The organism is Methylobacterium sp. 17Sr1-1 (assembly GCF_003173775.1).
Taxonomy (GTDB): Bacteria; Pseudomonadota; Alphaproteobacteria; order Rhizobiales; family Beijerinckiaceae; genus Methylobacterium.
This window is the reverse complement of record NZ_CP029552.1, coordinates 3,947,791-4,002,057: the sequence shown is the minus strand read 5'-3', so window position 1 is coordinate 4,002,057 and position 54,267 is coordinate 3,947,791. Positions and strand designations below refer to the sequence as shown.

The following is a 54,267-nucleotide window of genomic DNA, read 5'->3' as shown; positions in this document are numbered from 1 at the left end:
TCGACGATCTCGACGGCGAGAGCCTCGACGACGCCCCGCCCCCGGTGCCGGGCGAGGGCCACCTGCTCCAGATGAGCTCCGGCACGACCGGGGAGCCGAAATGCATCGCCCGCCCCTGGAGCGCGGTCGAGCGCGAGATCGAGAGCTACGTCGCGGCCTTCGCCGAGCCGGAGGGGATGACGCCCGTCATCGCCTGCCCGATCACCCATTCCTACGGGCTGATCTGCGGCCTGCTCGTGGGCCTGCGCCGCGGCCGGGCGCCCCTGGTGCTCGATACCGGCAACCCGAAGTACCTGCTGCGCCGCCTGCGCGAGACCGAGCGACCGCTGCTCTACACCTCGCCCGCCATGCTGCACACGCTCGCGCGGCTGATGCCGGAGGGCGAGCGCCTCCATGCGGCGATGACGTCCGGCACGCTTTTGCCCGCGCCCTGGTTCGCCGCCATCCGGGCCCGGGTGGAGCACCTCTTCCAGCAATACGGCTGCTCGGAGGCCGGCTGCATCGCGGTGAACCCCGACCTGCGACGGGCGGACGCGATCGGCTATCCCCTGCCGCATCATCGCGTCCAGGCGGGCGTGAGCGCCGGCGCGCCCGAGGAGATCGTGGTCGGCAGCGGCGGCGCCACGGTCCGCACCGGCGACCTCGGCTACCGGCTGCCCGACGGCATGCTGATCTTCGTGTCCCGCCGGAGCGACACGATCAACGTCTCGGGCCTCAACGTCTATCCGGGCGAGGTCGAGGACGTGGTGATGGCGATGCCGGGCATCACCGATGCGGTGGCCTTCGCCCGGGCCGATCCCTTCGCGGGCGAACGGGTGACGCTCCTGTTCAGCGCCGAGGCGCCGGTGCCGCCGCGCGCGCTCCAGGACTGGTGCCGCCGCTTCCTCGCCGGCCATCAGGTCCCGGTCGAGGCCTTGCAGGTCGCCGCCATCCCGCGCCAGGCCAACGGCAAGATCTCCCGCCGCGAAGCCGCCGAGCGCTACCGCAGCGGCGCCCTGGAGGCGGTGTCGTGATCTCCACCCTGACCCGCGACGACGCGGTCGCGGCCATCGGCACGGTCCTGCGCGACGAGATGCACCACCCGCATCTCGACCGTTTCGGGCCGCGGGCGCGGCTCAACGAGGATCTCTATCTCGATTCGGTCCAGGTGCTGCAGCTCGTCCTCTCGCTGGAGATGAGCCTCGGCCTCGCGATCCCCGAGGAGGCGATCGCGCGGAGCGACCTCGCGACGGTCTCCGACCTTGCCGGGCTGCTCGTGCGCGAACCCGCGGCGGAGGCCCCGGTCGTAGCGGCGGCACCGTCCGAGGGCGTCCACGGCGCGCTGGCCTACGACCTGAAGATCCACTGCTTCGTCAGCTGCGTCTGCGACGGGCTGAAGGCGCGCGGGATCGACCACCGTCCGTTCTACGCCCTGATCTGGGACGCCGACTTCGCCATCACCGACGAATTCCGCCTCGCCTATCACTCGGATGCCCAGGACCACGAGGTGTTTCGCTACTGGTTCGAGCGGCTCTACGGCGTGCCGCTCCATGCCTGGTACGACCCTTCCCGGTCGAAGGACGAGAACGTCGCGACCCTCATCGACCTGCTGGCGCGGCGGCGCCCGGAGGAATGCGTGATGGTGATGCTGGACATGTTCCACCTGCCGGAGCGGGAGAACAAGTTCAACCAGAACCCTTTCCCGCACTACCTGCTGGTGAGCCTTACCGACGATCCCGAGACCTGGCAGGTGCGCGATCCCGACTTCCGCTGGGAGGGCGGAATCGCGCGGGACCGGATGCTGAACGCCATCCGCCAGCCCAGCGTCGCCGGCGGATACCGGTTCGATCCCTCGCTCGCGCACCCGCCGGCGGACGCCGATCTCGACGCCTTCTTCGAGGCCTGCTTCGTCCTCGACGCCAACCCGCTGATCGACGCGGTTCGGGCAATCGTGGCGGCCCATGCCGAGGGACGCGGCGGGCTGACGCTCGCCGCCATCGGCGAGGCGTTGCGCGAACTGCCGGTCATCACCATCCGCAAATGGGCCTACGAGCACGGCTTCGCCTTTTTCTGGCGCGCCCTCGCCTGGCCCGACGCAGAATTCCAGCGGATCTGCGACGACATCGAGGCGCTGGTGAACGGTCTCACCGCCCTGCACTACGCGGTGCTCAAGCTCGCCCGGTCGGCCGACCCGGCGCAGGTCGCCGGGGTGATGGCCCGCCTCGACGCGCTCGACGCGGCCGAGTTCGCGCTCAAGCACCGGCTGTCCGAGGCCTACCGGGCCTGGCGGACGGCCCGCCTCCCCGACCATCGCAGCCTCGCCGAGGAAGGATGCCTCCCATGATCCAGTCCCGCGCCGTCGTCGGCACCGCGCATGCGAGCCGCTACCTGCAGCAGCTCGCCAAGCACTGGTCGCACCGGTTCGAGACCGAGTTCGACCCAACGACCGCCCGGATCGCCCTGCCCCTGGGCGAAGCCCGGCTCGCCGCCGATGCCGAGGCGCTGACGATCGACCTCACCGTCGCCGATCCGGCGACGTTGCCCGACTTCCACGCCGTGATCGTGCGCCACCTCGAACGCTTCGCCTTCCGCGAGACGCTGCGGATCGACTGGGCGTGACCGGCATGACGGCGACCCTGGACGTGACCGTGCGGGCGATGCGCGAGGCCGACATGCCGGACCTCTTCGAGCTGTACAACCAGCCCGCCTTCCGCTCCGGCACGCTGGCCCTTCCTTACGAATCGTTCGAGGCGGTCAAGGCCTGGGCGACGCCGCGCTCTCCGCGGGACCTGCACCTGGTGGCGGAGGCGGACGGCCGCGCGGTCGGCGCGGCGGCCCTGCGGCCGTTCTACGGCCGGCGCGCCCACGCGGCGGAGTTCTGGCTCGGCGTGAACGAGGGCTATGCCGGGCGCGGCATCGGCTCGCGGCTGCTGGCGGCGATCATCGACACCGCCGAGAACTGGCTCAACGTCACCCGGATCGAGATGACGGTCTTCGTCGACAATTTCCGGGCGATCGCGCTCTACGAGCGGTTCGGGTTCGAGATCGAGGGTACGCACCGGGCCGCCAGTTTTCGGGACGGGGCGTTCGTGGACGTGCACTGCATGGCGCGGCTGCGGCCGGGGGGTGTGCGGTGAGGGGTGCGCGTCCTGATCCGACCGGGCTGTCAGTGACTTGCAAGCCTGAACCCTTTCCCGGACGACTGCAGCGTCAGCGGACGGAGATCCGGGATCCAGCAGAAGGACTCGCCGCGAAGCAGCTCTCTATGCTGAACCGTTGCAGACAAGCGGGCGCTTCGCGGCTTCTTGCGCTGGATCCCGGATCTCCTTCCACTTCGTTGCAGTCGTCCGGGAAAGGGTAGCGGGTCATGATCGTCGTCCGATCGCCGGTCTCGCGATCAGATTTCGATGGTAAACAACAATCAAGCCCCTCAGAGGACACCCACCTTGCCGTCTCTCAAGACGACCCGGCGCCACCTCATGGCTCTCCTGCTCGCCATGTTGTGCGCCGCCCCCGCGACCGCCGAGATCGTGGTGCAGCACACCCGCGGCCAGACCACCCTGCCGGCCACGCCCAAAAAAATCGTCGTGTTCGACCTCGCCGCCCTCGATACCCTCGACGCCCTCGGCGTCCCGGTCTTCGGCGTCGCGGCCGGGGCGAAGCCGCCCTCCCTCGCGCAGTACAACGCGCCGCGCTACCGCCCGATGGGCACGCTGTGGGAGCCCGATTACGAGGCGATCAACGCGGCCGAGCCCGACCTTGTCGTCGTCGGCGGCCGCTCGGGGCCGCGCTACGAGGCGCTGGCGAAGATGGCGCCGACCATCGATCTCTCGAGCGACCCCGCCGATCCCCTCGGCAGCGAGTTGCGCAACATCCGCTCGCTCGCCCGCCTGTTCGGCAAGGAGGCGGAGGCCGAGGCGCGAATCGGCCGGATCCAGGTCGGCATCGCGTCGATCCACGCCAGGGCCCCGCAGGCCGGCACGGCCCTGTTCGTGCTCTCGACCGGCGGGCGCCTGAGCGCCTTCGGGCCGGGCTCGCGCTTCGGCCTGATCCACGGCGCCCTCGGCTTCCGGCCGGCCGCGACCGAGCTCGGGGCCGGCATCCACGGCCAGCCGATCGCGTTCGAGTTCATCGCCAGGACCGACCCGGACTGGCTGTTCGTGCTCGACCGGGACGCGGCGATCGGGGTGCGCGGCCAGCCGGCGCGCCAGCTCCTCGACAACGAGCTGGTGCGACAGACGAGCGCCTGGCGCAAAGGGCAGGTCGTGTCCGTTGACGCCGCCAGCTGGTACCTCGCCGCCGGGGGCCTGCGGGCGCTCCAGACCACGGTCGACCAGATCGCCGCCGCCCTCGACGGCCGGCGCTGAGCATGGCCCCGCCCTCCCTCCGCGGCGTCCTCCCAGTCGGCCTCGTCTTGGGCCTCGCGCTCCTGGTGCTGGCCGCCGCCAGCCTCCTCGTCGGCGTCGGCGACGTGGGCGCGCCGGACATCCTGCTGGCGAGCCGGGTGCCGCGCACCCTCGCGCTGGTCCTCGCCGGGGCCGGCATGGCGGTGGCGGGGGTCATCATGCAGCTCGTGGCGCAGAACCGCTTCGTCGAGCCCTCCACCGCGGGCACCGCCGAGTCGGCGACGCTCGGCATGCTGCTCGTCACGCTCCTCGCCCCCGATGCACCGGTGATGGTGAAGATGCTGGCGGCGACCGCGAGCGCACTTGCCGGCACCATCCTGTTCCTGCGGGTGCTGCGCGCCATGCCCCTGCGCGACCGGCTGACGGTGCCGCTCGTCGGGATCATGCTGGGGGGCGTGGTCGGATCGGCCTCGACCTTCATCGCCTACCGTACCGACATGCTGCAATTCCTCGGCACCTGGCAGGCCGGCGACTTCTCGACGGTCCTGCGCGGGCGCTACGAGTTGCTCTGGCTCGCGGCCATCCTCACCCTCGTCGCCTACGGGCTCGCCGACCGCATCACCATCGCGGGCCTCGGCCGCGACGCCGCGATCAATCTGGGGCTCGACCACCGCCGCACCGTCGCGGGCGCCGTCGCCATCGTGGCGACCATCACCGCCGTGACGATCGCCACGGTGGGGGCGATCCCGTTCCTCGGCCTCGTGGTGCCGAACCTCGTCGCCATGGCGGCGGGCGACAACCTGCGCCGCTCCCTGCCGCTCGTCGCGGCCTCGGGCGCCGGGCTGCTCCTCCTCTGCGACGTGCTCGGGCGGGTGGTCCGCTACCCCTACGAGATCCCGGTCGGCACGGTGATGGGTGTCGTCGGCAGCGCCCTCTTCCTCGTCCTGCTGCTGCGCCGGGATTCCCGCCATGCGTAGTCCCCTGACGCAGGGGCGCGTGAGCCCGGCATCCGTGCTCGCACTCCTCGCCCTCGCGACCCTGGGGCTGGCGATCGCCTTCATGACGGTCGGAGCCAACGGCCGCTGGGGCTTCGTGCTGCCGTTCCGCGGCACCAAGCTCGCCTCGCTGCTGCTCGTCGCCGGCGCCGTCGCCACCGCGACCGTGCTGTTCCAGACGGTATCGGGCAACCGCATCCTGACGCCGGCGATCATGGGCTTCGACGAGCTCTACCGCCTGATCCAGACCGGGATCGTCGTCGCGGCCGGGACGGGAGGCCTCGGTGATCCGCGGCTGCGCTTCCTCGCCGAGACCGGCGCGATGGTGCTGTTCGCGCTCCTGCTCTACCGCTGGCTCCTGAACCGGAACGGGGGCAACCTGCATCGGCTGCTGCTCGTCGGCGTCGTCTGCGGCGTGCTCTTCCGCAGCCTGTCGCAGTTCCTGCAACGCCTGCTCGACCCGAACCAGTTCGTCGTGCTGCAATCGAGCTACTTCGCCAACTTCAACGCCGTCCGCCCGGACCTGCTCATGCTCGCCGCCCTCGGCCTCGTCGCGGCCGGGGTCGCGGCGTGGCGGCTGTCGGGCCGGCTCGACGTGCTGCTGCTCGGCCGGGACGAGGCCGTCGCGCTCGGAATCGACTATCGGAAAACCCTCACCCTCGTGCTGGTCCTCGTCGCGATCCTGGTGTCGGTCTCGACGGCGCTCGTCGGGCCGGTGACCTTCCTCGGCCTCCTCGTCGCCAACCTCGCCTACCGGATGATGCCGAGCTACCGCCACGCCGTCGTGCTGCCGGCCGCCGCGCTGGTCGCCGCGATCACGCTCGTCGGCGGCCAGCTCGTGCTGGAGCGGGTCTTCTCGCTCAACGCCGCCCTGTCGATCGTGATCGAGTTCCTGGGCGGCCTCACCCTCCTGGTCCTCCTCGCGAGACGCGCCCAATGATCGAGACGAGAGACCTCACGCGCCGCTACGGCGACACCGTGGTGGTGGACGGCGTCTCGCTGCGCTTAGCCGAGCGCGCCTTCGTCTCGGTGATCGGGGCGAACGGCGCCGGCAAGTCGACCTTTCTCTCGATGGTCAGCCGGCTCCTGCCGCCGAGCGCCGGCCGCGCCTTCGTCGACGGGCTCGACGTCGGCACAACCCCCGGCGACGTCCTGGCGCGCCGCCTCGGCATCCTGCGCCAGGAGCACGGCGTCGCCGCGCGCGTGACGATCCGCGACCTCGTCGCCTTCGGACGTTACCCGCATTCGAAGGGCCGGCTGACCACGGCCGACCGTGCCCACATCGCCGACGCGCTCGCCTTCCTCGACCTCGAGCCCCTCGCCGACCGCTTCCTCGACGAGGTCTCGGGCGGGCAGCGCCAGCGCGCCTACATCGCCATGGTGCTGGCCCAGGACACCGACTGCATCCTCCTCGACGAGCCCCTGAACAACCTCGACATGCGCCACGCCGCGTCGATGATGGGCCTGCTGCGCCGGGCGGTCGACGAGCGCGGCCGCACCATCGTGGCGGTGCTGCACGACATCAACTTCGCCTCCTGCTACTCGGACATCATCGTGGCGATGCGCGACGGCCGGGTGGTGGCGATGGGGCCGCCGGAGGAGATCGTGACGCCAGGGGTCCTGCGCGCGGTCTACGGGATCGACGTCGAGGTGGTGACGGTGAAGGGCTACCGGACGGTGTTCTTCTACCGCTGAGCCCCGGACGACCGGCCGCCGCCACGGGCCGTCCCCGACATGACCCAATTCGGCGCTTCCGACATGACGCGCTCCCTGACGCGCTCCGCCATGCCCGTCGAAGGCGGGGCCTTCGTCGGCCCGCAGGTGACGAAGGCCCGCCAGCGGATCAGGCCGTCACCCTGCCGCCCGCGCGCGCACGCTCGACGGAGTCGCCCGAGGATGCCGCCGCCAGGGCGACCCGGTCGGGGACATCCTCCTCGGAGCCCCACCAGATCGTCTCGCCGCTCGCCATCCGGGCATAGCGGGCCTGCCCGCGAATCCCGACCTCGACCACCCGTCCGAGGCGACTCGACTTCCGCCCGACATCCATGCGCCCGACATCCATGGCTGCTGCTCCCGCACTGCATCCGTCTGCGAACGCCGTTCCGGGCCTCGGGTTCGAGCGGAGCCGTACGGGACGGTGGCGCGGGGTCCGCCGACGGGCGCGCCCGCTCACCGTCCCGATACTGCGTTTCTGTATATGTCGGCTCCGCGTGACCGTCCGATATCCGTGGTTCGCAAGCTTAATCCCCATGAGATCGGCCTGATGGGTGAATTTGGTCGCCGATTGTTCGGTCTTGCCGATTGACCCTGGACCGGCGGACGCCCATCACGGGAGCGGTTGGATATTTGGAAGAAAAAATGGACGACGCGACCTCCCTCACCCCTCCGATGATCGAGCTGACGAGCGACATCGTCGGCGCCTACGTCTCGAACAACAACGTTCGTGCGGCAGATCTGCCCGGCCTGATTGCATCGATACACGCAACGCTGGTCGGCCTCGGCCAGCCGGCCGCGGAACCCGAGGAGGATCATAAGGTCACCGCCGCCCAGATCCGGAAATCCGTGACGCCGGACCACATCACGAGCTTCCTCGACGGCAAGCCGTACAAGAGCCTGAAGCGGCACCTCACGACCCGCGGCTACACGCCGGACGAGTACCGCCAGAAGTTCGGCCTGCCCTTCGACTACCCGATGGTCGCCGCCACCTATGCGGCCCAGCGCTCCGAACTCGCCAAGAGCCTCGGCCTCGGCCAGATCCGGCGCGAGCGCGCCGCGGCGCGCAAGGCGCAGGCCGAGCCCGCCGCCCCGGCGCGCCGCGGCCGCCCGCGGAAGTCCGAGGCCGCTGCCGAGGAATGAGGAGCGCGGCGACGCCGCGAGGGCCGTCGGGCCCGGCCGGCGGCGGCGCTCCGGAGCCGGCGGGACGTGATCCCGGTGTCGTATCGCCGCTTTCCGCCTCGCTTCCGCCGGTCACCCCGGATCGCGCTCGAACATCAGCCCGGCCTCGCGAAAGCCGCCGTCGACGTTGAGGGTGTGGCCGTGGATGTATCGGGCCTCGTCCGAGCACAGGAACACTGCGGCATCGGCGATCTCCTCCGGCGTGCCGTAGCGGGTCATCGGGATGCGGGCGGCGTAGGCGGCGCGCGTCGCCCGGTCGTGCATGGCCTTGGCGATCTCGGTCTCGATCGCGCCCGGCGCGATGTTGTTGACGTTGATGTTGGCCTTTGCGAGCTCCACCGCCATCACCTTGGTCAGCAATTCGAGCCCCGCCTTGGCCGAGCCGTAGGCCGCCCGTCCGTTGCCGCCGCGCTGGCCCGACAGCGAGGCGATGTTGACGATCTTGCCGCCGCCGACCCGCACCATCTCGCGGGCGCAGGCCTGCGCCACCATGAAGGCCCCCGTCAGGTTGACGCCGATGATGCGGTTCCACTCGGCGAGGCTGGTCTCCAGGAACGGCGTGTTGGCGCCGATCCCCGCATTGTTGACCAGGATGTCGACGCGGCCGTGGGCGGAGAGGATCGCCGCCATCATCGCGGCGACGGAATCCGGGTCGGCGACGTCGACGGCGACGGGCATCGCCGCCTTCCCTAAGCGAGTGGCGGCCTCCGCCGCGCCCTCCCCGTTCAGGTCCGCGACGACGACCCTCGCGCCCTCGCGCACGAAGGCGGTCGCGACGGCGAAGCCGATGCCCCGCGCAGCCCCGGTCACGAGGGCGACCTTGCCGGCCAGCCGCTGGGTCATGTCCATCTCCTCACGCGGGATCGCGGCCGCCCTGCCTGACGGCGGAAAAGAAGTCGGGCCGGCCGACCTGGCCGCCCTTGAGCGCCAGTTCGAGCCCGTCGAGGGGCGTGTCGGCGCCGTGGGCGCGGCAGAGCGGCGAGCCGGGATCGAGGGGGGCGAGCGCGGTCAGCGCGTCGATCCCGAGTTGGAGAGCGGCGTGGCCGGAGGTGTCGCCGCCGGCGATCACCGCCCGGGTCAGGCCGGCGCCGAGCACGATCTCGCGCAAGGCCCGCCCGAGCCCGGCCCCGAGCCGCTCGTTCGCCAGGACCGGATCGAGGCCCGCCACCGCCACCGCCTCGCGCAAGGCTGCCACGGCCGGATCGTCCGGGCCGGTGGCGCTGTAGACCAGGGGAGCGCGGCCCTCGTCGAGCGCGCATCGCGCCGCCTCGACCGCCCGGCCGATCTCCTGCACGAAGGCGCCTTCGTCGACGACGGATCGCGCGTCGAGCCGGATGCCGGAGAAGCCGTGGTCGAGGGCGTGGGCGATCTGGCCGGCCGTCGCCGGCGAGACCGAACCGGACACCACCGCGATCCGCTCGACGGGGGCGCATCGCGGGGCCGGCGGCTCCGGCGGCAGCAGGCCGGCGGCGCGCCAATGCGCGACGAGGGCGGCCTCGACCCCCTGCGAGCCGATGGCGAAGACGGGATGGCCGCCGCGCTCCCAGATCAGCCGGCCCGCCTCGGCCAGGGTCTCGGCATCGAGCACGTCGAGTGAGACGATTTTTGCGCCTTCGGCCAGGGCCCGGTCGAGGGCGGCGTCGCCCTCGCCGCGCTTCATCGCCACGAAGTCGACGAGGCCGACCGGGAGCGCCGTCTGGTGCGCGAGGTGACGGCCGAGATCGGCCTCGTCCATCGGCGTGACCGGGTGGCGGGCCATGGTCGGGTGGCGGTCGAGGCGGTAGCCCTGACCATGGGCCATCGCGAACAGATGGCCGAAGCTCTGGAAGCGTCCCATCCCCGGATCGGCCACGACCAACGGGGTCCAGCCGCCGGACAACATCTCGCGGCCGATCTCGGCGGCCCGGCCGATCGAGCCGACATGCGGCGCCGAATCGAAGGTCGAGCAGACCTTGTAATGCGCGATCGGAGCCTTGAGCGAGGCGAGGAGCCGGAAGGCGGGGGGCAGCTCCCGGTCCATCCAGGCCGGCGGCTGCGAGCGCGCCACCCCGGCGATGCCGATGGCGCGGGCGCCCGAGAAGGTTTCGAGGCGGGCCTCACTGGGGATCGAGAGGAACAGCACGGTCTCGAGCCCGGCGAAGGCCAGCACCTCCATCGCTGCCGAGGAGCCGGTGAAGTCGTCGCCGTAGAAGGCGACGAGGGGACCGTCGGGGAGCGGGCGCGCGCTCACGCGGCGCCCTCCAGCGCCTGGGCGAGGGCCGGATGGGTGCGGGCGTGGTCGGCCAGCGGAATGCCCGCCACCGCCGCCTCCCAGGCTTGCCGCAGCGCCGCCACCCCCTCGCTTGGGCCCCCCGGATGGGCGACGATGCCGCCGCCCGCCGTGACGATGAGGTCGGTCGAGCCGAGGGCCGCGAAGGTGCCGGGCGCCTGCCGCACCGTCTGGCCCGAGGAGAAGACCGGCATGGCGAGGCAGGGCTTGTCGGGAAACAGCGGGGTGAGGCAGGTGCGGGCCGAGGCGACGACGCTGTCGTCGTCCTCGAAAAACTTGTTGTCGAGGCCGTTGACGTGCATGTGGTCGGCGCCGGCGAGCCGCCAGATCTTCTGCCAGGCGACGTAGGACCAGCCGAGCAGCGGGTGGCGCGTGAGAGCGCCCCAGCCGTTGCGGTGGGCGTGGATTGGCAATTCGCTCATCCGCGCCAGCTCGATCATCCCGACGAGGCCGACCGAGTTGAGGCTCGCCATCACGCAGGTGCCGCCGAGATCGCGCACGAGGTCGTGGCGCCGGCGCATCTGGTCGATCTCGCCGGTGAGGTTGAAGGCGACCATCACCTTCTTGCCGGTGCGCTCGGCATGGTCGTTGACGACGCGCATCACGGCGCGCGCACGGACGTCGAACGGGCAATGCGGCCCGTCGGCCTGCAGCTCGTCGTCCTTGATGAAGTCGATTCCGCCCTCGCACAGGGTGCGCACCAGGGCGGCGGTCTCCTCCGGGCCGAAGCCGACGCTCGGCTTGATGATGGTGCCGATGATCGGCCGCCCCTCGACGCCCGCGAGGCGGCGGGTGCCGTCGATCCCGAAGCGCGGGCCCGGATAGGCGTCGGCGAAGGCCTGCGGCAACCGGATGTCGAGGAGGCGCAGGCCGGTGATCGGGCGCAGCTCGAACAGGTTGCCGGCGACGGTGGCCAGCAGGTTGGGCAGCGAGGGGCCGAGATTCTCGATCGGCCAGGACAGGGTGACGTGCGCACGCCGCAAGCGTGCCGGATCGACCGCGGCGGTGGTCGGCAGCGACGGGGCCGCGACGACCTCGTCCAGGATCTCCAGGCGCTCGACCCGGGCGGCCGAGCGGGCCTTCAGCTCCGGCGTCTCGCCCGGCACCGGCACGAAGGTGCCGCTCGATTGCTCGCCGGCCATCGTCTCCGCCACCCGGCTCGGATCGCTCGCGGTCTCGAGCAGGTAGTCGGCCTCGATCCGGATCGGGGGCGCGGCGCGGCGCTGGTTCATTCACTCGGCTCCGGAGGATCGCGGCGCTGCCGCGGGACGCGGAACCTAGCGAAGCCCCGGATGCAGGAGAACTTGAGTTCGGCGCAGCGACCTGTGAGAAAAACTCCCAGGCCACTGCGGAGCCCGGATGCCGGAGGACAGCCCTGCCCAAGTCGCGCCTGCCCCTCAACGCGCTGCGCGCCTTCGAGGCCGCTTCCCGCCTCGGCAGCATGAGCGCCGCGGCTCTGGAGCTCGGCGTCACCCACGGAGCGGTGAGCCGGCAGGTGCGGGCGCTCGAGGCGCAGCTCGGCCTGCCGCTCCTCGATCGCGGTGCGCGCGCCGTCGCGCCGACGCCGGAGGGGGCGCGGCTCGCCGCCGAGCTGGCCCAGAGCTTCGAACGGATGCAGGCCGCGGTGGCGCGGGTGCGGCCGGGTCCCTTGACCCTCTCCTCCTCGGCGACCGTGATGATGCGCTGGCTGCTGCCGCGGCTCGATCGCTTCAAGCGGGCCCATCCGTCGATCGAGCTGCGGCTGACCGTCAGCTACGGCGAGGTCGACTTCATCCGCGACGAGATCGGCCTCGCGATCCGCAACAGCATGGTCCGTGCCCCGCCGACCGCGCTGGCCGAGACCCTGATCCGCGAGGAGATCGGGCCGGTCTGCCACCCCGACTACGCCTCGCGGGTGATTGCCGACGGGCCGGACGCGCTCGCAGCGCGGGCCCGCATCCTCGGCACCGCGACGCGACCGGAGGCCTGGGCCGAGTGGGCCCGGACGATCGGACGGCCGGATCTCGGCATCGCGCCCGACGAGGTGTTCGGGCATTTCTACCTGGTGATCCAGGCGGCGGCCTGCGGCCTCGGCTTCGCGCTGGCCCCGCGCCTCCTGGTCGAGGACGAGATCGCCGCCGGCCACCTCGTCGCGCCCCTGGGCTTCGTGCCCGGCCCGCACGACATGCAGCTCTGGACCGCCGCGCACCTGCGCCATCGGCCCGACCTGCGCCTCGTGGCGGAGTGGCTGCGGCGCGAGATGGCCGGGACGCGTTGATGCCTGAGCGGGACGGGAGCAAGACGATGGATTCAGCCGCCGACCTGGACGAGCCCATCCCGTATAGGGCGCGCACGCGGGCCTATTACGGCGCCCTCGGCTACCCGCCCTATCGCTGGGCGCATTTCGGCGACGTGCCCTTCGCCCCGCTGCGAAAGCCCCTGGCGGAGGCCTGCCTCGCCCTCGTCACCACGGCCGCGCCCTACCAGCCGGACAGGGGCGACCAGGGGCCCGGCGCGCCCTATAACGGCGCGGCCAAGTTTTTCTCCGTCTATTCCGCCCCGACGGACGCCGACCCGGACCTGCGCATCGCCCATATTGCCTACGACCGCGACCACACGCGGGCGGAGGATCCCGGCACCTGGCTGCCACTCGCGCCCTTGCGCGCGGCGGCGGAGGCCGGGCGGATCGGGCGCCTCGCGTCCCGCCTCCATGGATTGCCGACGAACCGCAGCCAGCGCGTCACGATCGAGACCGACGCGCCGGAGATCGTGCGGCGCGTGCGCGCCGACGGGGCGGATGCGGTGATCCTGGTGGCGAACTGCCCGGTCTGCCACCAATCGCTGGCGCTCGCCGCCCGGGCGCTGGAGGAAGCCGGCATCGCGACCGTGCTGATGGGCTGCGCCAAGGACGTGGTCGAGCATTGCGGGGTGCCGCGCTTCCTGTTCAGCGATTTTCCCCTCGGCAACGCCGCCGGCCGGCCGCACGACCGGGGCTCGCAATCGGCGACGCTCGAACTCGCGCTCGCCCTCCTCGAATCGGCCGTGGCGCCGCGCACGACGGTGCAATCGCCTCAACGCTGGAGCGCCGATCCGACCTGGAAGGCGGATTACGCGAGCCTGCACCGTCTCTCGGGCGAGGAGATCGCGCGCCGCCGGGCGGACTTCGAGGCCGAGAAGCGCAAGGCCCGATCCTGACGGTGTCGACCGGCGACGAGCCCGGGGCCGCGGTCATGCTCCCGCCAGGAACGCGTGGTAGAGGATCCGCCTCCCCTCCACAGCCAGCCGATCGTCGATGCTCGCCCGTACAGCCGCGCTCCTCCTCCTCGCCGGTTCCGCCCTCGCGCAGGACTACAACCGCGCCGACCTGGTGCGCGGCCTCTGCCACAAGGACGGCTGCGACGAGTTCCAGGTCCTGCGTGTCGAGCCGATGATGACCGGCACCACCGGCAGCCTCAAGCGCACGCAGGTGAAGACGTTTCACGCCAGCCATGCCGGCCGCAGCGAGCGCGAGGCGGAGGGCGGCTACGTCTACTGCTCGCCGACCAAGCCCGCCGTGATGGCGCAGGGCAAGACCCGCACGGCCGCCTTCATGCTGGCGCCCTTCGCCACCGAGGACAGCAGCGAGACGATCCGCAAGAACGCCAATTTCGTCGCCATGTACTTCGCGATCTGCCACGGCCCGGACGTCGCCCGGCAGGCGGTGCGCGACCTGCGCGGCACCGCCACCTCGCTCGGCTACCGCGTGCCCGCGACGGCTTCGCGGATGGTCGAGCTGGCGGCGCCGGAGGACATCGTCGACCGGGCGCCGGCGCTGCCGGTGGCCCGGGCCCCGCGTCCAGCGCCAGTGGCGCCGTCGCCTGCGCCGCGGCGGGAGGCGGCGCCGGGACCGGCCCTGCTGCCGCCGGGGGAGATCCCTGAGGATTGAGGTGAGCCGCATTCCCTGACGTGGGGTTGTCCAGCGGAATTGCGGGCGCGGATTCCCTCCTCTCCCCGCGGGCGGGGAGAAGACTTCACCCCCCCTTGTCGGGGGTGGAGTGAGCGCAGGCGCCGCCGGAGCGAGGGTGAGGGGGAAGTGCCGGAGGAGATGGGCGAGCGCGACCGGGCCGAGACCGCGCGCTACGCCTGCCTGCGCACGACCCGCCACGCCGGGTGGGAGGCCGAGGGGCTGCCCTCCGTGGAAATCGACGAGCTCGACACGGTGGTGGCGGGGTTTCGCACCGAGCGCCTGCCGCTCGACGGCGAGGGCGAGTCGCACATCCTCGACACCAAGGCCGCCTGCACGAAGCTCCTCGGCGCCTTCACCAAGCCTCAGCCCGGCGGGCTGTCGGTCTGGACGCAGCCGAATTCCTGGCACCACTTTCTCGGCGACCACATCGTCACCTTCTCGGTACTGTCGCTCGAGGCCGGGCGCTCGCACCTGCGCACCAAGTGGCTGGTGCACAAGGACGCGGTCGAGGGGGAGGCACCCCCGCCCCTCGCCTACGCCTTCGGGCAGGCCCGGCGCGGTCGACCGGGTCGAGGCTGAGCCGGCCCCGATACCGACCCAAGTCGAGGAGCGGCCCTCTCGCCGCCGTCCCAAGCTCGCGAACGGCGCGCCCGCCGGCGGCTCGGCGGCGGAGCGCCCGAAGGCCGCGACGGGCGAATCCGGCGCGGCCGCGGGCGGGCGCCTCCTGGTGCATCCGGACCCCGAGGAGACGGCGCGGGAGAGGCTGGCCTATCTGCGCCGGATCGGCGTCGTCGCGCCGCCCGTCCGCACCCGCGAGTCGTCCCTTCTCCCCGAGGAACCCATGCCCCTGAGCTCCGACGACCTCCTGGCCCGCTTGCGCGAGCGCGGCATTGCTTACGCGCTGCACGAGCATCCGCCGGTCCTGACGGTCGAGGCGATGATGGCCGCGTGCGGCGGCATCGCCGGCGCCCACACCAAGAACCTGTTCCTGCGCGACGGCAAGAAGTCCTACTTCCTCGTCACGCTGCGGCACGATGCCGGCGTCGACCTCAAGGCGTTCCGATCGGTGCTCGGTGCGCGGGGCGGGCTGTCCTTCGCCAGCGCCGAGGCGTTGCGCGAGCAGCTCGGGGTCGAGAGCGGCGCCGTCTCGGCCCTGGCCGCCCTCAACGCCGCGCCCGGGAGCGTGAAGGTCTTTCTCCAGGACAGCCTGCTCGACGCGGTCCGGATCAACGTCCACCCCATGGTGAATACCCGGACCCTCACCCTGGCCCCGGGCGACCTCGTCGCGGCCCTGCGGGACGCCGGCCACGAGGTGACGCCGTTCGCCCTGCCGGAGGCACGGGCGGACGCGTGAAGCGACGACCCGTCAACGAGAGCAGCCCCGCCGTGGCGGGGGCCGGGCGGGGCTGAAGTCGAGGTCCAGAGATCGGAAGGTTAGCGCCGGTCCCGGGGCCGGCGCATCCTCCATTTGCGGGACGGATCAGGCGTGCGGGCGCGCCCGGCGCCGCGGCATCGCCCGCGCCGTCGCGGACGGGGCGCAACGCTGCCAGCCCCAATGGTCGTAGGCAGTGGTGGCGCGCGCCTCGCACCAGCCCTGGCGGCGCAACGCCGCGGCGTAGCGGTCGCGATCCTCGCAAGCCTGGTTGGCCAGCGGCGAAGCCGGCAGGGCGCAGGCCGCGTCCGCCCGCTGCCAGCGCGCGACCGCGTCGTCCGCGGCGAGGGCGGGGACGGTGGAGGCGGTCATCAGGGCGAGGACGAGGAGCGAACGCAGGGACGGCATCACGCGGGCCTTCGGTGGAGTGCAGGACGATCGATGCAGGATGACGAATAAGCGTCGATCATGGCGGTGATCGGACGGATTCACACAGTCCCGTCAAGCAGAAACCGCTTCCTGCCATCAGGATTAATCCTTTCGGTCGAGTATTCTGGCGGTTCCGGACTGCACCGCCACCGCGACCGGTCGGAGCGGCGCGGTCCCCGGACGTCGCATCGGCCGACCGCGGAGGCCACCGGACCTGTGCCGCGGACGCCCTCGCCAGCGCCGCAATCCTGTGCTCAAAGGGCGCGGGTCTCATCCCCGGACCTCCTGCCGGACCTCTTGCCAGACGGGCTCTCCCAGACCAATGCTGCGCCGCCTCTACGAGTGGATCCTCGCGCTCGCCGCGCGTCCGTCGGCTCCCTACGCGCTCGGCGCGGTGTCCTTCGCCGAGAGCTCGTTCTTCCCGATCCCGCCGGACGTGATGCTGGTACCGATGGCGGTGACCCGGCCGGAGAAGGCCTGGACCTACGCGCTGATCGCGACCCTGACCTCGGTCCTCGGCGGGATCGCCGGCTACGCCATCGGAGCGCTGCTCTACGATTCGCTCGGCGCCTGGCTCTTCCACCTCTACGGGCTCGACAAGGGCGCCGACGCCTTCCGGGAGGCCTACGCCCATTACGGCCACTGGTTGATCCTGCTGAAGGGTCTCACCCCGATTCCCTACAAGCTCGTCACCATCACCTCGGGCTTCGCCGGCTACGACCTGTTCTGGTTCATCGTGCTGTCGCTGATCACCCGCGGCGCGCGGTTCTTCATCCTGGCGGGCCTCGTCGGCCGCTACGGCGTCGGCATCCGCGCGGTGCTCGACCGGCACCTGAACGCGGTGGCGGCGGTCTTCGCGGCGGTCTGCGTGCTCGGCTTCGTCGGCTTCCGCTACCTGTTCTGAGGGTCTTTCCATGGCTCACGCCCTCGCCGCGCAGCTCACCGCTCCCCGGCCGGCGGCCCTGCTGGTGCTGGTCGGCGCCGCCGCGACCGTGGGCGGCGCGCTGATCTTCCAGCACGTCCTCGGCTACGTGCCGTGCAAGCTGTGCCTGACCGAGCGCCAGCCCTACTACCTCGCCCTGCCGCTGCTGGCGGCCGCGCTGCTGCTGCCGCGGCGCCTCGCGGCCTGGCTGCTGGCCCTGGTGGCGCTGATCTTCCTGGTCGGGGCCGGGCTCGGCGCCTACCATGCCGGGGCCGAGTGGGGGTTCTGGCCCGGACCGAGCGATTGCGGCGGCGGCGCCGGCCCCGCGCCGGCCGGCGTCGGCGACTTCCTCAAGACTCTCGAGACCACCCGCCCGGTGGATTGCACCGCGGCGGCCTGGCGCTTCTTCGGGATCTCGCTCGCCGGCTACAACGCCCTGATCGCCCTCGGGCTGGCGGCGTTCGCCGGCACCGCCGCGGCGCGGGCCCTGCGCCGGGGCTGAACCCGTCAGCGCTTCGGCTTCATCACCGTCGGCTCGGCCAGCAGCGCCGCGAGGCGCTCGGAATCGAGGGCCGGCTCGGCCTTCTTGACCTCCTTCCTGGGCTCCGGCTTCGGCTCGGGCCTCGCCAGCCGGGCCACCTTGGCGGCGGCCGGGGTCGGCACGATCGAGCCGGTGGTGACCGGCTCGTCCAGCGGCACGGCCTTGACGGCGGCGACGAGCTGGGGCGGGCGCTGCGGCTCGCGGTCGAGCTGCGCCGAGCAGACGGCGCAGACCATGGCGAAGCCGAGGCCCGCGATCGTCGCGAGGGTGAGGTTGGTACGCAGGGACACGGTCGGATACTCGGGAACGGTTGACCATCCGCGAGCCTAGGCGCCGACCCTTAACGATCTCCTCGGATCGCCGGGGGCGCCGTTCGGGATCGGCTCACCAAGCCGGACGAGCGCGACGGCCCGGCTTCGCCGATTTCACGCACCGACGACCTCCGCGCGTCGCACGGCTCACCCCGTCCGATGGGACGAGGCCGCCCGCCGGCGCGACCATGCGGCAGGCGAGAAAGCAAAGCTCGGCCATTCTCTGGCACCGACGAAGAACCGCTCCGCTCACCCGTCGTTGATCTTCAGGTTCTTTGTTCGGCGGTCTTTCTGTGTTCGATGGTCTTGGCGGCGCGGTCGCGGCGGCCTATGCATCGGCCCCATGGAACTCCAAGCTCCCGCCCACCCCTCCCCGGCCCTCGCGCGATCCGTGGCCCCGTTGTCCTGCCCCTCGCCGTCCGCCGGCAAGGCGGCGCCGTTCCTCCCCATGAGCCGCGCCGAGATGGCCGCGCTCGGGTGGGACGCCTGCGACATCGTGCTGGTGACGGGCGACGCCTACGTCGATCATCCGAGCTTCGGCATGGCGATCATCGGCCGGCTGCTCGAGGCGCAGGGCTTCCGGGTCGGCATCATCGCCCAGCCCGACTGGCAATCGGCCGAGCCGTTCCGGGCGCTGGGCAAACCGCGGCTGTTCTTCGGCGTCACCGGCGGCAACCTCGATTCGATGGTGAACCGCTACACCGCGGACCGGCGCCTGCGCCACGACGACGCCTACACGGCCGGCGGCGAGGGCGGAAAGCGCCCGGACCGCTGCACCATCGTCTACACGCAGCGCTGCCGCGAGGCCTACAAGGACGTGCCGATCATCCTCGGCGGCATCGAGGCCTCGCTGCGCCGCATCGCGCATTACGATTACTGGTCGGACAAGGTGCGCCGCTCGATCCTGGCCGATGCCAAGGCCGACCTTCTCATCTACGGCAATGCCGAGCGCGCGGTGGTGGAGGTGGCGAACCGCCTCGCCGCCGGCGAGGCGCCGCACGAGATCGATTCGGTCCGGGGCGTCGCCCTGTTCCGCCGCGTGCCCGAGCACTACACCGAGCTGCCGGCGGACGACCTCGACTCGGCCGACGAGGCCGCCACCCGCAAACCCGGGGACACCGTGATCCGGCTCCCGGCCTACGACGAGGTCAAGGACGACAAGGAGGCCTATGCCCGCGCCTCGCGCGTGCTGCACCGGGAGGCCAATCCCGGCAACGCGCGCCCGCTCGTCCAGCGCCACGGCGACCGCGACCTGTGGCTGAACCCGCCGCCCATCCCGCTCACCAGCGAGGAGATGGATTCGGTCTACGACCTGCCCTACGCCCGCGCCCCGCATCCGTCCTACGGCGACGCCAAGATCCCCGCCTGGGACATGATCAAGTTCTCGGTGACGATCATGCGCGGCTGCTTCGGCGGCTGCACCTTCTGCTCGATCACCGAGCACGAGGGCCGGGTCATCCAGAACCGCTCCGAGGGCTCGATCCTGCGCGAGATCGAGCGGATCCGCGACAAGACCCCGGGCTTCACCGGCGTGATCTCGGATGTCGGCGGGCCGACCGCCAACATGTACCGGATGGCCTGCAAGGACCCGAAGATCGAGGCGGCGTGCCGGCTGCCCTCCTGCGTCTTCCCGGACATCTGCCCGAACCTCAACACCTCGCACGACGACCTGATCCGGCTCTACCGCAAGGTGCGCGAGGTCAAGGGCGTCAAGAAGGTGATGGTCGCGTCGGGCGTGCGCTACGACCTCGCCGTCCGCAGCCCCGAATACGTCAAGGAACTCGTCACCCACCATGTCGGCGGCCGCCTGAAGATCGCGCCCGAGCATACCGAGCGCGGCCCCCTCGACAAGATGATGAAGCCGGGCATCGGCACTTACGACCGCTTCAAGGAGATGTTCGACGCCGCCGCCAAGGAGGCCGGCAAGAAGTACTACCTGATTCCGTACTTCATCGCGGCGCATCCGGGCACGACCGACGAGGACATGATGCACCTCGCGCTCTGGCTCAAGAAGAACAACTATCGCGCCGACCAGGTGCAGACCTTCCTGCCCTCGCCGATGGCGACCGCCACGGCGATGTACCACACGGAGATCAACCCCTTGCGGGGCGTGCGGCGCGGCGGCAGCGAGCCGGTCGAGGCGATCAAGGGCCTGCGGCAGCGCCGTCTGCACAAGGCGTTCCTGCGCTACCACGACCCCGAGAACTGGCCGCTCCTGCGCGAGGCGCTGCGGGAGATGGGCCGCGCCGACCTCATCGGCCCGCGGCCGGACCAGCTCGTGCCGTTCTCGCAGCCGCCGGGAACCGGCCTGGGCGCGGGGGCCGGCAAGGGGCGGGGCCCGCAGCGGCCGGTGCGGGCCCCGGGGGGCGGGCAGCGCTTCACCACGAAGGGCGTGCCGATCAGGAAGTGACGGTTTCGCGCATTCGAGCGTCCGTTCGATGGGCTTGCGCGAGACTGAGATCCTCCCTGTCATTCCGGGGCCGGGCAGCGGAGCCCGGAGTGTTGCAGGCACGCCCAGAACCGCGGATGGTTCAGGATCAAGCGGCCTGCTTACCACCTCGTTCTGAAACGACCTGTGTGTCTGGATTCCGGGCTCCGCTACGCAGCCCCGGAATGACGAGGTGCAATCGATCTCGTCGCGGTCACCGAAGGCGGGCGGCGAGAAGGACGGTGTACCGATAGCGTCCGAGCGACGTCGCGCCGCCCGGAACCGCCCAAGTGTCCCTCGGTTGACGCTCGCTCGAAGCGAGAGGACACGAGAGACCGCGTGCGAGAGACCAGCGCCCCTCCGCCCTCCCCTCCGGCCCCGTCCGGCGGGCCCGCCGCGTGAGGCCGGCGTTCCTCGTCCCGGCCCTCCCGGTTCTGGCAATCCTCGCCGCCGGCGCCGCGCAGGCCGCCGGGATCGGCTCGGGCGGCGGCCCGTCCGAGGTCGTGCTGGTCGTGCAGATCGTGCTGCTCCTCACCGTCGGGCGCCTGCTCGGCGAGGCGATGCTGCGCGTCGGTCAGCCGGCGGTGATGGGCCAGCTGCTCGCCGGCATCCTGCTCGGGCCGTCTTTCCTCGGGGCGGTCTGGCCGGAGGCGCAACACTGGCTGTTTCCGCCGGGCCGCGACCAGAAGGCGCTCCTGGACGGCATCGCCCAGCTCGGCATCCTGCTCCTCCTGCTGATGACCGGCATGGAGACAGATCTCGCCCTGGTGCGCAAGGTCCGGCGCGCGGCGCTCAGCGTCTCGGTCACCGGCGTCGCGGTGCCGTTCGGCTGCGGCTTCCTCCTCGGCTGGTTCCTGCCCGAGACGATGCTGCCGCACCCGGAACTGCGCCTCGTCACCGCGCTCTTCCTCGGCACGGCACTGGCGATCTCGTCGGTCAAGATCGTCGCGATGGTGGTGCGGGAGATGGATTTCCTGCGCCGCAACGTCGGCCAGGTCATCGTCGCCTCGGCGATCATCGACGACACGATCGGCTGGGTGATCATCGCGGTGATCTTCAGCCTGGCCCAAGGAGGCACCATCGACCCGTGGGAGGTCGGGCGCAGTCTCGCCGGGACCCTGGTGTTCCTCGGCCTCAGCCTCACGGTCGGGCGGCGCCTCGTCTTCCTGCTGATCCGCTGGGCGAACGACGCGCTGCAGAGCGAGGCCGCGGTGATCACCGCGATCCTGGTGCTGATGGGCGTGCTGGCGCTGATCACGCAAGCCATCGGCGTGCATACGGTGCTCGGCGCCTTCGTGGCCGGCCTCCTCGTCGGCCAGTCGCCGATCCTGACGAAGCGCATCGACGAGCAGCTGCGCGGCGTCGTCACCGCCCTGTTCGCGCCGATCTTCTTCGGGCTCGCGGGCCTGAGCGCCGACCTCACCATCCTGCGCGACCCGCGCCTGCTGCTCCTCACCCTCGGGCTCATCGCCATCGCGAGCCTCGGCAAGTTCGCCGGCGCCTTCGCGGGCGGGCTGCTCGGGGGCTTGAGGCGGCCGGAATCGCTGGCCCTCGCCTGCGGCATGAATGCCCGCGGCTCGACCGAGGTGATCGTCGCCTCGATCGGGCTCGGCATGGGGGCGCTGAGCCAGGACCTGTTCACGATGATCGTCGCGATGGCGCTGATCACCACCCTGGCGATGCCGCCCACCTTACGCTGGGCGCTCCACCGCCTGCCGCTGAGGGGCGAGGAGAAGGAGCGGCTGGAGCGCGAGGCGGCGGAGGAGCGCGGCTTCGTCGCCAATCTCGAACGCCTGCTCGTCGCCGCCGATGACGGCGCGAAGGGACGCTTCGCCGCCCGGATCGCCGGCCTCGTCGCCGGCTCGCGCGGCATGCCGGTGACGGTGGTGCGGCTCGGGCCTGACAATGAGGGCGCCGTCCTGTCCGGCGCCGTGGCGGAGGCCGCCCACGGCGCGCGCGACGAGGAGGCCGGGGCGGTCGAGGTGACCGAGCTCGTCCGCGACGCGCCGGCGGCGGAGGCCGTGGCCGAGGAGGCCGCCAAGGGCTACGACCTCCTGATCGTCGGTATCGACCCGACCGTGGCGCCCGAGGGCGGCCTCGCCGACGCGGTGGCCGACGCGGCCGAGCGGTTCGACGGTCCGCTCTCCATCGCGGCGGCGCGGGGCGCCCATCGCGAGGACCCGGAGCGCGCCGCGCTCTCGATCCTGGCGGTGGTCGACGGCACCCGGGCCGCGAGACGCGGCGCCGAGGTCGCCGTGACGCTCGCCCGCGGCGCCGGCGCGCCGCTGACGGTGCTTTTTTTGTCGCAGGGCGCCGGCCCGCGCCGCCTCACCGGGTTGGCCACCGGCCTGGGCCAAGGCGATGCGGCGGCCTTGCGCGACGTGCTCGACCTCGCCGAGCAGGCGGGCCTGCGGGTACGGACGGAGGTGCGGGCCACGCGGGCGCCGGAGCGGGAGATCCTGCGCCGGGCCCGGGCCGGGAATCGCGACCTGATCGTGATGGGCGTCACGCGCCGCGCCGGAGACGGCGCGGCCTTCGGGCCGCTGGCCGAGACGGTGCTGGAGGCCTCGGACCGCTCCGTGCTGTTCCTGGCAAGCTGACGCTCAGTTCCGATCGTCCGGCAGCGACGGCAGGGGCTGCACCGCGATCCCCTCCTCCAGGAGCGAGCGCGCCTCGGTGAGGCTCGCCTCGCCGTAGATCGCCCGCTGCTCGGTCTCGCCGTAATGCATCCGGCGGGCTTCCGACGCGAAGTTCTCGCCGACATGGTCGGCGGTGCGGGCGACGTGCTCGTGCAGGGCGCGGATCATCGCGCGCAGCTGCCGCTCGGGCTCGGAGACCAGGCTGACCGGCGCCTCGGCAGGGGCCGGGGCCGCAGGCGCGCTCGGCGCCTCGACGGGAGCGGGCAGGTTCGCGGCGCGGCCGAGGGACGGCGCCATGATCTGCTTGGCCACTTTCGGGCTGTTGCAGAACGGGCAGGTCACGAAGCCGGCCCGCGCCTGCTCGTCGTAGGACTCGCTCGACGGGAACCAGCTCTCGAAGCTGTGGCCGGAATCGCAGGACAGGGCGTAGCGGATCATGACCGGAATATCGGGGGGCGGGCGCGCGGTTGCGAGGGGCTGCGATGCGCGAAGGCCCCCTTGTGGCGGAAATCCGACACCAAGGGAATGCCGCGCGGCCGTAGCCCGTCCATCAGGCCCGGGCGGCCTCGACCACCACGGGCTTCGCGTGGCGCAGGGCCGGGATGCGGGCGCGCGCATCGGCGACGAGGGCCATGTCGATCTCGGCCAGGATCACGCCGGGCTCGTTCCCGTCGGCCTCGGCGAGCACGCGGCCCCAGGGGTCGACGATGAGCGAGTGGCCGTAGGTCTCGCGCCCGTCCTCGTGTCGGCCGCCCTGCGCGGCCGAGATCATGAACGAGCCGGTCTCGATCGCCCGGGCGCGCTGGAGCACGTGCCAATGCGCCTCGCCGGTCTGGCGGGTGAAGGCGGCGGGCGCCGACAGGATCTCGGCGCCCGCTTCCGCCAGGGCCCGGTAGAGGGCGGGGAAGCGCACGTCGTAGCAGATCGCGACGCCGAGCCGGCCCCAGGGCAGGTCGGCGACGACGGCCCGGGCTCCGCCGGTATAGGTCGCCGACTCGCGGTAGCTCTCGCCGTTCGGCAGGTCGACATCGTAGAGGTGGAGCTTGTCGTAGGCAGCTATGATCGCGCCCTCGCGGTCGATCACGAAGGCGCGGTTGGCGACCTTGTCGCCGTTCTTCACCGCCAGCGACCCGACATGGACCACGACCCCGCGCTCGCGGGCGACGTCGCGCAGCGCGCCGAGGGTCGAGTCGTCGTCCGGCGCGCGGATCTTCTGAAACAGGCTCGGCCGGTCGCGCTCGAGGAGCGAGGTCATCTCCGGCGTCTGGACGTAGTGCGCCCCGCGTTCCGCCGCCTCGCGGATGCCCGCCACCGCGGCGTCGCGGTTCTGCGCGGGGTCGCGGCCGGAGCGCATCTGCACGCAGGCGGCGACGAAGCGGGGAGCGGTCATGGGGGCGACTCCGGAAGACTCCGAAAAGCTTACGCCGGAACGCCACCGCCCCGCCAGGGGCGCGACGTCGTAAGGCGCGTCAGCCGGCGAGGAGCGGATCGAGCTTGCCGGAGCGGTCGAGGGCGTAGAGGTCGTCGCAGCCGCCGATATGGGTCGTGCCGACGAAGATCTGCGGCACGCTGGTGCGGCCGCCGGCCTTGTCGATCATCTCGCGCCGGGCGCCAGCCTTGGCCTCGACGTCGATCTCGGTGAAGGCGGCGCCCTTCTCCTGCAGCAGCGACTTCGCCGCCGCGCAATAGGGGCACCAGCTGGTGGTGTAGATCGTGACCGGCTGCATCCGTCCGCTCGCGCGCTGCTGGGGAGGACCCCGATATAGGGGCCCGCGGACAGCTGCGCCAGCCGCGGCCTCAGGCCGCCATCAGCTTCTCGACTTCCGTCACCAGCTCGCGCAGGTGGAACGGCTTCGACAGGACCTTGGCGTCCTTCGGAGCTTTCGAATCCGGGTTGAGCGCCACCGCGGCGAAGCCGGTGATGAACATCACCTTGATGTCGGGGTCGAGCTCGGTGGCGCGGCGCGCCAGCTCGATGCCGTCCATCTCGGGCATCACGATGTCGGTGAGCAGGAGCTCGAACGGCTCCTCGCGCAGGCGGTTGTAGGCCGAGAGCCCGTTGTCGAACGAGGCCACGTCGTAGCCCGCGTTCTGGAGCGCCTTGGCGAGGAAGCGACGCATGTCGTTGTCGTCTTCCGCGAGGAGGATCTTCATGAACGAAAGTCCCGGATACCGATTCGGTGCGTTCATTCCATAAAGCGGCCGCGTGGTAAACAGAGTGTTGACGCCGGGCCGTCCGGGCCGGTTTCCCCCGGCGGAATTCTGACGCTGCGTCGGCCCCGTCGCCGCAGTGGACAGGCCGGGGAAGGGGCGCCAGATTAGCCGGATGAAGGTGCGATCGCGTCCCGTCCCCACCCTCCTCCTCCGGACGGCCGGATGAGCAGGGTCTCTCCCGCCAGCCTGTTCACGCCGCCCTTCCGGGTGGACGAGCCGGAGCGGCAGACCCTGCCGTTCGTCTACAACACCGGCCATTCGGGAGCGGTCTACCCGGCCTCGTTTGTGGCGGCGTCGCGGCTCGACGCGGTGGCGTTGCGCCGCTCGGAGGACGCCTTCGTCGACCGGCTCTACGCGCCCGTCGTGTCTCTGGGCGCGCCGCTGATGCGGGCCGCCTTCCCGCGGGCCTATCTCGACGTGAACCGCGAGCCCTACGAGCTCGACCCGCGGATGTTCGACGGGCGGCTGCCGCCCTTCGTCAACGTGCGCTCGATGCGGGTGGCCGGCGGCCTCGGCACGGTGCCGCGGGTGGTGGCGGACGGCCAGGAGATCTACCGCGCCCGCCTGCCGGTCGAGGAGGCGATGGCGCGGATCGAGGAGCTGTACAAGCCCTATCACCGCACCCTGAAGGAGCTGGTGGCGCGCACCGCCCGGACCTTCGGCCACGCCGTCCTGATCGACTGCCATTCGATGCCCTCGACCAGCCTCGCCCGCGACGAGGGGCCCGCGGTCGACGTGGTGCTCGGCGACCGTTTCGGCACCTCCTGTGCGCCCGATCTGGTCGACTGCGCCGAAGCGGCCTTCCGCGGCCACGGCCTGCGGGTGGTGCGCAACAAGCCCTATGCGGGCGCCTTCATCACCGAGCATTACGGCGAGCCGGCGCTCGGCCGCCACGCCCTGCAGATCGAGGTCAACCGCGCCCTCTACATGGACGAGCGCAAGCTCGTGCCGCGCCCCGGCTTCGACGCCCTGTCGCGGACCCTGACGGCGGTGGCGGAGACGCTCGGCCACGCCTCCCTCGATCTCCGGCCCCGGCGCATCGCCGCCGAGTAGGTCGTGGGAGGCGCCCTGTTCGCCTGGAGCGTGGACCGCAGGGTGGCGGAATCCGCCGGGCATGTTGCAACGCAATCGCGCGCTGCCGTAAGCAGGGATCGACCGCAAGGGAACGCCTTCGATGATCGACCTCCGCCTCCGCCGCAGCGTGCTCTATATGCCGGGCTCCAACCAGCGCGCGCTGGAGAAGGCGCGGACGCTGGCGGCCGACGCCCTGATCCTCGACCTCGAAGACGCGGTAGCGCCCGACGCCAAGGAGACGGCGCGCGAGCAGGTCTGCGCCGCGGTGCGCCAGGGCGGCTACGGCGAGCGCGAGCTGATCATCCGGGTCAACGCCCCCCAGACCCCCTGGGGCGAGGCCGACCTGCGCGCGGCGATCGAGGCGAAGCCCGACGCGATCCTGATGCCGAAGGTCTCCTCCCCGGCGGTGCTCGAGAACATCGCCGACCGGCTGGAAGCCCTCGACGCGCCGCCGGAGATCAAGATCTGGGCGATGATCGAGACCCCGGCCTCGATCCTCAACATCCAGGCGATCGCCGCGGCCCGGCGCAATCCCGGCACCCGGCTCACCTGCTTCGTGCTCGGTACCAACGACCTCGCCAAGGACACCTGGACGCAGATCGTGCCCGGCCGGGCCCCGATGATGCCCTGGCTGATGACGGCGCTCGCCGGCGCTCGTGCCGAGGGACTGACCATCCTGGACGGCGTCTACAACAACTTCTCCGACACTGACGGCTGCCGCCAGGAATGCGAGCAGGCCCGCATCCTCGGCTTCGACGGCAAGACCCTGATCCATCCGAACCAGGTCCCCCTCGCCAACGCCGCCTTCGCGCCGACCGAGGAGGAGGTCGCGGTCGCCCGCACGGTGATCGCGGTCTACGAGCGCCCCGAGAACGCCAAGCGCGGCGCGATCCAGATCAACGGCCGCATGTTCGAGCGCCAGCATATCCCGATGGCCCGCCGCTCGGTGGCATGGGCCGAGGCGATCGCTGCGAAAGGTCAGTAGTTCTTTCGCTTGCGAGCCGAATCATCCAGGCTTGACGCACGGATGGTTGCGGCGCACAAATTGTTTAGGAATAATTAACGCGTGATCTCCGGGGGCGCTCCCGGAGCCGCGCCGCCCGGCGCCGCCGGGCCCGACTTGGCGCCCCGTCCGTGTCGGCGCCGCTCCCTCGACAGATTCGCGACGGAGATGCCCATGCGCTACGCGCCTCCCGCCTTCGAGACCATCTTCCGCATCCCTGGCGAGCACCGGCTCGAAAGCGCCGGGATGCTCGGCCGCGGCGGCCGGGTGTTCGGGATGTGCTGGTTCCACCGGGAATACGACCGCGACGACCGCCTGGTCGCGCGCTACGAGACCTACGACGAGATCGGGGCGGACGGCGCGCCGCGCTGCGGCTGGCGCCGCTACGACGAGGCCGGCCAGCTCACCCTCGGCCACGAAGTCGGCATGCGCTGGGCCGCCCTGGTCGAGAGCCTGTCGCGCCGCGAGGCCGAGACGGTGCTGCAATCCCCGCGGCAGGCCGCGGAGCTCGTTCCGGCCTGAGCCTGTTTTCGAGTTCTTCCCGCCCAGAAGCCTGCCTGATCGGCGAGTCGATCGATCCGGCATCGACGGCGACACCTCTCTGCGTCATCCCGGAGCTCGCCGAACGGCGAGAACCCGGGATCCATCAACGCTGCGGTCGAAGATGAAAGCGGAGGGTATTCCGCCTCATCCTGCGCTGTCAGCGATTATGGATCCCGGGTTCCGCTGCGCGGCCCCGGGACGACGTCGAGACTGGACAATCGATCGTCCTCTCTTCGACGCGCGACCGACCGCGCCGGCTTCATTTCACCGCGCCGGCTTCATTTCACCGCGCCGGCTTCTTGGCCGCGTCGGCGGCGGGCGGCGTGATGCTGCCGGTCTGGGTCACCTTGTCCTTCGCCTGGTCGAGGCGCTTGGTCAGCGAGGCGAGGTCGCGCTGGGTGGCGGTGAGCTGCGCCTTGGCCTTGTCGCGGGTCGCGCCGAGCTGGGCGATCTCGTCCCGCGTCGCGGCGATCTTGGCCTGGCGGTCGCGCAGCTCGGCCTCGACGTCCTGGAACTGCTTGAAGCGCGCGGCGAGCGCGTCGCGCTGGCCCTCGGTCTCCGCCAGCTGGGCGCGCAGCGCGCTCCTGCCCGAGGAGGAGACGGCGTAGGCGCCCCAGCCCGACAGGGTGCCGAGGCCGAGGATGCCGGCCGCGAGGATGGCGGGATGGGGGCGGAACCGCAGGGCACGCATCGGCAGTCCTCGTCAGGTACTCGTAGGGCTGCCGGCGGCAGCCGAGGATGTCCCGAACCCGGGATCACGATTGTCCGTGAGTATCACGCTGTTTCGTTAACGCCAGATTGCCGCGATTCGGCGCCGAAAACCTTAACGAAACGTGACGTGTGAAGGCTGAGCGAGCGCGATCCGGGCATCGAGCCCGTCCGCTGCCGCATCGGCGCCGACTTGTTAGAGCAAAGCGGAGATCGATCGACGGATTCGGCTGGCGAGGGGAGATCCTTCGTCCGATCCGGGCGCGATTGATCATCCGTCGTCTCTAGCGGAGCCGCGGGGAGGGGTCGCGGTCCTAGCGCTGTTTCGCGCCGCCGCAAGCCCTCCCCCCTGCGCGACCCGTTGACTCTCGCGCTGCATTGCAGCATCGTAATTGCTGCGTCGCACAAATCCTCACGGGCGGCGCGCGTAGCGACAGCCAGAGGCAACGCCCATGAGCAGCACCCAGAAGCCCTTCGAGATCCCGTCCGAGATGCGCGACTTCGCCGAGAAGGGCGTCCAGAACGCCCGCACGGCGTTCGGCACCTTCCTCGGCTCCGCCCGCAAGCTCGCCGAGACCGTGCAGTCCTCGACCCAGACCTCGCAGACCGGCATGGGCGCCGCCGTGGCCCGCGGCTTCGACTATACCGAGCAGCACGCCACGGCGACCTTCGATCTCGCCGAGAAGCTGGTGCGCAGCCGCGACGTCAAGGAGGCGCTCGAGCTCCAGGGCGAGTACATGCGCAACCAGATGAGCGCGCTGCAGGGCCAGGCGAAAGAGTTCGCCACCCTGTCCGAGGCGATCAAGGCCGACCTGAGCAAGGCCCAGGCCAAGGCGTAATCACGCCTGGAGCTTCCACCGATCGCAGCACGATCGGCGGAGGCTCGGATCACTGATCTTGCCGCAGATCTTCGACGAACCGGGATCCGCTTCGTCGATAAGGCGCGATGACAACCCGGCCGAGGCCCGGGCCCGTCGGGAACGAGGCTCCGCCTCGTCACGAAGGCCGGGCCGAACGCCATTCCCGATCCGGCCGTCGCGACGATCGCGGACGGCAGGCCCGCGATCCACCGACGGTCCGCGGCCCAGGGAATGTGACCGACGGCGCGTCCTGTCGCGCCGCCGATCGGCCGCGCGGATTCGATCCGCGCCGACCTGCCGGTGCCCCGGACGAGCCTGCCGGCGCGCCGGCTCCGCGCGTCCGCCCCCGCATCGGGCGAGGGCGGCCGCCCGCCGGGCGACGCGCCAGGGACGCGGCGCCCGCTACTCCGAGGAGGCCGAGCCATGACCACGACGCGCCGCAGCGACAGAACCCGCAAGCCCCCCCGCCGCCCCCCGTCCGGACGGCGGCGCGGATGGACGATCCTGCCAAGTCGAGCGAACTGACCGCGAGCGAGACGACCGCCGGCGAGCCGATGTCCGACGAGGCGATGATGGACGTGACCGCCGAGATCGAGGCCCCGGCCGGGACGGAGCAGGCCGAGGCCGAGCAGCCCGACACCGCGCCGACCGCCGAGGCCGGGGGGGCGCCGGCGGAGGCCGCCGAGCCGGAACAGGCGGCCGATGCGCCCATCGCCGAGGCCATCGACGAGGCCGAGCAGGACGACGCCGAGATCGAGGAGTCCAAGGTCGACGACGCGTCGCCGGATGCCTCGATCGAGGTGCCCGTCGCCGAGGAGCCCACGGCCGAGGCGGCCGAAGCCGTCGCCCCCGAGCCCGAGCCGGCCTTGGCGCAGGATCCGGACGGTCGGGACGCTGCTCCGGCGACCGCCGAGGCGCCCGTCGCCGAGCCGGTCGCGGACGAGGCCCCCGCCGCGACCGCGGACGCGCCGGAAGCGGCGCCCGGGCAGCCCGGCGCGAAGGGCCGGGACGAGGTCCCGCTCGCCGCCATGCAGGGCTTCATCGAGATCAACGGCCGGCTCGTGGCCTTCCTCCAGGGCGAGAGCCAGGCGGCCCTCGCCTTCTGGAAGGCCGCGCTGACGGTCCGCACGCCGGGCGACCTCGCGCAGCTCCAGGCCGCCGAGATGACCCGGGCCGTCGATGCGGCGCTCGCCTGCTGGCAGGACCTCGCCCGCCGGATGGAGCGTCTCCCGGCGTTCAAGGTGCCCCGCGCCCGCGCTGCCTGATCCATTCCCGGGCCGGTCTCCTCACGGAGCCGGCCCGGGCCGCCTGCAGTTTTTGCAAAACGCGAAGGAAATCGGGATGTTGGACGCTTGGTACGCGACGGCGATGCTCGCCATGGAATCCCAGAGGGTCATCGAGCTCCGCCTGGTCAAGCTCGCCTGGGGCGGGCTGGCCGGCCAGGTCGAGGCGCAGCGGATGGTGAGCGAGAAGATCGGCGCGGCCCTCGAGGCGACCGGCACCCTGCTCGGCGGCGGCACGCCGGAAGCGGTGATTGACCGCTACCGCGAGCACGTGCGCAACAACGTCGAGCGCCTCTCCGCGCCGGCCCGCACCAGCGGTCACTGAGACACCGCCGGTCTCTCCCGCGCGACCGGCTCTCCTCGCGCTAGAGCAGCACCCGATCACGGTGCCATCAAGCGCTGCTCTAAGCAGAGTTGCACGGGGCAACTCTGCTTAGATTCTTGTTTTTGCATCATTTTCTCCGCCCGGCCGGCGGCCACTTGGTCGGACAATGCCCTAGTTGATGGCGCAGAAGCCTTCGCCGGACCCGAACACCCGACCGGTGCACCAGGGCCGCGCCGGGGCGGGAACGGGCGCGGGAGCAGCCTCGCGCGGGACGACCGGCAGAGTGGCACCGGTGGTCATCGGCTCCGGCCCGCCGGCCTCGGCCGCCGCCGTGCGCGTCCGAGGCTCCTGCGCCGGAGCCCGGCCGGTCGACCTCTCCGCCGGGGCGGCATGGCTCCGGCCCGAGACGAAGAACACGCCGCCACCGCCGCGCCGGCCCCGCGCCTCCGCGGGCGCCACCGCCGCCAGGATTCCGAGGGCGACCAGCCCGACCGTCAGACCCGCATGCATGCCCGTATCCCCCTCGCGGCCGCGACGTCAGGCCGGATGCGGGGACCACGATGGGCGTCCGGCGTTAATCCGGCATCACACCCGATTGGTGGCATTCGAGCGATTCGACTGAAAATCTCACGCCTTGCGCAGCCACAGGCTGGTCTCGAAGGCTCCCGGCGGCAGGGGCAGCCGCGCGAGGACGCCGTCGAGGGGCCAGCCGGTCCGGATCGCCACGTAGCGGCTGGCGAAGAGCGGGGCGTAGGCGCCGCCCTGGAGCAGCGTGCCGACCGGCACTTGCTCGTTGTAGCCGCGCCAGGCCCACGCGTCGGGATAGGCGTCCGGCAGGAAGATGTCGTGCAGGTGCACGAGCACGCCGGAGGCGAGACGCGGCAGCACGTCGAGGAGGAGACGGTCGACGTCGGTCCCCGGCATCGCGACGTGGCTCGAATCGATGAACAGCACGTCGCCGGGTTCGAGCGCCGCCGCCGCCTCCGCATCCGCCGGCCCGAACAGGCGCGCCTCGTGGCGCAGGCCGAGGCCGGCGAGCGGCGCGCGGGGCTCCGGGTCGATGCAGGTGATCGCGGTCGAGAGGCCGCCGTCGCGGACGGCTTGCGCGAGGAAGCGGGTCGAGTGGCCCGAGCCGATCTCGACGATGCGGCGGGGCCGCTCGCGCCGCACCAGGGCATAGGCAGCGGCGGCGTCGAGGCGCGGGAACCAGTCCTGGGCGAAGCGCGCCGGCCGCTCGCCGATGAGGCTCGGACCGCCGGCGGCGATGCGGTCGAGATCGGGGGCATGCGCTTCGATCGCCGCCAGGACCGCCCGGAATGCGGGCTCGGCCCTCAAAAAGATCGGGCGGAGGGCCGGGTAGCCCTCCGCCCGCGCCGTACCGGCATGCCGGTACGGGATCAGGAAACCGCCCGCCGGCAGGCCGAGCAGGGCGCGGAGACCGAGCCCGGCGCGGCGCAGGCGGGTGCGGCTCATACCGCCTTGCGCACCGGAACGTCGCGCAGGTCAGGGGTGATGCCGGGGCCGTCGACCGGCGGCGGCGGCACGGTGGCCGGCGACTTCGCCTTGTTGCGCAGCGCGTCGGCGAGGCGGCCGCGCTCGAACAGCAGCACCACGCCGATCGCCAGGGCGAAGGGCACGAGCAGGTAGAACAGGCGGAAGATCAGGACGGCGGCGAGCACGTCGGTCTTCGGCAGGTCCGGCATCGCCGTGATGAAGACGAGCTCGAACACCCCGATGCCGCCCGGCGCGTTGGAGACCAGCGCCACCGAGAACGAGGCGAGGAACACCGCGAGCACCACGAGGAAGCCCGGATTCCCGACCTCGGGCAGGGCGAAGTAGATGATGCCGGCAGCGCCCAGCAGCTCGAGCGGCGCGGCGATCAGCTGGCGGCCCATGATGTTGGGGCGCGGATACTCGATCTTGAACGAGCGGATGTGCAGCGGCCGGAAGTGCAGGATCGAGCCGATGACGTAGAGGGCGACGAAGCCGAGCAGGCCGAAGCCGACGAGGCGGGCCGTGGTCGGGCTCGCGAGCACCGGCGGCAGCAGGCTCGCGACGCGCTGCAGCAGCTCGGGCTCCAGCACCAGCACCAGGCCGCCGAGGAATGCCGTGCCGAGGCCGAAGGTGAAGGAGCAGAGCGCCACCAGCACCGCCACCTGGGCGGGCGAGAGCCCCTTCGACGTGTAGGCGCGGTAGCGCACCACGGCGCCGGAGAACACCGAGGCGCCGATATTGTGCGACAGCGCGTAGGTGGTGAAGGAGCAGACCGACACGAAGAGCCAGGAGATGCCCTTCACGCCGAGATGCAGGAGCGCGATCCGGTCGTACCAGGCGAGCGCGCCGTAGGCGACCAGGGTCGAGAGGACCGCCAGGGCGTAGCGGTGCGGCGGGATCGCCGCCAGGCTCGCCTTCACGTCGGCGAAGGACAGGCCCTTCAGCAGGTGCCACAGCAGGTAGACCGAGACCACGACGGCCCCGAGGCCGATGACCGGCCAGATGAAATCCTTGATCTTCTTCATCGCGGTCGTCGCGTCCCCAATTCTCGCGCGCGCTTCTGCCCGACCCTGCGGGCGACCGCAAGGACGGCCCGTCGCGGCGGGCCCCTCCTTTCATGGGATCGTGACGGTTTCGTGCCGCTTCCGCGATGCTACCGGCCGGGGCGCGCCGGTCCGCGGGCCCCGTTTAGGCTCTCCCGTTCAGGCCCCTCTGGCGTCGAGCCAGTCGAGGAGCAGGCGGGCGACGCCCTCCGAGCCGAGATCGAGCTGCAGGAAGTGGGCGATGCCCGGCACGGTGCGGTGCTGAGCGCCGTGATAGAGCGCGGTGCGCCACGTCGTCGCCGGCCAGATCATGCGGTCGTCGGCGCCGCCGAGGACCAGGGCCGGCACGCCCGCGAAGGCCGCCGAGAGCGGCAGGACCGGCACGTGGGCCTCGGCGAGCGCCACCGGGCTCTCGGCCGACATCCGGGCGGCGTAGTTCTGCGCCCGCTCCAGCGGCAGGCCCTCCGAGAACAGCCAGTGCCGCGCGAGCGCCACCGCCGGCTCGCGGCCGGGCAGGAGCGAGCCTGCCAGCGCCTCGACCCAGAAGCCCGCATCGGTCATCGCGATGCGCGGGCCGACGAGGCCGAGGCCCTCCGGCGGCAGGGAGGCCATCAGGACGAGGCCGCGCAGTGGCACGTGGCCGAGGACGCGCTGGGCCAGCAATCCGCCGAGCGAGTGCCCGACCAGTACCGGCGGCTCGTCCCACTGCGCCAGGGCGAGCGTCAGGTCGGCGAGGTAATCGGCGAGCGAGGCGGCGCGCAGGTCGCGCCCGCCCCCGCTGCGGCCGTGGCCGCGCAGGCTGACCGCCGCCGCGCGGCGGCCGCGCCGGGCGAGGTGGGGCAGGAAGATCTCCTCGAACATCCAGGCGCCCCCGAAGGCGCCGTGCACGAACAGGAGCGGCGCGCCGCGGGGCTCGCCGGCGGGCTCGGCCTCGATCCATTCGAGGGCGGGTCCGTCGCCGCGCTCGATCATGCGCCGTGTGACTTGCGCGCGCGGTTCGGTGACGACCGTGAAGCGGCGCCGGTCCCGCGCGTGGGCGTCGTGCATGGTCGTGCCTCTCAACGGTCCGGCGGCCGGCCCGATTCGTCATCTAATGGCCAAGCCCCGTTCGGCCAGTCGTCCGGACGGTGCGGAGCCTGCATCGCGACAGCGTGGCACGGGAAAGCTTGACACAAGGGAAACGGCCCGGCCCCCTCGGGGCCCGCCCTCCCGACAGGAGACATCCGCGCCGTGAGCGACCACCCGACCGACGGACCGCGCCTGAACCTCGACGGCTACACCGCTCTGCCGCCGACCCACGTCGCCGCCGTGGTGACCTACCTGGAGATGCGCGAGCCCCCTCCCCCGGGACCGCGCGAGCCCGTGCGGCTCGCGGCGATCGGCGCGGATGTCGCCCGCTACCGGGCGCTCTACGCGGCGATCGGGACGCCCTGGCTGTGGTTCGGCCGGGCCCGGATGAGCGACGACGCGCTGTCGGCAATCCTGGGTGATCCGGACGTCGAGACCCTGGCCCTCGTCGGGGAGGACGGCGATATCGGCCTTCTCGAGCTCGACCGGCGCCGGCCGGGAGAGGTGCAGCTCGCCTATTTCGGCCTCGTGCCGGGGGCGGTCGGCCGGGGCTTCGGGCGGCGGCTGATGGACGAGGCCGTGGCCCGGGCGTTCTCGCGGCCGATCGACCGGTTCTGGGTGCATACCTGCACCCTCGACCATCCCGGTGCGGTCGATTTCTACCGCCGCTCCGGCTTCCGCGCTTACGCACGAGCGATCGAGGTCGCGCCGGATCCGCGGCTCACCGGCGACCTGCCCCGCATGGCTGCCGGGCAGATCCCCCTGTTGGCGGGGTAATTCGTCAGCCCCGGGCGCGGCCCAGGCCGATCGCGTCCATGCTGGCTTGGTCGCGGGCGTTCTCGGCGGCGCGCTCGCCCGAGCGCTCGCGGTCATCGAGGATCTCGACCTTCTTCAATTCCTCGAAGGCCTCGGCGAGCGCCGCCTTCGCGGCGGCGAGCTGGACGTCGAGGTCCTCGGCCGAGCGGCGGATGTTGTCGCGGCGCTGCGCGGCCGCGCGGGCATAGGTCGGGTAGGCGAAATGGGCCGGATCGGAGATCCCGGCCCGCTGCTCCTCCTGGCCGATCTCGCGGTCGAGATCGGCGGCCATACGGGCGAAATCGGCGATCATCGCCTCGATTTGCGCGACTTTGCGGCGCTTCTCGTCGGCCTGGAAGCGGCGCAGCCGGATGAGCGTGTCCCGCGACTTCATTGGTACTCTACTCCCGACAGCGGCTTGCGGCCGAGCTGTGAGCCCGCCACGCGCCGTCACGCGGCCGCGTCGGCGGACCGCGCGACCGGCCCTCACGGCCCGCCGACGATCGCGGCGAGGCGTTCGTAACCCTCGCGGATGGAGGTTGCTTCTTCCTTACCCTGCCCCAGAAAAGCCTCCAGATCCGGCATCAGGCCGATCGCCTCGTCGACTTCCGGCGAGCTGCCCGGGCGGTAGGCGCCGAGCCGGATCAGCTCCTCCATGTCGGCATAGGTCGAGAGCACCCGGCGGGCGCGGCGCACCACGGGAAGGAAATCCGGGTCGCAGGCCCGCGGCATGGTGCGGGAGACCGAGCGCAGCACGTTGATCGCCGGGTAGCGCCCGCGCTCGGCGATGGCCCGCTCCATCACGATGTGCCCGTCGAGGATGCCCCGCACCGCGTCCGCCACCGGCTCGTTGTGGTCGTCGCCCTCGACCAGCACGGTGAACAGGCCGGTGATCGCCCCCTCGCCGGTCCCGGGCCCTGCCCGCTCGAGCAGGCGCGGCAATTCGGAGAAGACGGTCGGCGTGTAGCCCTTGGCGGTCGGCGGCTCGCCGGCGGCGAGCCCGATGTCGCGCTGGGCCATGGCGAAGCGGGTGATCGAATCGACCATGCACAGGACCTGCGCGCCGCAATCGCGAAAATACTCGGCGAGGGCGAAGGTGACGTAGGCGGCGTTGCGGCGCATCAAGGCCGGCTCGTCGGAGGTGGCGACCACCACGACGGAGCGGGCGAGGCCCTCCTCCCCGAGGTCGTCCTGGAGGAATTCCTGCACCTCGCGACCGCGCTCGCCGACGAGGCCGATCACCGCGACGTCGGCGGCGGTGTAGCGCGCCAGCATCGAGAGCAGCACCGACTTGCCGACGCCGGAGCCGGCGAAGATGCCCATGCGCTGGCCGGCGCACATCGTCAGGAAGGTGTTGATGCAGCGGACCCCGAGGTCGAGGGGCGGGCCGACCCGGCGGCGGGCATGGGCGGGCGGCGGATCGGCCTGGAGGCCGTACGCCGCGGGCCCCGGCGGCAGCGGCCCCTTGCCGTCGATCGGGCGGCCCAGCGCGTCGACGACGCGGCCGAGCCAGGCGCGGCTCGGGCGGATCGCGCCCGCGCCCTCCGCCCGCACCCGGGCCGGGCAGCCGCGGCGCACCCCCTGGAGCGAGCCGAACGGCATCGCCAGGGCGTGGGGCCCGGAGAAGCCGATGATCTCGCAGGGCACGGCGGTGCCCGCGGCCTCGTTCACCACGACATCGAGACGGCCGCCGAGCCGCATCGCCGCCACCGGGCCGGCGACCTCGATCAGGAGGCCGCGCACCGCCACCACCCGGCCGAAGGTCTCGACCTCCTCGATGCCGGCGAGCGCCGCGTGGGCGACCTCGAAACGCCCCCCCCCGGCCGCGGACCCGCTCATAAACCCTCTCCCGGCACCATCCTGTTGATACGAGGCGGTTTCCCGAACCGTGACGCTGCCATTGCCGGATTCCATCAACGATCCATTTACCCCTCTCCTTAACACTGAGGCAGATGGGATCCGCTTCGGGTGCCCGGAGGTTCTCCGGGGGCGTGGCGCGGGCGCAACATCAGGGGCGGGCCTCAATGATGCGAGTCATTTAGGCGGCCCGGCAGGAGCGCGATGCAGGTATGCTACCGCGATTCGGCCGGAACGGAACGCCAACCCGCAAGCGTCCGGACCGTCGGCGGTTTCCTAACCGCTTGCGGGACAGGAACAGGGTTTGTTAACCGTTCGGGCATAGCGTCGCGGTTCGGAAGATAACGGGCGTCCCCCACGGGCCGGTGGGAGACGGGCGGCGGGGGCTTGCCTTAACCCTTGAGGGCCAGGGCTTGGGGACCTGAGATGCGGGTACTTCTGATCGAGGACGACAGCGCGACGGCGCAGAGCATCGAGTTGATGCTCAAGTCCGAGAACTTCAACACCTATACGACCGACCTCGGCGAGGAGGGTGTCGATCTCGGCAAGCTGTACGACTACGACATCATTCTGCTCGACCTGAACCTGCCCGACATGTCGGGCTACGAGGTTCTGCGCTCGCTGCGGGTGGCGAAGGTCAAGACCCCGATCCTGATCCTCTCCGGCATGGCCGGGATCGAGGACAAGGTGAAGGGCCTCGGCTTCGGCGCCGATGATTACCTCACCAAACCTTTCCACAAAGATGAACTGGTCGCGAGAATCCACGCGATCGTGCGCCGGTCGAAGGGCCACGCGCAGTCGGTGATCACCACCGGCGACCTGGTCGTGAACCTCGACCAGAAGACGGTCGAGGTGGCGAGCGCCCGGGTGCACCTCACCGGCAAGGAGTACCAGATGCTGGAGCTCCTCAGCCTGCGCAAGGGCACCACGCTCACCAAGGAGATGTTCCTGAACCATCTCTACGGCGGCATGGACGAGCCCGAGCTGAAGATCATCGACGTGTTCATCTGCAAGCTGCGCAAGAAGCTGGCGAATGCCAGCCACGGCAAGAACTACATCGAGACGGTGTGGGGCCGCGGCTACGTGCTGCGCGAGCCGACCGAGGACGAGGACCGTATCGCGGTCTGACGACCGGCCCTCGGGCCGGACGGACGAAAGAACCCCGCTCCGGCGGGGTTTTTTCGTTGGTGGGTGGAGGGTTTGTCGAGCGGTCGACGGACGACGCACAGGCCGGGCATGACGGTCGTGATCGCACCCGGCCGGCTGCGGGATTTCGTCCAGGTTGTCCAACGGATCAGATTCCGCAGACGCTCTTCAGACCCTCCGCGTCATTCCGGGGCCGCGGAGCGGACCCCGGGAGCCATAATCGCCGAGGTCGACGAACGAGGCGGATCGCGTTCCACCTCTTCCTGAGTCGTGAGCGGTCATGGATCCCGGGTTCTCGGCTGCGCCGGGTCCCGGGATGACCCTGAGGGTTTCACTTCAGGTGAAGAGACCGCAAAGTCTCCGAAGCTTGCAGGATGTCAGGCACCGGGCTTTGGGGGCCTCGCCCGGGATCGCCAACATCCTCCTCCGCCCGCCTTGCGCAGGGCTGTGGCCGTGGGGCGGTGCGGACGACGGCCGCACGCCCGAAGGCCGGCTTCCCGCGGAAGCCGGCCCCTCTTCGCGCACGAGATCGGGCGAGGCGGCCCTGCCCCTGGGATCTCAGCGGGTCGCCCAGCGCAGGCCGGCCGCGGCCGTGGCCGCCACAGAGGCGGTCGGTGCCGCGGCGCTCGGCACCGCCAGGCTCGGCACCGGGACCGTCGCGCTCGTCCCGGCCCTGGCGTGCCGGTAGAGGCCGCGATGCTCGGGATCGGGCATCAGCGATTCGGTGATGCCGATCACCGTCTCGGCGGCGCCGAGCAGCACCGCGCCGTCGGGGGCGAGCTGGTCGGCGATGCGGCGCAGCACGTCGGCCTTGGTCACCGTGTCGAAGTAGATCAGCACGTTGCGGCAATAGACGATGTCGAAGGTGCCGAGCTGCTCGAACGGCTGCAGCAGGTTGAGCGGGCGGAAATCGACCATCTGGCGCAGACCTTCCGCGATGCGCCACTGCTCGCCCACCTGCGTGAAGTGCTTGAGCATCAGCTGCACGGGCAGGCCGCGCTGGACCTCGAACTGGTTGTACAGGCCGAGCCTGGCCTTCTCCAGCACCTCGGTCGAGAGGTCGGTGGCGACGATCTCGACCCGCCAGCCGGCGAGCCGGGGGGCCGCTTCCGCGAGCAGCATCGCCAGCGAGTACGGCTCCTGGCCGGTCGAGGCGGCGGCGCACCAGATCCGCAGGCGGCGCTGGCCGGCCCGGGCCGTCAGCGCGCCGGGCAGCAGCACGTCGCGAAACAGGTCGAACGGCGTGCGGTCGCGGAAGAAGAAGGTCTCGTTGGTGGTCATCGCCTCGACCACCGCGCGCTCGATGGCGCCGTCGCGGGCGAGCCGCAGGCAGCCGATCAGCTCGGTCAGCCCGGCGAGGTTGAAGCGCCGGCAGACCGGCGACAGGCGGCTCTCGACCAGGTAGCGCTTCTCCGCCGTGAGGGCGAGGCCGGAGCGCTGCTTGAGATAGAGGCGGAGGAAATCGAACTCGGTTTCGGTCATCGACGCGGCATCCTCCCCCGGATCCGTGGCAGGATATCCATCAGTGACCGCCGATGGCGGTGCGGAGCGCCGGGCCGATCGCCGGCAGCGGCAGGATCTCGTGGGCGTAGCCGGCCTTCACCAGGCTGCCGGGCATGCCCCAGACGGTCGAGGTCGCCTCGTCCTGGGCGAGCATGACCCCGCCGGCATCGACCAGGGCCTTGGCGCCCTTGGTGCCGTCCGAGCCCATGCCGGTGAGAATCACCGACAGGGTGGCGGCGCCATAGACCTCGGCCGCGTCGCGGAACATCACGTCGACCGCCGGGCGGCAGAAATTGACCGGCGGACCGTCGTTGAGCTGGATCACCGCCTCGGCGGCGGTGCCGGTGAGCCCCATGTGGCGTCCGCCGGGGGCGACGTAGACGACGCCCGGGCGCACCGCCTCGCCGTGCTTGGCCTCCGCCGCCGGCAGGCCGATCCGGGCGCCGAGATGCTCGGCGAAGACCGCGGTGAAGACCGGCGGCATGTGCTGGACGATCAGGACCGGCACGCGCCGCAGCGTCGCGGCGCCGATGCCCTCGAGCACCTCCCCGACTGCCCGCGGGCCGCCGGTCGAGGATCCGATGAGCAGGCAGCGCGGCGGCGTGACCCGCAGCGGGCGCGGGCGCACGCTCACCGGGACGGCCGCCGCGGCCGGGCGCGGCGCCGGGGCCGGGGCGGCGATGGCCGGGCGCTCCGGCAGGCCGACCGGGCCCGGCCGCTCGGGCATCGCGGCCGGGCGCGCCCGCGGCCGGTTGCGCAGGTCGGTCCCGAGCATCCGGATCTTCTGGACCAGATCCTCGCGGAAACTCGCCTGGGTGGTGACGCCGCGGTTGCCCTCGGGCTTGGGCAGGTAGTCGATCGCACCGAGCGCCAGGCAGCGGAGCGAGATCTCCGCGTTGCGTTGCGTCAGGGTCGACATCATCACGACCTGGAGCCCGGGGCGCTTGGCCAGCATCCGGGGCAGCGCCTGGGTGCCATCGAGCTCCGGCATCTCGATGTCGAGGAGCACGATGTCGGGCTGGACCCGGTCGAGGGCGTCGAGGGCGATGCGGCCGTTCGAGGCGGTACCGACGACCTCGCAGCCGGCTTCTTCGAGCCAGCGCGAGACCAAGCCGCGGACCACGACGGAATCGTCGGCGACGAGGACGCGGATGCGCGGTCCGGCGCTCGGTGATGGGGTGGAGGGCGCGGCGGATGCGGCCATGGCGGATCTCGGTGGGCGCGCCACGGGGCGGCCGGGGGATCGGGCCCCAGTGCGTAGCCGGGGCGTCTCGGTCGTCTCGTCGTTCGCGGGCCGCCGGGAGCGGCTCACGGCGCGGCGGGCCTCGGTCAAGGCCCGCCGCGCGGTCGGCCTCAAGCGAGACCGACCGCCTGGAGCTTGGCGGTCATGATGTCCTTGTCGAAGGGCTTCATGATGTACTCGTCGGCGCCGGCCTGGAGCGCGCGGGCGATCGACGCGACGTCGTTCTCGATGGTGCAGAACAGCACCTTCGGGTGGTCGCCCTCGGGCAGCCGGCGCAGGGCGCGCAGGACGTCGTAACCGTCCATGTGCGGCATGTTCCAGTCGAGCAGAACGGCGTCCGGCATGTGCGAGCGGCACTGCTCGACCGCCTCGCGGCCGTCCTCGGCCTCCGCGACCCGGAAGCCGAGGCCCTCGATGATCCGGCGCGCCACCTTGCGGATCACCGCCGAGTCGTCGACGATCAGGAAGGTTCTCATCCGGCCGCCCCCGGGGATCACGCCGCGCTGGCCGCTTGGCGCTCGTCGCCGAAGGCGAGGACCGCCTCGACGTCGAGGATCATCAGCAGGCGGCCGTCGAGGCGGTGCACCCCGCGCGAGACGGCGCGCCAGCGGTTGTGGAGATGGACCGGGTTCGGCTCGTAGGTGTCGGCCGAGAGCTTCATCACCTCGCCGACCTGGTCGACGAGGAGCCCGTAGGCCTCGCCGCCATGCTCCAGGCCCACCGCCATGTTACGGCCGTCGCCGGTACGGTCCGGCAGGCCGAGGCGGCGGCGCAGGCAGAGCGCCGTGACGACGCGGCCGCGCAGGTTGAGCAGGCCCTTGATCTCCGGCGGCGCCAGCGGGACGTCGGTGAGATTGGTGGCGATGAAGACGTCGTGCACCCGGTCGATCGGCAGGCCGAACAGCTCGTCGCCGAGGAGCACGGTCACGTAGTCGGTGGTCTCGCCGGTGGACGGCGCGGTCGTGCCGGCGGTGTTAGTGTTGGCGGCCATCATGGGCGGGGCTCGGGCGTAGGAGGAAGGTCGGTCCGGACGCAGGCAAGCGCGCCCGGACGATCGCGTCAGCGGATCATGCCGCGGCGTCGAGGGGGGCGCTGGTGATCTCGTTCACCGCCGCCACCAGGCCGGAGCGGTCGAACTTCGCCACGCAATCGGCGACGCCGAGGGCACGCGCCCGGGCGAGCGAGTCCGGCGCCATCGTGCCGGCGAGCGCCACCACCGGCATCGCGGCGAGTCGTCCGCCGCTCTTGCGCATCGCCTCGATCAGGTCGAACCCCGAGCGGCCCGGCATCTCGAGGTCGCAGACCACGAGATCCAGCTTCGCCTCGCCGCCGAGATGGCGCATGGCCTCCTCGGCATCGCCGGCCTGCGTCACACGGAAGCCGGCCGCCTTGAGCACCGGGGTCAGCATCTCGCGGAAGAAGGCCGAGTCGTCGACGAGGAGCAGGCTCGGCGCCTTGGGCACCGCGCGGTGTGCCGTCTGGCCCCAATCGTCGTGGGCGAGCGGCAGGTAATGGGCGATGTTGACGATCTCGGTCGCCCGGTTGCGCACCACCGCCGAGCCGATCAGGTCGGAGCGCTCGGTGACCAGTTCGACGTCCAGCACCTCGTCGACGATGTCGACGATCTCGTCGACCACGAGGCCCATCGACCGCTCGCCGTCGGAGAACACCACCAGGGCCTGGGCGCCCTCGCGCTTGAGCGCCTGCGACGGATCGGCCGGGACGAGCGGCATCAGGCGGCCGCGATACTGGATCAGCGGGCGCCCGCCGACCCACTCGATCTTGGCCGCGTCGATCTCCTCGAGGCGCGTGACCAGGGAGAGCGGCACCGCCTTCAGCGAGTCGCCGCCGCCCTTGAACACCAGGAGCGTCACCGCCTGATCCGCCCCGTTCTCGTCGCCCTCGGCCTCGGCCTCCACCTCGCCGGGCTGGCCGCTCGCCGTGCCCGAGCCGACCATCTTGGCGACGCCGTTCGGATCGATGATCAGCACCACCGCGCCGTCGCCGAGGATGGTGTTGCCCGAGAAGAGCGGGATGTGCCGCAGCTTCGAGGACATCGGCTTCACGACGATCTCTTCCGTGTGGAAGACGCCGTCGACCAGGATGCCGAAGCGCTGGCGCCCGACCTGGCTCACCACCACGAAGCCCTCGTCGGTCGAGGCCGGGGCGTCGGGGGCGTCGAGGCCGAGCATCGCCGCCACCGGCACGATCGGCAGCAGGCGGTCGCGCAGGCGCAGGACCGGCGAGCCGTTGATGCGCTCCACCGTGTGGTCGGTGCCGGGCTGCACCCGCACCAGTTCCAGCACCGAGACCTGCGGGATCGCGAAGCGCTGCTCGCGGGCCGAAACGATCAGCGCCGCCACGATGGCGAGGGTCAGCGGGATCTTGATCGTGAAGGTGGTGCCGCGGCCGAGCTGGGTCTGGATGTCGATCGTGCCGCCGATCAGCTCGATGTTGGTCTTCACCACGTCCATGCCGACGCCGCGGCCGGAGACCGAGGTGACCGCCTTGGCGGTGGAGAAGCCGGCGTGGAAGATGAACTTCGCCACCTGGGCGTCGGTCATCCGCTCGACCTCGGCCTCCGTGGCGACGCCGCGCTCGACCGCCTTGCGGCGGATCGCCTGCAGGTCGAGGCCCTTGCCGTCGTCGGCGATCTCGATCGTGATCGTGCCGCCCTCGTGGAAGGCGTTGAGGCGGATCGTGCCCTTGTCGGGCTTGCCGGCGGCCTTGCGCTCCGCGCCCGACTCGATGCCGTGATCGGCCGAGTTGCGCACCATGTGGGTGAGCGGGTCCTTGATGACCTCGAGGACTTGGCGGTCCAGCTCGGTCTCGGCCCCCTGCATCACCAGGTCGATCTTCTTGCCGAGTTCCGACGAGAGGTCGCGCACCACCCGCGGCAGCTTCTGCCAGGCCGAGCCGATCGGCTGCATGCGGGTCTTCATCACCCCTTCCTGCAGCTCGGCGGTGACGTGGGACAGGCGCTGCAGCGGCACCTTGTAGTTGCCGTCCTCGTGCCGGCGGGCGATCTCGAGCAGCTGGTTGCGGGTCAGCACCAGCTCCGAGACCATGGTCATCAGGTGCTCGAGGGTGTCGACGTTCACCCGGATCGTCTGCACCTTGCTGACCGGGCCGCTCTCAGCCTCGGCGGCCGGCTCGGTCCGCGCGGGGTCGGCCCGGCGGGGCTCGGACGCCGGCGCGGCGACCTCCTGACGGACCGGCTCTTGCCGAACGGGCTCTTGGCGAACGGGCTCTTGGCGAACGGACTCTTGGCGAACAGGCTCGGGACGAGCGGCTTCCTGCCGGACGGGCTCGGGTGCCGGCAACGGCGCGAGGGGCTCGACCTCGGCCTCCGGGCCGGGCGTGTCGCGGAAGGCGCGCTCGAGGTCGTCGAGGGAGACCTCGCCGGGCTTGAGCGCCCGCTCCAGCACCTGCAGCACCAGGGTGCCGGAGGCCGACGGGGGGGCGACGGGCACCGGCTCGGGCTCCGGGATCGGTCCCTCGGACATACGCTCGAGGGCGCCGATCAGGTCTTCGTCGACCCCGGCCGGCTCGCCGCCGGTGCGCTCCAGCTCGGCCAGGATCAGCTTGATCCGGTCGAGGGTCTGCAGGATCAGGCTGACGGCCGGGCTCGTCACCGGCATCCCGTCGCGGAACTTGCCCATCAGGGTCTCGGCCGCATGGGCCAGCGCCTCGAGGCGCGGCAGGCCGAGGAACCCGCAGGTGCCCTTGATGGTGTGCACCAGCCGGAAGATGTTCCGCAGGATCGTCTGGTTGTTGGGATCCTGCTCGAACCGGACGAGTTCGAGATCGACAGTGTCCAGGTGCTCCCCGGATTCCGTCAGGAACTCACGCAACAAATCGTCCATCGCAGCCACTCGTCGATCCACGCAGGATCTCTGCGCAGTCTCTACGCTGCCATGGGAGCCTTTATGATCCGTTGCCGGAAATCCTCACACTGGCCGGTCCCGGTCGTTGTTCGCACCGGGATCGGGGAAAACCTCGGGGCGCGGGCGGGGAAACGCCCTGCCCCGGGGTCCGGCCGCGGGGGTTAGATGCCGTTACCGTCGCCGTCGACCTCGGGCTCGACTTCGGGCTCGGCCGGGGCCGCGGGCTCGGCCCGGATCGTGACCGTGTCGCCCTCGATCGAGAACCGCACGCCCATCTCGGCGGCCCGGGCGACGAGGCCGGCATAGAACGGCTGGATCGCGTGGGCGTCGACGGTGCCGCTCGCCGGCGTGCCGGCGATCAGCGCCTCGACGTGGGGCGGGATACGGGCATAGGCGCCCTTGGCGGTCAGGACGAAGAGCGGGGCCTCGGCCTCGCCGGTGACCTTGACGTCGATCACGCCGCCGCGGGGGATCGCCGTGACGGCGATGACCACGAGGTTCAGGAGCAGCTTGACCTTGTTCTTCGGGAACAGCGCCCGGGGCGCGCTCCAGGACAGCTGGGTCTTCTCGTCGCCGAACATGCCGCGCGAGACGTTCTCGGCATCGGCGAGGTCGATGCTGGCTCCGGCCGAGCCCGCCGCCCCGAAGGCGATGCGGGCGAATTGCAGGCGGGCCGAGGCCTGCCGGGCGCTCTTGCGGATCAGGTCGAGGGCGAAGTCGCGCATCTCGGCGCTGTCCTCGTCCTCCAGCACCTCGAGGCCGTTCACGATGGCGCCGACGGGGCTGATGACGTCGTGGCAGACCCGCGAGCAGAGCAGCGCCGAGAGGTCGAGGGCGTCGAGGGTGACGGTGGTCATGGGGGCGCTCCGCGGGGCCGGCAGATGGTGTCGAGGTCGCGGCGGCTCCCGCCACGGTTTGCCGGCACGGATAGCCGTCGCGCGGCAATTTGAAAAGGCGACCGGCGCGTCGTCACGCGCACGGATCGATCGACAAACCCGCCGGCGCCGGGCATGACGGAGGGATGACATCCGCGCTCACGATGCCAGCCCTCTCCTTCGACCGCCCGCCCGAGCCGCCCGAGCGCGACGCCATCGCGAGCGGGCTCGCCGGGATCGCCGCGGCGGCCGGGGTGATCCTGCGGCGCTTCGAGCTCGGCGGCTGCCGCCATCACCTCAAGGCGGACGGCTCGCCGACGAGCCAGGCGGACCTCGCGGCCGAGGCGCAGATCGTCGCGGCGCTCAACCGGACCTGGCCCGGCATCCCGGTCATCGCCGAGGAGACCGCCGCCGAGGCCGCCCCGGCCGCCCTGTTCTTCCTCGTCGATCCCCTCGACGGCACCAGGGACTTCCTGAAGGGCACCGGCGAGTACACGGTCAACATCGCGCTCGTCGCCGGCGAGCGGCCGGTCGCGGCGGCGCTCGCCGCCCCCGCCCTCGGGCGGGTCTGGGCTGCCGGGGACCACGCCGTCGAGGCGCCGATCGTCGACGGCGTGCCGGGCGCCTTTTGGCCGATTGCGGCGCGGCCCGCCCCGGCGGAGGGAATGACGGCTTTGGTCAGCCGCAGCCACGGCGAGGCGGCGGACGAGGCCTGCCTCGCCGCACTGCCGATCGGCGCGCGGCGCGGGGTCTCGTCGGCCCTGAAGTTCGGGCTCATCGCCTGCGGCGAGGGCGACGTCTACGTCCGCTGCGGCCCGACCATGGAGTGGGACACCGCCGCGGGCGACCACATCCTGACCCGGGCCGGCGGCTGCCTCGTCGGTCCGGACGGCCGGCGCCTCGGTTACGGCCGCCGGCCGGGCCAGTACCGGAACGGCCCGTTCGCGGCCTTCGGCGACCCGGCGCAGGCCGGCCGCGCGGTGCTGCCGGCGGCTTGCCCCATGCGGGGCTGAGCCGGCGGGCTCAGCCGCCGATCACGGCCTCGGGCCGCAGCTCCGGCCAGCGCGCCTCCGCGGCGTCGATGAGCGTCATGCCGGTCCGCGCGCGGCGCTCCGCATCCCGGAACAGGTAGAGTCGGTCGTCGCGCAGGGCCGCGACGAGGGGATCGGCCTCGACGAGCCGCCCGGCGGCCATGCCCTCCGGATCGAAGCCGCCGAGGCGCGGCGCATAGGCCTCCGGCGTCCGGGCGAAGGCGCCGCGATTCGACGCGGACGCGAAGCGCCAGACCAGGCCCGCCCAGGTGAATTCATGCGCCTCCGCGCCGGGCAGCGGCGCGGATCCGAGCCGGTAGGAGACCGGATCGAAGCCGCGCAGGGCGAGCGCGGTCAGGGGATCGGCGGCGTAGAGGCCGGGCACGCCGAGCGGCGTCTCGCCGCGGGCCGGCAGGGCGAAGGAGACAGGCACGATCGCCCCTGCGGGCAGAAGCGACAGCAGGCCGCGCCGCGTTAACCGGATCTTACCCATATTCGCAGCATCTGTGGCATCCCGCCGCCCGTCCGCGCCGGCTCCCCTGGGCTCGACGCCCCGGGGACACCGGCAGAGACCACATTAAGCCGGGATGCCTAACGAATGCTCTCAGCACCCTCCGCCTTTCCGGCTCGGCAGAAGACCGGCTCCGCCGCGTCGGGTCGGGAGAAGACCGGCGTCTCGCGCCGGCGCGCCCTCGCGGCTTTCCTCCTCGCCGCGCCCGCGCTGCTCGCCGCCCTGCCCGGTCCCGCCGCGGCGCAGGGGCGCGGCCCCGGCGACCCCGGCACCTTCCAGCCGCGGGAGATCATCGATTCGGGCCACCAGTTCTTCGGCTCGGTCTCGCGCGGCCTCGCCCTGACGGTGCAGGAGGCGACGCGGCGCTGGGGCGAGCCCAACGGCTACATCCTCGGCCAGGAGGCCTCCGGCGCGATCATCGGCGGCGTGCGCTTCGGCGAGGGCACGCTGTTCACCCGCAATGCCGGCCAGCGCAAGGTGTTCTGGCAGGGCCCCTCCCTCGGCTTCGACGTCGGCGGCGACGGCGCCCGCTCGATGATGCTGATCTACAACCTGCCGCGGGTGAACGCGCTCTACCGCCGCTTCGTCGGCATGGACGGCTCGGCCTACGTGGTCGGGGGGTTCGGCATGTCGGCGGTGACCGCCGACAACATCGTGGTCGTGCCGATCCGTGCCGGGGTCGGCGCGCGCTTCGGGATCAATGTCGGCTACCTGAAATTCACCGATTCGCCGACCTGGAACCCGTTCTGACGCGGTGTCCGGGCAGGTCGGTCGACACCCTTTTCGGGAACCCGCCGCGCATGGCCACGCTGGTCCTGGCGGCCGTCCCGTGGCAGGGTCCGGCCGCGCCGCCCGCGCGTGGCTCCGATGCCGTGCGCGGGGCGCGCCGACCGTATCCACCGTCCGCCCGGGATTTCCCGTCCGGACGCCGAGAGAGTATCGCCCGGGTGATCGAGTCCCTGATGTTCGCGGCGCTGGGGTTCCTCGCCGCCAGCCTGTGCGCCCTGCTGATCCTTCCGGCGCTCAACGCCCGGGCCGAGCGCCTGACGCGGCGGCGGCTCGAGGCGCTCTACCCGATGTCGATCGTCGAGCTGACCGCCGAGAAGGACCACCTGCGGGCCGAGTTCGCGGTGCGCGAGCGCCAGCTCGAGCGCCGGGTCGAGGAGGCGCAGGCCGCCCGCCGGGCCGAGATGGAGGAGATGGGCCGGCGCACCGTGCGCATCGGTACGCTCACCCAGGAGATCGAGCGCCGGGACGCGCATCTCGGCGAGATCGAGCGCGACCTCGCGGCGGCGCGCGGCAACCTCGCCCAGGTCCAGGGCGAGCTGGCCGAGGCCCGCACCGCCCGCGCCGCCGCCGAGGAGGCGATGCGGGCGCTGGAGGGCCCCTATCAGCGGGCACTCGCCGAGCTCGCGTCGTTGCGCACCGAGGTCGAGGCGAGCCGCAGCGGCCGGGCCGAGGCCGAGGCGGCGCGCGGCGTCGCCGAGGAGCGGGTCCGGGCGGCCCGCGGGCAGGTGGCCGCGGCGGGCGAGAGCGTCGCCAGCGCCGCCCGCGAGCAGATCCAGGCCCTCGAGGACGCGCTGGCCGACCTCAACACCCGCCACGCCGCCGAGGCCGAGGCCGCCCGGGCCGAGATCGCGCGGCTGCAGACGGCCCTGCAGCAGGCCGCGCGGACGGCGTCTCCGCCCCCCACCGCCGAGATCGCGGCCCAGAACGCCGCCCTGGAACGCCGGATCGCCGAGCTGGCCGACGCCCTGATGCAGGGCCAGGGCCGGCCCGAGCCGCGCATGCCGCAGGCGACCCCGCTGCCGACGCCCGCCGCGGCCGGGTGACGACGAGGGTCGAGCGCAGGCAGGCCCGACCACGCCGAGGGAACGATCCGGGGATGACCGGGGGGATGGCGCGGCGCCGTGTGCTCTGCGGCACATCGCTCCCGCTCGAAGCCCCGCGAAGCCGCAAAGCATCAGGTTGGAAACGGGCCGGAAACACGACCCAAGCCCCTGCCCCGACAGGAGTTTCCCGCTTTGCGGGCCGCCGGGGCGCCAGCCTCGCCAGCGACCGCCCCGCATCGCCTCCGTCCCGCGGCCCTTGTCAGGATGCGGGTTTCGGGCCATGTCGCTGCCACTTCCCACGCTCTGCAAGGCTTCGACAGACATGATGCTCAGGCCGATGTCGCTCGCTCTCCTGGCTGCCGGCAGCCTGATGGTCCTCGCCGGGCCGGCCCTGGCCCAGCGGGACGATCCCAACCTGAAGAAGTACTGCACCGGCGACTACATGACCTATTGCGGCAACCTGCCGCCGGACAGCCCTCAGGTCGACCGCTGCTTCGAGAAGAACATGAACAAGATCTCGGTCAACTGCAAGAAGGCGATCGACTACTACGAGCAGACCCACAAGTAAGCAGTCGAGGGAGGCCTCGGCTCACGCCGAGGCCTCGGCCCGGCTGGCGGCCTCCAGGGCCTCGGCCAGGGCCTCGATGGTGAAGGGCTTGCGCAACACCGTCTCCCCGGGGCCCGGGCGCGGCCCGTCCTGCTCGTCGTCCCGCGGATGGCCGGTGGCGAAGATCACCTTCAGAGCGGGCCGCCGGCGCCGCGCCTCGGCCGCGAGCGTCGGCCCGTCGAGGCCCGGCATCACCACGTCGGTGAACAGCACCGCCACGTCCCGCTCGCTGTCGAGGGCGGCGAGCGCCGCCGCGCCGTCCGGGGCCGTCACGGTGCGGTAACCGAGCTCGCCGATGGTCTCGGCGCTGGCGAGCCGCACCGCGGCGTCGTCCTCCACCACCAGCACCGTCTGCCGGGCCCGGCCCGGCACCGCCGCCGCGAGGAGCGACCGGCCGGCGGTCTCGGCCGGCACCCCGTCTGCGCTCACCGGCAGGGTCAGCTCGATGGCGGTGCCCTGGCCCGGCTGGCTGTCGATGCGCACGCGCCCGCCCGACTGGGTGACGAAGCCGTAGACCTGGCTCAGGCCGAGGCCCGTGCCCCGCCCTTGCGGCTTCGTGGTGAAGAACGGCTCGAAGGCGCGGGCGACCACGTCGGGCGGCATGCCGGTGCCTGTGTCCCGCACCGTCACGGACACGGCCCGGGTGCCGTCGTCGAGGGCGCCGTGCGCCGTCTCCAGGGAGAGCCGCCCGCCGCCCGGCATCGCGTCGCGGGCATTGACCGCGAGATTGAGGATCGCGTTCTCGAGCTGGTTCTGGTCGACGAAGATCGCCGGCGGGTCGGGCATCAGCCGGGTCTCGACCCGGACGGTCTCGCCCAGCGTGCGCCGCAGGAGGTCGATCATGCCGCCGACGAGGCGGTTCGGATCGGTCGGGCGCGGTTCCAGGGGCTGCTGGCGGGCGAAGGCGAGGAGCCGGTGAGTGAGCTTCGCCGCCCGGTCGGTGCCGTCGAGGGCGCCGGCGATGAAGCGGCCGACATCGGTGTCCCCTCGGGCGATGCGGCGCTGCACCAGTTCGAGCGAGCCGGTGATGACCGCCAGCAGGTTGTTGAAGTCGTGGGCGATGCCGCCGGTGAGCTGGCCCACCGCCTCCATCTTCTGCGACTGGCGCAGCTGGTTCTCGGCGGCGAGGCGCTGGGCGTGCTCGCGCTTGAGGTCGGCCAAAGCCTGCTGCTCGGCCCGCGCCCGGGCCAGCGCCAGCCAGGCCATCAGCACCAGGGTCAGGGCCGAGACGGTGGCGACGAGGCCGTAGACCCGCAGGTTGTCGTACCAGCGGTCGAGGGCGATCACGGTCTCGACCGAGAAGGCGACCTCGACCGGATAATCGCCGATGCGCCGCCAGGCGTAGAGCCGCTCGGCCTCCCCCGGCGGGGTGCCGGTGGCGGCGCCCCCCTGCGGCCGGGCGCGGATCGCCCGCAGCAGCGGATCGGCCGGGGCGAGGCGCTCGTCGACGTCGGGGCCCGGCGGCTCGCGCACCAGGATCGCGCCGTCGGCGCGCAGGAGCATCGCCCGGTGGTCGGTGGGGGCGGCGATCTCGGCGTAGAAGCGGCCGAAATACTCGGTGCCGAGCGCGATCACGATCACGCCGTCGAAGCGCCCGTCGTCGGTCGAGCGGCGGCGGCTGACCATGAAGGCGGTGGTGCCGTCCGCCTCCCGCACGGCGGGGCTGACATAGATGCCGATGTCGCGCGGGCGGTGGACCGAGAACACGTCCCGGGCCGCGAGGTCGCGGCCGAGATCGGCCTCGCGGCTCGAGGCCTGGATCTTCCCCTGCGGATCGACCACCCACACCGCCCGGGCCTGGGCCAGCGGCGCCTTCAGGCTCGCCAGGAAGCCGCCGGTGGCGGGCGCGGCGATCTGGGTCCAGCTGCGGTCGAAGACGTAGTCGTCGACCCGGTCCATCGCCAGTTCGGCGGTGTCGAACACCTTCGAGGCGTGCTCGTGCATCACCGCCGCGGTGCGGACCACGGCGCTGTCCTCTTCCCGCAGGACCTCGGCCCGGTTCCACCACGCCGCGCCCACCAGGACGACGCACGGCACCAGGAAAGCCGCGGCGACGAGGAGCTGGTGCAGCCGCACCGTCGATAGGCTCACGGGACTCTCACAAACGCGACGGAAGCCGACGCGGCGATCGGCCAAAAGCTTAACTGTTCGTTAGCGGATTGGCGAGCGAAACGATCGCCGCGCCGTTGCCCGGCCGCCGCCTTCCGGGGCGGTGTGTCGCCGGGGCATCGGCGGGGCCGTCCGTCAGCCGCTGCCGCACTCTCGCGGTCCGCTTCCAACGCCGCCTTAACGGCCACGCTCGAATGCCGTGCATCGGCCCCGCAAAGGCCTGCGAGTCCCGGGCTCGCCTCGCGGGGTGCGGGCCGCTATGGTGCCGCGGCCACGCTTCGCGTTTTCCGGATCCTGCCCGTGTTCCGTCCCCGTACCCTCGTCCTCCTCGGCCTGATCACCCTCTCGGCCGGAGCCTGCGGCCGGCGCGGCCCGCTCGAGCCGCCGCCCGCGGCGGCGCCGGCCGTCCAGCCGCAAGCCGGCGGCAATGCCGGCGGGACACGGCCGAAGACCGGGACGGCCGCCGTCAACACCCTGCCGGCCGGCGTCGGGCTCTCGGCGGGCGCCTCCGCGCCCGACCCCGAGGACGAGCTGCCCTCCGCCGCCGTCGCCGCGCCGACCGGCATCCCGGCCCCGACCGAGTCGTCGTCCCGCCGCCGCAAGGGCTACGTGATCCCCAAGGAGCCCTTCCCCCTCGACCCGATCCTCTGACCGGATGCGAGGGTGCAAAGCCCGGCCGGTTTCGTGTAGAGGGCGCGTCTCACGCGCTCGCGGCAGCGTCCGGATCCCGGTCAACTTCCATGCACCACTTCACCTATCGCGACGGCGTGCTCCACGCCGAGGACGTCGACCTGGCACGGCTCGCGGGCGCGGTCGGCACCCCGTTCTACTGCTACGCCTCCGCCACCCTGGAGCGGCATTACCGGGTCTTCGCCGAGGCGTTCTCCGGGGACGACGCGCTGGTCTGCTACGCCATGAAGGCGAACTCGAACCAGGCGGTGCTCGCCACCCTCGCGCGCCTCGGCGCCGGCATGGACATCGTCTCGGAGGGCGAGCTGCGCCGGGCGCTGGCCGCTGGCGTGCCGGGCGAGCGGATCGTGTTCTCGGGCGTCGGCAAGACCGAGACCGAGATGGCGGCGGCGCTCGACGCCCGCATCCTGTGCTTCAACGTCGAGAGCGAGCCCGAACTGGAGCAGCTGTCGCGGGTCGCCGCCGCGAAGGGCGCGACGGCGCCGGTCTCGATCCGGGTCAACCCTGACGTCGATGCCCGCACCCACGCCAAGATCTCGACCGGCAAGTCCGAGAACAAGTTCGGCATCCCGATCTCCCGTGCCCGCGAGGTCTACGACCGGGCAGCCCGCCTGCCGGGCCTGTCGCTGGTCGGCGTCGACATGCATATCGGCAGCCAGATCACCGACCTCGCGCCCTACGACAACGCCGCCGCCCTGCTCTGCGGCCTCGCCCGCGACCTGATGGCGGCCGGCCACAGGCTCCACCACGTCGATTTCGGCGGCGGCCTCGGCATCCCCTACCGCGACGACAACGCGCCCCCGCCGGACCCGGCCGCCTTCGCTTCGGTGCTGCGGCCGCATTTCAAGCCATTGGGCCTCAAGCCGGTCTTCGAGATCGGCCGGATGATCGCCGGCAATGCCGGCGTGCTCGTCACGCGGGTGGTCTACGTCAAGCACGGCGAGGGCCGCACCTTCGTGATCGTCGATGCGGCGATGAACGACCTGATCCGCCCGACGCTCTACGAGGCCTACCACGCCCTGCGCCCGGTGGCCGAGCCGAAGCCCGACGCGGGCCGCCTCACCGCCGACGTGGTCGGCCCGGTCTGCGAGAGCGGCGACTACCTGGCGCTCACCCGCGAGATGCCGGAGGTCAGGCCCGGCGACCTGATCGCCGTGATGTCGGCCGGCGCCTACGGCGCGGTGCAGGCCTGCACCTACAACACCCGGCTCCTGGTGCCGGAGGTGCTGGTGCGGGGAGCCTATCACGCGGTGATCCGCCCGCGGCCGACCTACGAGGAGCTGATCGGGCTCGACCGGGTGCCGGAGTGGCTCGCGGCCTGAGCGATCCCGCGCCGATCGCTAAAATGCGACCGGATTTCCGAACGGAGCGGCCAATCCTCGCGGGCTAACGTGCCAGCATGTGATCCGCGAGGAACCGACGTGATGGCGCCCCAAGGCAACCTTCAAGGCAACCTTCGAGAAGGCAGTCTCCTCGCCCGGGCCGAGGCCGTGGTCGAGCGCGCGTTCCGCATCG

57 protein-coding genes and 1 pseudogene (2 of these 58 cut by a window edge) are annotated in these 54,267 nt (G+C 71.9%); 33 read left to right on the top strand and 25 right to left on the bottom strand.

Annotation, left to right across the window (positions count from 1 at the left end; genetic code table 11):
* The 8 genes from DK412_RS31050 to DK412_RS17990 form a co-directional block, all read left to right on the top strand.
* Positions 1–1,013, top strand: the 3' portion of a protein-coding gene (locus DK412_RS31050; RefSeq protein WP_245447051.1) for an AMP-binding protein. The gene continues 253 nt to the left of window position 1, outside the view; only the last 1,013 of its 1,266 coding nucleotides appear in the window; its start codon lies off the left edge, out of view; the stop codon is at positions 1,011–1,013.
* Positions 1,014–1,021: 8 nt separating this feature from the next.
* Positions 1,022–2,323, top strand: a complete 1,302-nt coding sequence (locus tag DK412_RS18020) for a DUF6005 family protein (RefSeq protein WP_109975351.1) — start codon at positions 1,022–1,024, stop codon at positions 2,321–2,323.
* Positions 2,320–2,598 (top strand): DUF2218 domain-containing protein, encoded by a 279-nt coding sequence (locus DK412_RS18015; RefSeq protein ID WP_109973068.1) that lies wholly within the window; start codon positions 2,320–2,322, stop codon positions 2,596–2,598. Before DK412_RS18020 ends, DK412_RS18015 begins: the two co-directional genes overlap by 4 nt.
* Positions 2,599–2,603: 5 nt before the next feature.
* On the top strand, positions 2,604–3,116 hold the full coding sequence (locus DK412_RS18010; protein WP_204165617.1) for a GNAT family N-acetyltransferase: 513 nt from the start codon (positions 2,604–2,606) through the stop codon (positions 3,114–3,116).
* A gap of 309 nt (positions 3,117–3,425) precedes the next feature.
* Entirely contained in the window at positions 3,426–4,346 is a 921-nt protein-coding gene (locus tag DK412_RS18005; protein WP_245447049.1) for a siderophore ABC transporter substrate-binding protein, read from the top strand.
* A gap of 2 nt (positions 4,347–4,348) precedes the next feature.
* Entirely contained in the window at positions 4,349–5,302 is a 954-nt protein-coding gene (locus DK412_RS18000) for an iron chelate uptake ABC transporter family permease subunit (RefSeq protein ID WP_109973067.1), read from the top strand.
* On the top strand, positions 5,295–6,260 hold the full coding sequence (locus tag DK412_RS17995; protein ID WP_109973066.1) for an iron chelate uptake ABC transporter family permease subunit: 966 nt from the start codon (positions 5,295–5,297) through the stop codon (positions 6,258–6,260). Before DK412_RS18000 ends, DK412_RS17995 begins: the two co-directional genes overlap by 8 nt.
* The gene (locus tag DK412_RS17990) at positions 6,257–7,015 is read left to right on the top strand and encodes an ATP-binding cassette domain-containing protein (protein ID WP_109973065.1); all 759 of its coding nucleotides are present in this window, start codon (positions 6,257–6,259) and stop codon (positions 7,013–7,015) included. Before DK412_RS17995 ends, DK412_RS17990 begins: the two co-directional genes overlap by 4 nt.
* A 148-nt stretch (positions 7,016–7,163) precedes the next feature.
* Here the strand turns inward: DK412_RS17990 and DK412_RS17985 are convergent, their stop codons facing one another.
* Positions 7,164–7,382 carry a hypothetical protein gene (locus tag DK412_RS17985; RefSeq protein ID WP_245447047.1) on the bottom strand — a complete coding sequence of 73 codons (219 nt, stop codon included), beginning with the start codon at positions 7,380–7,382 and terminating at the stop codon, positions 7,164–7,166.
* 296 nt (positions 7,383–7,678) lie between these two features.
* On the opposite strand from DK412_RS17985, the gene DK412_RS17980 reads away from it, so the two are divergent.
* The gene (locus tag DK412_RS17980; RefSeq protein WP_109973064.1) at positions 7,679–8,176 is read left to right on the top strand and encodes a MucR family transcriptional regulator; all 498 of its coding nucleotides are present in this window, start codon (positions 7,679–7,681) and stop codon (positions 8,174–8,176) included.
* Between the two features lie 111 nt (positions 8,177–8,287).
* Here the strand turns inward: DK412_RS17980 and DK412_RS17975 are convergent, their stop codons facing one another.
* Genes DK412_RS17975 through DK412_RS17965 form a run of 3 tightly spaced genes read right to left on the bottom strand, consistent with a single transcriptional unit; the run spans position 8,288 to position 11,716 of the window.
* A complete protein-coding gene (locus DK412_RS17975) occupies positions 8,288–9,058 on the bottom strand; it encodes a 3-oxoacyl-ACP reductase family protein (protein WP_109973063.1) in 771 nt (256 codons plus the stop codon).
* Positions 9,059–9,068: 10 nt separating this feature from the next.
* Positions 9,069–10,445: a four-carbon acid sugar kinase family protein gene (locus DK412_RS17970; RefSeq protein WP_245447046.1), complete on the bottom strand. Its 1,377-nt coding sequence runs from the start codon at positions 10,443–10,445 to the stop codon at positions 9,069–9,071.
* Positions 10,442–11,716: a ribulose-bisphosphate carboxylase large subunit family protein gene (locus DK412_RS17965; RefSeq protein WP_109973062.1), complete on the bottom strand. Its 1,275-nt coding sequence runs from the start codon at positions 11,714–11,716 to the stop codon at positions 10,442–10,444. The genes DK412_RS17970 and DK412_RS17965 overlap by 4 nt, the downstream gene beginning before the upstream one ends.
* 143 nt (positions 11,717–11,859) lie before the next feature.
* Between DK412_RS17965 and DK412_RS17960 the strand changes: the two genes are divergently transcribed.
* From DK412_RS17960 to DK412_RS17940, 5 genes and pseudogenes are all read left to right on the top strand, one after another.
* Positions 11,860–12,741 carry a LysR substrate-binding domain-containing protein gene (locus DK412_RS17960; protein WP_109975346.1) on the top strand — a complete coding sequence of 294 codons (882 nt, stop codon included), beginning with the start codon at positions 11,860–11,862 and terminating at the stop codon, positions 12,739–12,741.
* 26 nt (positions 12,742–12,767) lie between these two features.
* On the top strand, positions 12,768–13,658 hold the full coding sequence (locus DK412_RS17955; protein ID WP_109973061.1) for a glycine/sarcosine/betaine reductase selenoprotein B family protein: 891 nt from the start codon (positions 12,768–12,770) through the stop codon (positions 13,656–13,658).
* 97 nt (positions 13,659–13,755) lie between these two features.
* On the top strand, positions 13,756–14,388 hold the full coding sequence (locus DK412_RS17950) for a hypothetical protein (RefSeq protein WP_109973060.1): 633 nt from the start codon (positions 13,756–13,758) through the stop codon (positions 14,386–14,388).
* Positions 14,389–14,538: 150 nt separating this feature from the next.
* Positions 14,539–14,922 (top strand): annotated as a pseudogene (locus tag DK412_RS17945) (SRPBCC family protein); the annotation flags it as partial.
* A 328-nt stretch (positions 14,923–15,250) separates the two neighbouring features.
* Positions 15,251–15,763 carry a prolyl-tRNA synthetase associated domain-containing protein gene (locus DK412_RS17940; RefSeq protein WP_109975345.1) on the top strand — a complete coding sequence of 171 codons (513 nt, stop codon included), beginning with the start codon at positions 15,251–15,253 and terminating at the stop codon, positions 15,761–15,763.
* A 126-nt stretch (positions 15,764–15,889) separates the two neighbouring features.
* On the opposite strand, the gene DK412_RS17935 is transcribed toward DK412_RS17940, so the two are convergent.
* On the bottom strand, positions 15,890–16,189 hold the full coding sequence (locus DK412_RS17935; RefSeq protein WP_109973058.1) for a hypothetical protein: 300 nt from the start codon (positions 16,187–16,189) through the stop codon (positions 15,890–15,892).
* A gap of 343 nt (positions 16,190–16,532) precedes the next feature.
* Here DK412_RS17935 and DK412_RS17930 point away from each other — a divergent pair, with 343 nt between their 5' ends.
* Positions 16,533–17,114, top strand: coding sequence for a YqaA family protein (locus DK412_RS17930; protein ID WP_109973057.1), 582 nt, complete (start codon positions 16,533–16,535; stop codon positions 17,112–17,114).
* Positions 17,115–17,124: 10 nt separating this feature from the next.
* Positions 17,125–17,634 (top strand): disulfide bond formation protein B, encoded by a 510-nt coding sequence (locus DK412_RS17925; protein ID WP_109973056.1) that lies wholly within the window; start codon positions 17,125–17,127, stop codon positions 17,632–17,634.
* A 5-nt stretch (positions 17,635–17,639) separates the two neighbouring features.
* Here the strand turns inward: DK412_RS17925 and DK412_RS17920 are convergent, their stop codons facing one another.
* Positions 17,640–17,963, bottom strand: coding sequence for a hypothetical protein (locus DK412_RS17920; protein WP_109973055.1), 324 nt, complete (start codon positions 17,961–17,963; stop codon positions 17,640–17,642).
* 364 nt (positions 17,964–18,327) lie between these two features.
* On the opposite strand from DK412_RS17920, the gene DK412_RS17915 reads away from it, so the two are divergent.
* Positions 18,328–20,394, top strand: coding sequence for a YgiQ family radical SAM protein (locus DK412_RS17915; RefSeq protein WP_109973054.1), 2,067 nt, complete (start codon positions 18,328–18,330; stop codon positions 20,392–20,394).
* Positions 20,395–20,810: 416 nt separating this feature from the next.
* A complete protein-coding gene (locus tag DK412_RS17910) occupies positions 20,811–23,012 on the top strand; it encodes a cation:proton antiporter (RefSeq protein ID WP_109973053.1) in 2,202 nt (733 codons plus the stop codon).
* Between the two features lie 3 nt (positions 23,013–23,015).
* Here the strand turns inward: DK412_RS17910 and DK412_RS17905 are convergent, their stop codons facing one another.
* The 4 genes from DK412_RS17905 to DK412_RS17890 form a co-directional block, all read right to left on the bottom strand.
* Positions 23,016–23,489, bottom strand: coding sequence for a DUF1178 family protein (locus DK412_RS17905; RefSeq protein ID WP_109973052.1), 474 nt, complete (start codon positions 23,487–23,489; stop codon positions 23,016–23,018).
* Between the two features lie 112 nt (positions 23,490–23,601).
* Positions 23,602–24,441, bottom strand: coding sequence for a carbon-nitrogen hydrolase family protein (locus DK412_RS17900; protein ID WP_109973051.1), 840 nt, complete (start codon positions 24,439–24,441; stop codon positions 23,602–23,604).
* Between the two features lie 79 nt (positions 24,442–24,520).
* A complete protein-coding gene (grxC, locus tag DK412_RS17895) occupies positions 24,521–24,778 on the bottom strand; it encodes a glutaredoxin 3 (RefSeq protein WP_109973050.1) in 258 nt (85 codons plus the stop codon).
* A 70-nt stretch (positions 24,779–24,848) separates the two neighbouring features.
* On the bottom strand, positions 24,849–25,205 hold the full coding sequence (locus DK412_RS17890; RefSeq protein ID WP_048427828.1) for a response regulator: 357 nt from the start codon (positions 25,203–25,205) through the stop codon (positions 24,849–24,851).
* Positions 25,206–25,427: 222 nt separating this feature from the next.
* Between DK412_RS17890 and DK412_RS17885 the strand changes: the two genes are divergently transcribed.
* The 3 genes from DK412_RS17885 (at position 25,428) to DK412_RS17875 (ending at position 27,864) form a co-directional block, all read left to right on the top strand.
* On the top strand, positions 25,428–26,318 hold the full coding sequence (locus DK412_RS17885) for an N-formylglutamate amidohydrolase (protein ID WP_109973049.1): 891 nt from the start codon (positions 25,428–25,430) through the stop codon (positions 26,316–26,318).
* Positions 26,319–26,439: 121 nt separating this feature from the next.
* Positions 26,440–27,324 (top strand): CoA ester lyase, encoded by an 885-nt coding sequence (locus DK412_RS17880; protein ID WP_109973048.1) that lies wholly within the window; start codon positions 26,440–26,442, stop codon positions 27,322–27,324.
* 192 nt (positions 27,325–27,516) lie between these two features.
* Positions 27,517–27,864: a hypothetical protein gene (locus tag DK412_RS17875; RefSeq protein WP_109973047.1), complete on the top strand. Its 348-nt coding sequence runs from the start codon at positions 27,517–27,519 to the stop codon at positions 27,862–27,864.
* A 304-nt stretch (positions 27,865–28,168) separates the two neighbouring features.
* Here the strand turns inward: DK412_RS17875 and DK412_RS17870 are convergent, their stop codons facing one another.
* Entirely contained in the window at positions 28,169–28,576 is a 408-nt protein-coding gene (locus DK412_RS17870; protein ID WP_109973046.1) for a hypothetical protein, read from the bottom strand.
* Positions 28,577–29,045: 469 nt separating this feature from the next.
* On the opposite strand from DK412_RS17870, the gene DK412_RS17865 reads away from it, so the two are divergent.
* The 3 genes from DK412_RS17865 (at position 29,046) to DK412_RS17855 (ending at position 31,061) form a co-directional block, all read left to right on the top strand.
* Entirely contained in the window at positions 29,046–29,432 is a 387-nt protein-coding gene (locus DK412_RS17865; RefSeq protein ID WP_109973045.1) for a phasin, read from the top strand.
* A 515-nt stretch (positions 29,433–29,947) separates the two neighbouring features.
* Entirely contained in the window at positions 29,948–30,718 is a 771-nt protein-coding gene (locus tag DK412_RS17860) for a phasin family protein (protein ID WP_109973044.1), read from the top strand.
* Positions 30,719–30,794: 76 nt separating this feature from the next.
* Positions 30,795–31,061, top strand: a complete 267-nt coding sequence (locus DK412_RS17855; protein ID WP_109973043.1) for a hypothetical protein — start codon at positions 30,795–30,797, stop codon at positions 31,059–31,061.
* A gap of 171 nt (positions 31,062–31,232) precedes the next feature.
* On the opposite strand, the gene DK412_RS17850 is transcribed toward DK412_RS17855, so the two are convergent.
* The 4 genes from DK412_RS17850 to DK412_RS17835 all read right to left on the bottom strand — a co-directional run bounded on the left by DK412_RS17850 (position 31,233) and on the right by DK412_RS17835 (position 34,645).
* Positions 31,233–31,571 (bottom strand): hypothetical protein, encoded by a 339-nt coding sequence (locus tag DK412_RS17850; RefSeq protein ID WP_109973042.1) that lies wholly within the window; start codon positions 31,569–31,571, stop codon positions 31,233–31,235.
* Between the two features lie 117 nt (positions 31,572–31,688).
* The gene (locus DK412_RS17845; protein ID WP_109973041.1) at positions 31,689–32,534 is read right to left on the bottom strand and encodes a class I SAM-dependent methyltransferase; all 846 of its coding nucleotides are present in this window, start codon (positions 32,532–32,534) and stop codon (positions 31,689–31,691) included.
* Positions 32,531–33,580, bottom strand: coding sequence for a lysylphosphatidylglycerol synthase domain-containing protein (locus tag DK412_RS17840; RefSeq protein ID WP_109973040.1), 1,050 nt, complete (start codon positions 33,578–33,580; stop codon positions 32,531–32,533). Before DK412_RS17840 ends, DK412_RS17845 begins: the two co-directional genes overlap by 4 nt.
* Positions 33,581–33,757: 177 nt before the next feature.
* The gene (locus DK412_RS17835; protein WP_109973039.1) at positions 33,758–34,645 is read right to left on the bottom strand and encodes an alpha/beta fold hydrolase; all 888 of its coding nucleotides are present in this window, start codon (positions 34,643–34,645) and stop codon (positions 33,758–33,760) included.
* A gap of 183 nt (positions 34,646–34,828) precedes the next feature.
* On the opposite strand from DK412_RS17835, the gene DK412_RS17830 reads away from it, so the two are divergent.
* Complete coding sequence (locus tag DK412_RS17830; protein ID WP_245447040.1) at positions 34,829–35,443, top strand: GNAT family N-acetyltransferase; 615 nt, start codon at positions 34,829–34,831, stop codon at positions 35,441–35,443.
* Between the two features lie 4 nt (positions 35,444–35,447).
* Here DK412_RS17830 and fliJ read toward each other — a convergent pair whose 3' ends face one another.
* Complete coding sequence (fliJ, locus tag DK412_RS17825; RefSeq protein WP_109973038.1) at positions 35,448–35,855, bottom strand: flagellar export protein FliJ; 408 nt, start codon at positions 35,853–35,855, stop codon at positions 35,448–35,450.
* A 92-nt stretch (positions 35,856–35,947) separates the two neighbouring features.
* Complete coding sequence (gene fliI / locus DK412_RS17820) at positions 35,948–37,300, bottom strand: flagellar protein export ATPase FliI (RefSeq protein WP_109973037.1); 1,353 nt, start codon at positions 37,298–37,300, stop codon at positions 35,948–35,950.
* Between the two features lie 444 nt (positions 37,301–37,744).
* Here fliI and DK412_RS17815 point away from each other — a divergent pair, with 444 nt between their 5' ends.
* Positions 37,745–38,446 carry a response regulator transcription factor CtrA gene (locus DK412_RS17815; protein ID WP_109973036.1) on the top strand — a complete coding sequence of 234 codons (702 nt, stop codon included), beginning with the start codon at positions 37,745–37,747 and terminating at the stop codon, positions 38,444–38,446.
* Positions 38,447–39,022: 576 nt separating this feature from the next.
* Here the strand turns inward: DK412_RS17815 and DK412_RS17810 are convergent.
* The 6 genes from DK412_RS17810 to DK412_RS17785 form a co-directional block, all read right to left on the bottom strand.
* Complete coding sequence (locus DK412_RS17810) at positions 39,023–39,946, bottom strand: protein-glutamate O-methyltransferase CheR (RefSeq protein ID WP_109973035.1); 924 nt, start codon at positions 39,944–39,946, stop codon at positions 39,023–39,025.
* A 40-nt stretch (positions 39,947–39,986) separates the two neighbouring features.
* Entirely contained in the window at positions 39,987–41,171 is a 1,185-nt protein-coding gene (locus DK412_RS17805) for a chemotaxis response regulator protein-glutamate methylesterase (protein WP_109973034.1), read from the bottom strand.
* Positions 41,172–41,320: 149 nt separating this feature from the next.
* Positions 41,321–41,686: a response regulator gene (locus DK412_RS17800; RefSeq protein WP_109975343.1), complete on the bottom strand. Its 366-nt coding sequence runs from the start codon at positions 41,684–41,686 to the stop codon at positions 41,321–41,323.
* Between the two features lie 17 nt (positions 41,687–41,703).
* On the bottom strand, positions 41,704–42,204 hold the full coding sequence (locus DK412_RS17795; protein ID WP_093569635.1) for a chemotaxis protein CheW: 501 nt from the start codon (positions 42,202–42,204) through the stop codon (positions 41,704–41,706).
* 73 nt (positions 42,205–42,277) lie between these two features.
* Positions 42,278–45,076 (bottom strand): hybrid sensor histidine kinase/response regulator, encoded by a 2,799-nt coding sequence (locus DK412_RS17790; protein WP_109973033.1) that lies wholly within the window; start codon positions 45,074–45,076, stop codon positions 42,278–42,280.
* A gap of 182 nt (positions 45,077–45,258) precedes the next feature.
* Positions 45,259–45,954 (bottom strand): histidine phosphotransferase family protein, encoded by a 696-nt coding sequence (locus tag DK412_RS17785; protein WP_109973032.1) that lies wholly within the window; start codon positions 45,952–45,954, stop codon positions 45,259–45,261.
* Positions 45,955–46,118: 164 nt separating this feature from the next.
* On the opposite strand from DK412_RS17785, the gene DK412_RS17780 reads away from it, so the two are divergent.
* Positions 46,119–46,985 (top strand): 3'(2'),5'-bisphosphate nucleotidase CysQ, encoded by an 867-nt coding sequence (locus tag DK412_RS17780; RefSeq protein WP_245447038.1) that lies wholly within the window; start codon positions 46,119–46,121, stop codon positions 46,983–46,985.
* A 10-nt stretch (positions 46,986–46,995) separates the two neighbouring features.
* Here the strand turns inward: DK412_RS17780 and DK412_RS17775 are convergent, their stop codons facing one another.
* The gene (locus tag DK412_RS17775) at positions 46,996–47,436 is read right to left on the bottom strand and encodes a YHS domain-containing (seleno)protein (RefSeq protein ID WP_245447036.1); all 441 of its coding nucleotides are present in this window, start codon (positions 47,434–47,436) and stop codon (positions 46,996–46,998) included.
* A 165-nt stretch (positions 47,437–47,601) separates the two neighbouring features.
* Between DK412_RS17775 and DK412_RS17770 the strand changes: the two genes are divergently transcribed.
* The 3 genes from DK412_RS17770 (at position 47,602) to DK412_RS17760 (ending at position 49,914) form a co-directional block, all read left to right on the top strand.
* Positions 47,602–48,264, top strand: a complete 663-nt coding sequence (locus DK412_RS17770; protein WP_245447034.1) for a DUF1134 domain-containing protein — start codon at positions 47,602–47,604, stop codon at positions 48,262–48,264.
* Between the two features lie 197 nt (positions 48,265–48,461).
* Positions 48,462–49,346, top strand: coding sequence for a hypothetical protein (locus tag DK412_RS17765; protein WP_109973030.1), 885 nt, complete (start codon positions 48,462–48,464; stop codon positions 49,344–49,346).
* A gap of 337 nt (positions 49,347–49,683) precedes the next feature.
* The gene (locus DK412_RS17760; RefSeq protein ID WP_244539550.1) at positions 49,684–49,914 is read left to right on the top strand and encodes a 3',5'-cyclic-nucleotide phosphodiesterase; all 231 of its coding nucleotides are present in this window, start codon (positions 49,684–49,686) and stop codon (positions 49,912–49,914) included.
* A 21-nt stretch (positions 49,915–49,935) separates the two neighbouring features.
* Here DK412_RS17760 and DK412_RS17755 read toward each other — a convergent pair whose 3' ends face one another.
* A complete protein-coding gene (locus DK412_RS17755) occupies positions 49,936–52,044 on the bottom strand; it encodes a hybrid sensor histidine kinase/response regulator (protein WP_109973029.1) in 2,109 nt (702 codons plus the stop codon).
* Positions 52,045–52,362: 318 nt separating this feature from the next.
* Here DK412_RS17755 and DK412_RS17750 point away from each other — a divergent pair, with 318 nt between their 5' ends.
* From DK412_RS17750 to DK412_RS17740, 3 genes are all read left to right on the top strand, one after another.
* Entirely contained in the window at positions 52,363–52,713 is a 351-nt protein-coding gene (locus DK412_RS17750) for a lipoprotein (protein ID WP_245447031.1), read from the top strand.
* 89 nt (positions 52,714–52,802) lie between these two features.
* Positions 52,803–54,074 (top strand): diaminopimelate decarboxylase, encoded by a 1,272-nt coding sequence (gene lysA / locus DK412_RS17745; protein WP_109973028.1) that lies wholly within the window; start codon positions 52,803–52,805, stop codon positions 54,072–54,074.
* Positions 54,075–54,176: 102 nt separating this feature from the next.
* A protein-coding gene (locus DK412_RS17740; protein ID WP_109973027.1) for a hypothetical protein crosses the window boundary here: on the top strand, positions 54,177–54,267 show its 5' end (the start). The gene runs 146 nt beyond the window's last position; only the first 91 of its 237 coding nucleotides appear in the window; its start codon is at positions 54,177–54,179; its stop codon lies beyond the right edge, outside the window.

Excerpts from the sequence above, each read along its gene's own strand:
- DK412_RS17900 (WP_109973051.1), bottom strand. The coding sequence starts at position 24,441 with ATGACCGCTCCCCGCTTCGTCGCCGCCTGCGTGCAGATGCGCTCCGGC.
- DK412_RS17965 (WP_109973062.1), bottom strand. The coding sequence starts at position 11,716 with ATGAACCAGCGCCGCGCCGCGCCCCCGATCCGGATCGAGGCCGACTAC.
- DK412_RS17890 (WP_048427828.1), bottom strand. The coding sequence starts at position 25,205 with ATGAAGATCCTCCTCGCGGAAGACGACAACGACATGCGTCGCTTCCTC.
- DK412_RS17985 (WP_245447047.1), bottom strand. The coding sequence starts at position 7,382 with ATGGATGTCGGGCGCATGGATGTCGGGCGGAAGTCGAGTCGCCTCGGA.
- DK412_RS17860 (WP_109973044.1), top strand. The coding sequence starts at position 29,948 with ATGGACGATCCTGCCAAGTCGAGCGAACTGACCGCGAGCGAGACGACC.
- DK412_RS17790 (WP_109973033.1), bottom strand. The coding sequence starts at position 45,076 with ATGGACGATTTGTTGCGTGAGTTCCTGACGGAATCCGGGGAGCACCTG.
- DK412_RS17800 (WP_109975343.1), bottom strand. The coding sequence starts at position 41,686 with ATGAGAACCTTCCTGATCGTCGACGACTCGGCGGTGATCCGCAAGGTG.
- DK412_RS17980 (WP_109973064.1), top strand. The coding sequence starts at position 7,679 with ATGGACGACGCGACCTCCCTCACCCCTCCGATGATCGAGCTGACGAGC.
- grxC (WP_109973050.1), bottom strand. The coding sequence starts at position 24,778 with ATGCAGCCGGTCACGATCTACACCACCAGCTGGTGCCCCTATTGCGCG.
- DK412_RS17840 (WP_109973040.1), bottom strand. The coding sequence starts at position 33,580 with ATGAAGAAGATCAAGGATTTCATCTGGCCGGTCATCGGCCTCGGGGCC.
- DK412_RS17805 (WP_109973034.1), bottom strand. The coding sequence starts at position 41,171 with ATGGCCGCATCCGCCGCGCCCTCCACCCCATCACCGAGCGCCGGACCG.
- DK412_RS17810 (WP_109973035.1), bottom strand. The coding sequence starts at position 39,946 with ATGACCGAAACCGAGTTCGATTTCCTCCGCCTCTATCTCAAGCAGCGC.
- fliJ (WP_109973038.1), bottom strand. The coding sequence starts at position 35,855 with ATGAAGTCGCGGGACACGCTCATCCGGCTGCGCCGCTTCCAGGCCGAC.
- DK412_RS17865 (WP_109973045.1), top strand. The coding sequence starts at position 29,046 with ATGAGCAGCACCCAGAAGCCCTTCGAGATCCCGTCCGAGATGCGCGAC.
- DK412_RS17770 (WP_245447034.1), top strand. The coding sequence starts at position 47,602 with ATGCTCTCAGCACCCTCCGCCTTTCCGGCTCGGCAGAAGACCGGCTCC.
- DK412_RS17815 (WP_109973036.1), top strand. The coding sequence starts at position 37,745 with ATGCGGGTACTTCTGATCGAGGACGACAGCGCGACGGCGCAGAGCATC.
- lysA (WP_109973028.1), top strand. The coding sequence starts at position 52,803 with ATGCACCACTTCACCTATCGCGACGGCGTGCTCCACGCCGAGGACGTC.
- DK412_RS17870 (WP_109973046.1), bottom strand. The coding sequence starts at position 28,576 with ATGCGTGCCCTGCGGTTCCGCCCCCATCCCGCCATCCTCGCGGCCGGC.
- DK412_RS17925 (WP_109973056.1), top strand. The coding sequence starts at position 17,125 with ATGGCTCACGCCCTCGCCGCGCAGCTCACCGCTCCCCGGCCGGCGGCC.
- DK412_RS17975 (WP_109973063.1), bottom strand. The coding sequence starts at position 9,058 with ATGACCCAGCGGCTGGCCGGCAAGGTCGCCCTCGTGACCGGGGCTGCG.
- DK412_RS17780 (WP_245447038.1), top strand. The coding sequence starts at position 46,119 with ATGACATCCGCGCTCACGATGCCAGCCCTCTCCTTCGACCGCCCGCCC.
- DK412_RS17905 (WP_109973052.1), bottom strand. The coding sequence starts at position 23,489 with ATGATCCGCTACGCCCTGTCCTGCGATTCCGGCCACAGCTTCGAGAGC.
- DK412_RS17930 (WP_109973057.1), top strand. The coding sequence starts at position 16,533 with ATGCTGCGCCGCCTCTACGAGTGGATCCTCGCGCTCGCCGCGCGTCCG.
- DK412_RS17990 (WP_109973065.1), top strand. The coding sequence starts at position 6,257 with ATGATCGAGACGAGAGACCTCACGCGCCGCTACGGCGACACCGTGGTG.
- DK412_RS17885 (WP_109973049.1), top strand. The coding sequence starts at position 25,428 with ATGAGCAGGGTCTCTCCCGCCAGCCTGTTCACGCCGCCCTTCCGGGTG.
- DK412_RS17875 (WP_109973047.1), top strand. The coding sequence starts at position 27,517 with ATGCGCTACGCGCCTCCCGCCTTCGAGACCATCTTCCGCATCCCTGGC.
- DK412_RS17850 (WP_109973042.1), bottom strand. The coding sequence starts at position 31,571 with ATGCATGCGGGTCTGACGGTCGGGCTGGTCGCCCTCGGAATCCTGGCG.
- DK412_RS17880 (WP_109973048.1), top strand. The coding sequence starts at position 26,440 with ATGATCGACCTCCGCCTCCGCCGCAGCGTGCTCTATATGCCGGGCTCC.
- DK412_RS18015 (WP_109973068.1), top strand. The coding sequence starts at position 2,320 with ATGATCCAGTCCCGCGCCGTCGTCGGCACCGCGCATGCGAGCCGCTAC.
- DK412_RS17915 (WP_109973054.1), top strand. The coding sequence starts at position 18,328 with ATGGAACTCCAAGCTCCCGCCCACCCCTCCCCGGCCCTCGCGCGATCC.
- DK412_RS17845 (WP_109973041.1), bottom strand. The coding sequence starts at position 32,534 with ATGAGCCGCACCCGCCTGCGCCGCGCCGGGCTCGGTCTCCGCGCCCTG.
- DK412_RS17795 (WP_093569635.1), bottom strand. The coding sequence starts at position 42,204 with ATGATGGCCGCCAACACTAACACCGCCGGCACGACCGCGCCGTCCACC.
- DK412_RS18000 (WP_109973067.1), top strand. The coding sequence starts at position 4,349 with ATGGCCCCGCCCTCCCTCCGCGGCGTCCTCCCAGTCGGCCTCGTCTTG.
- DK412_RS17940 (WP_109975345.1), top strand. The coding sequence starts at position 15,251 with ATGCCCCTGAGCTCCGACGACCTCCTGGCCCGCTTGCGCGAGCGCGGC.
- DK412_RS17760 (WP_244539550.1), top strand. The coding sequence starts at position 49,684 with ATGTCGCTCGCTCTCCTGGCTGCCGGCAGCCTGATGGTCCTCGCCGGG.
- fliI (WP_109973037.1), bottom strand. The coding sequence starts at position 37,300 with ATGAGCGGGTCCGCGGCCGGGGGGGGGCGTTTCGAGGTCGCCCACGCG.
- DK412_RS17785 (WP_109973032.1), bottom strand. The coding sequence starts at position 45,954 with ATGACCACCGTCACCCTCGACGCCCTCGACCTCTCGGCGCTGCTCTGC.
- DK412_RS18010 (WP_204165617.1), top strand. The coding sequence starts at position 2,604 with ATGACGGCGACCCTGGACGTGACCGTGCGGGCGATGCGCGAGGCCGAC.
- DK412_RS17855 (WP_109973043.1), top strand. The coding sequence starts at position 30,795 with ATGTTGGACGCTTGGTACGCGACGGCGATGCTCGCCATGGAATCCCAG.
- DK412_RS17995 (WP_109973066.1), top strand. The coding sequence starts at position 5,295 with ATGCGTAGTCCCCTGACGCAGGGGCGCGTGAGCCCGGCATCCGTGCTC.
- DK412_RS17935 (WP_109973058.1), bottom strand. The coding sequence starts at position 16,189 with ATGCCGTCCCTGCGTTCGCTCCTCGTCCTCGCCCTGATGACCGCCTCC.
- DK412_RS17835 (WP_109973039.1), bottom strand. The coding sequence starts at position 34,645 with ATGCACGACGCCCACGCGCGGGACCGGCGCCGCTTCACGGTCGTCACC.
- DK412_RS17955 (WP_109973061.1), top strand. The coding sequence starts at position 12,768 with ATGGATTCAGCCGCCGACCTGGACGAGCCCATCCCGTATAGGGCGCGC.
- DK412_RS17950 (WP_109973060.1), top strand. The coding sequence starts at position 13,756 with ATGCTCGCCCGTACAGCCGCGCTCCTCCTCCTCGCCGGTTCCGCCCTC.